Source organism: Micromonospora cabrerizensis, from assembly GCF_022230955.1.
Lineage (GTDB): Bacteria > Actinomycetota > Actinomycetes > Mycobacteriales > Micromonosporaceae > Micromonospora > Micromonospora cabrerizensis.
The window spans coordinates 1-56,680 of the sequence record NZ_JAKKFI010000101.1 but is presented as its reverse complement, the minus strand read 5'-3'; the positions used below and the strand labels follow the sequence as shown (position 1 = coordinate 56,680).

At 71.5% G+C, this 56,680-nt stretch carries 56 protein-coding genes (1 of these 56 cut by a window edge); 30 read left to right on the top strand and 26 right to left on the bottom strand.

What is annotated here, in order from left to right; genetic code table 11:
* From LADH09A_RS27045 to pheA, 4 genes are all read left to right on the top strand, one after another.
* Positions 1–93 carry the 3' portion of a hypothetical protein gene (locus LADH09A_RS27045; RefSeq protein ID WP_238648435.1) on the top strand. Its footprint begins 366 nt before the window's first position, so only the last 93 of its 459 coding nucleotides appear in the window; the start codon falls outside the window, past its left edge; its stop codon occupies positions 91–93.
* A 75-nt stretch (positions 94–168) separates the two neighbouring features.
* Positions 169–558, top strand: a complete 390-nt coding sequence (locus LADH09A_RS27040; RefSeq protein ID WP_238648434.1) for an ACT domain-containing protein — start codon at positions 169–171, stop codon at positions 556–558.
* Positions 559–777: 219 nt separating this feature from the next.
* On the top strand, positions 778–1,269 hold the full coding sequence (locus tag LADH09A_RS27035) for a hypothetical protein (protein ID WP_238648432.1): 492 nt from the start codon (positions 778–780) through the stop codon (positions 1,267–1,269).
* A 10-nt stretch (positions 1,270–1,279) separates the two neighbouring features.
* A complete protein-coding gene (gene pheA / locus LADH09A_RS27030) occupies positions 1,280–2,236 on the top strand; it encodes a prephenate dehydratase (protein ID WP_238648431.1) in 957 nt (318 codons plus the stop codon).
* Positions 2,237–2,276: 40 nt separating this feature from the next.
* On the opposite strand, the gene LADH09A_RS27025 is transcribed toward pheA, so the two are convergent.
* The 3 genes from LADH09A_RS27025 to LADH09A_RS27015 form a co-directional block, all read right to left on the bottom strand.
* On the bottom strand, positions 2,277–2,999 hold the full coding sequence (locus tag LADH09A_RS27025) for an AIM24 family protein (protein WP_238648430.1): 723 nt from the start codon (positions 2,997–2,999) through the stop codon (positions 2,277–2,279).
* A 111-nt stretch (positions 3,000–3,110) separates the two neighbouring features.
* Positions 3,111–3,458, bottom strand: a complete 348-nt coding sequence (locus tag LADH09A_RS27020; protein ID WP_238648472.1) for a metallopeptidase family protein — start codon at positions 3,456–3,458, stop codon at positions 3,111–3,113.
* 147 nt (positions 3,459–3,605) lie between these two features.
* On the bottom strand, positions 3,606–4,037 hold the full coding sequence (locus LADH09A_RS27015; protein WP_110564777.1) for an OsmC family protein: 432 nt from the start codon (positions 4,035–4,037) through the stop codon (positions 3,606–3,608).
* A 132-nt stretch (positions 4,038–4,169) separates the two neighbouring features.
* Here LADH09A_RS27015 and LADH09A_RS27010 point away from each other — a divergent pair, with 132 nt between their 5' ends.
* From LADH09A_RS27010 to LADH09A_RS27000, 3 genes are all read left to right on the top strand, one after another.
* Entirely contained in the window at positions 4,170–4,904 is a 735-nt protein-coding gene (locus tag LADH09A_RS27010) for a hypothetical protein (protein WP_238648429.1), read from the top strand.
* 203 nt (positions 4,905–5,107) lie between these two features.
* Positions 5,108–5,929 (top strand): HAD family hydrolase, encoded by an 822-nt coding sequence (locus LADH09A_RS27005; RefSeq protein ID WP_238648428.1) that lies wholly within the window; start codon positions 5,108–5,110, stop codon positions 5,927–5,929.
* The gene (locus LADH09A_RS27000; RefSeq protein ID WP_238648427.1) at positions 5,929–6,741 is read left to right on the top strand and encodes an HAD family hydrolase; all 813 of its coding nucleotides are present in this window, start codon (positions 5,929–5,931) and stop codon (positions 6,739–6,741) included. Before LADH09A_RS27005 ends, LADH09A_RS27000 begins: the two co-directional genes overlap by 1 nt.
* 18 nt (positions 6,742–6,759) lie before the next feature.
* Here LADH09A_RS27000 and LADH09A_RS26995 read toward each other — a convergent pair whose 3' ends face one another.
* A complete protein-coding gene (locus LADH09A_RS26995) occupies positions 6,760–7,362 on the bottom strand; it encodes a bacterial proteasome activator family protein (RefSeq protein ID WP_238648426.1) in 603 nt (200 codons plus the stop codon).
* A gap of 84 nt (positions 7,363–7,446) precedes the next feature.
* On the opposite strand from LADH09A_RS26995, the gene LADH09A_RS26990 reads away from it, so the two are divergent.
* Both LADH09A_RS26990 and LADH09A_RS26985 read left to right on the top strand, forming a co-directional pair.
* Positions 7,447–8,244: an alpha/beta hydrolase family protein gene (locus LADH09A_RS26990; RefSeq protein WP_238648424.1), complete on the top strand. Its 798-nt coding sequence runs from the start codon at positions 7,447–7,449 to the stop codon at positions 8,242–8,244.
* Positions 8,245–8,324: 80 nt separating this feature from the next.
* Entirely contained in the window at positions 8,325–9,512 is a 1,188-nt protein-coding gene (locus LADH09A_RS26985) for an ABC transporter substrate-binding protein (RefSeq protein ID WP_238648423.1), read from the top strand.
* A 67-nt stretch (positions 9,513–9,579) separates the two neighbouring features.
* On the opposite strand, the gene ddaH is transcribed toward LADH09A_RS26985, so the two are convergent.
* Positions 9,580–10,413 carry a dimethylargininase gene (gene ddaH / locus LADH09A_RS26980; RefSeq protein ID WP_372492357.1) on the bottom strand — a complete coding sequence of 278 codons (834 nt, stop codon included), beginning with the start codon at positions 10,411–10,413 and terminating at the stop codon, positions 9,580–9,582.
* Positions 10,414–10,472: 59 nt separating this feature from the next.
* On the opposite strand from ddaH, the gene LADH09A_RS26975 reads away from it, so the two are divergent.
* Positions 10,473–10,934, top strand: a complete 462-nt coding sequence (locus tag LADH09A_RS26975) for an Lrp/AsnC family transcriptional regulator (RefSeq protein WP_088950743.1) — start codon at positions 10,473–10,475, stop codon at positions 10,932–10,934.
* Between the two features lie 20 nt (positions 10,935–10,954).
* Complete coding sequence (locus tag LADH09A_RS26970; protein WP_238648420.1) at positions 10,955–11,146, top strand: zinc-binding dehydrogenase; 192 nt, start codon at positions 10,955–10,957, stop codon at positions 11,144–11,146.
* Here the strand turns inward: LADH09A_RS26970 and LADH09A_RS26965 are convergent.
* The 3 genes from LADH09A_RS26965 to mobA all read right to left on the bottom strand — a co-directional run bounded on the left by LADH09A_RS26965 (position 11,143) and on the right by mobA (position 13,217).
* Positions 11,143–12,249 (bottom strand): T3SS (YopN, CesT) and YbjN peptide-binding chaperone 1, encoded by a 1,107-nt coding sequence (locus tag LADH09A_RS26965; protein WP_238648419.1) that lies wholly within the window; start codon positions 12,247–12,249, stop codon positions 11,143–11,145. The two genes, LADH09A_RS26970 and LADH09A_RS26965, sit on opposite strands and share 4 nt — an antisense overlap.
* 81 nt (positions 12,250–12,330) lie before the next feature.
* On the bottom strand, positions 12,331–12,597 hold the full coding sequence (locus tag LADH09A_RS26960; protein ID WP_238648418.1) for a DUF6457 domain-containing protein: 267 nt from the start codon (positions 12,595–12,597) through the stop codon (positions 12,331–12,333).
* Positions 12,594–13,217 (bottom strand): molybdenum cofactor guanylyltransferase, encoded by a 624-nt coding sequence (mobA, locus tag LADH09A_RS26955; protein ID WP_238648417.1) that lies wholly within the window; start codon positions 13,215–13,217, stop codon positions 12,594–12,596. Before mobA ends, LADH09A_RS26960 begins: the two co-directional genes overlap by 4 nt.
* A 101-nt stretch (positions 13,218–13,318) precedes the next feature.
* Between mobA and fdhD the strand changes: the two genes are divergently transcribed.
* Positions 13,319–14,185, top strand: coding sequence for a formate dehydrogenase accessory sulfurtransferase FdhD (fdhD, locus tag LADH09A_RS26950; protein WP_238648416.1), 867 nt, complete (start codon positions 13,319–13,321; stop codon positions 14,183–14,185).
* A gap of 3 nt (positions 14,186–14,188) precedes the next feature.
* Here fdhD and LADH09A_RS26945 read toward each other — a convergent pair whose 3' ends face one another.
* From LADH09A_RS26945 to LADH09A_RS26930, 4 genes are all read right to left on the bottom strand, one after another.
* Entirely contained in the window at positions 14,189–14,896 is a 708-nt protein-coding gene (locus LADH09A_RS26945) for a GAP family protein (RefSeq protein ID WP_238648415.1), read from the bottom strand.
* Between the two features lie 84 nt (positions 14,897–14,980).
* Complete coding sequence (locus LADH09A_RS26940) at positions 14,981–15,379, bottom strand: hypothetical protein (RefSeq protein ID WP_238648414.1); 399 nt, start codon at positions 15,377–15,379, stop codon at positions 14,981–14,983.
* A complete protein-coding gene (locus LADH09A_RS26935) occupies positions 15,376–15,627 on the bottom strand; it encodes a hypothetical protein (RefSeq protein ID WP_238648413.1) in 252 nt (83 codons plus the stop codon). The genes LADH09A_RS26940 and LADH09A_RS26935 overlap by 4 nt, the downstream gene beginning before the upstream one ends.
* 49 nt (positions 15,628–15,676) lie before the next feature.
* Positions 15,677–16,723 (bottom strand): DUF4192 domain-containing protein, encoded by a 1,047-nt coding sequence (locus LADH09A_RS26930; protein ID WP_238648412.1) that lies wholly within the window; start codon positions 16,721–16,723, stop codon positions 15,677–15,679.
* 174 nt (positions 16,724–16,897) lie between these two features.
* Here LADH09A_RS26930 and LADH09A_RS26925 point away from each other — a divergent pair, with 174 nt between their 5' ends.
* The 5 genes from LADH09A_RS26925 to LADH09A_RS26905 all read left to right on the top strand — a co-directional run bounded on the left by LADH09A_RS26925 (position 16,898) and on the right by LADH09A_RS26905 (position 23,597).
* Positions 16,898–17,812 carry a fructosamine kinase family protein gene (locus tag LADH09A_RS26925; protein WP_238648471.1) on the top strand — a complete coding sequence of 305 codons (915 nt, stop codon included), beginning with the start codon at positions 16,898–16,900 and terminating at the stop codon, positions 17,810–17,812.
* Entirely contained in the window at positions 17,809–18,822 is a 1,014-nt protein-coding gene (gene moaA, locus LADH09A_RS26920; RefSeq protein WP_238648411.1) for a GTP 3',8-cyclase MoaA, read from the top strand. Before LADH09A_RS26925 ends, moaA begins: the two co-directional genes overlap by 4 nt.
* Positions 18,823–18,825: 3 nt before the next feature.
* Positions 18,826–19,080, top strand: a complete 255-nt coding sequence (locus tag LADH09A_RS26915; RefSeq protein WP_238648410.1) for a MoaD/ThiS family protein — start codon at positions 18,826–18,828, stop codon at positions 19,078–19,080.
* A 13-nt stretch (positions 19,081–19,093) separates the two neighbouring features.
* Positions 19,094–20,341 (top strand): metallophosphoesterase, encoded by a 1,248-nt coding sequence (locus tag LADH09A_RS26910; protein ID WP_238648409.1) that lies wholly within the window; start codon positions 19,094–19,096, stop codon positions 20,339–20,341.
* 61 nt (positions 20,342–20,402) lie between these two features.
* On the top strand, positions 20,403–23,597 hold the full coding sequence (locus LADH09A_RS26905) for a UvrD-helicase domain-containing protein (protein WP_238648408.1): 3,195 nt from the start codon (positions 20,403–20,405) through the stop codon (positions 23,595–23,597).
* Between the two features lie 157 nt (positions 23,598–23,754).
* On the opposite strand, the gene LADH09A_RS26900 is transcribed toward LADH09A_RS26905, so the two are convergent.
* On the bottom strand, positions 23,755–24,396 hold the full coding sequence (locus tag LADH09A_RS26900; protein ID WP_238648407.1) for an A24 family peptidase: 642 nt from the start codon (positions 24,394–24,396) through the stop codon (positions 23,755–23,757).
* A gap of 10 nt (positions 24,397–24,406) precedes the next feature.
* Entirely contained in the window at positions 24,407–25,411 is a 1,005-nt protein-coding gene (locus tag LADH09A_RS26895) for an EamA family transporter (RefSeq protein ID WP_238648406.1), read from the bottom strand.
* 393 nt (positions 25,412–25,804) lie between these two features.
* Here LADH09A_RS26895 and LADH09A_RS26890 point away from each other — a divergent pair, with 393 nt between their 5' ends.
* From LADH09A_RS26890 to LADH09A_RS26880, 3 genes are all read left to right on the top strand, one after another.
* Entirely contained in the window at positions 25,805–26,350 is a 546-nt protein-coding gene (locus LADH09A_RS26890; RefSeq protein ID WP_372492360.1) for an LppU/SCO3897 family protein, read from the top strand.
* Between the two features lie 422 nt (positions 26,351–26,772).
* Positions 26,773–27,177, top strand: a complete 405-nt coding sequence (locus LADH09A_RS32010; RefSeq protein WP_308194698.1) for an LppU/SCO3897 family protein — start codon at positions 26,773–26,775, stop codon at positions 27,175–27,177.
* A 137-nt stretch (positions 27,178–27,314) separates the two neighbouring features.
* The gene (locus LADH09A_RS26880; protein ID WP_238648405.1) at positions 27,315–28,556 is read left to right on the top strand and encodes an ATP-binding protein; all 1,242 of its coding nucleotides are present in this window, start codon (positions 27,315–27,317) and stop codon (positions 28,554–28,556) included.
* A gap of 24 nt (positions 28,557–28,580) precedes the next feature.
* Here the strand turns inward: LADH09A_RS26880 and LADH09A_RS26875 are convergent, their stop codons facing one another.
* Entirely contained in the window at positions 28,581–29,129 is a 549-nt protein-coding gene (locus LADH09A_RS26875) for a GNAT family N-acetyltransferase (RefSeq protein ID WP_238648404.1), read from the bottom strand.
* A 133-nt stretch (positions 29,130–29,262) separates the two neighbouring features.
* Between LADH09A_RS26875 and LADH09A_RS26870 the strand changes: the two genes are divergently transcribed.
* Together LADH09A_RS26870 and LADH09A_RS26865 are read left to right on the top strand one after the other, a co-directional pair.
* A complete protein-coding gene (locus LADH09A_RS26870) occupies positions 29,263–29,808 on the top strand; it encodes a DoxX family protein (protein WP_238648403.1) in 546 nt (181 codons plus the stop codon).
* Between the two features lie 215 nt (positions 29,809–30,023).
* On the top strand, positions 30,024–31,469 hold the full coding sequence (locus LADH09A_RS26865) for a glycosyltransferase 87 family protein (protein ID WP_238648402.1): 1,446 nt from the start codon (positions 30,024–30,026) through the stop codon (positions 31,467–31,469).
* Between the two features lie 7 nt (positions 31,470–31,476).
* On the opposite strand, the gene LADH09A_RS26860 is transcribed toward LADH09A_RS26865, so the two are convergent.
* The 5 genes from LADH09A_RS26860 to LADH09A_RS26840 form a co-directional block, all read right to left on the bottom strand.
* The gene (locus LADH09A_RS26860) at positions 31,477–31,905 is read right to left on the bottom strand and encodes a molybdenum cofactor biosynthesis protein MoaE (RefSeq protein WP_238648401.1); all 429 of its coding nucleotides are present in this window, start codon (positions 31,903–31,905) and stop codon (positions 31,477–31,479) included.
* Positions 31,902–33,158, bottom strand: coding sequence for a molybdopterin molybdotransferase MoeA (locus LADH09A_RS26855; RefSeq protein ID WP_238648399.1), 1,257 nt, complete (start codon positions 33,156–33,158; stop codon positions 31,902–31,904). The genes LADH09A_RS26860 and LADH09A_RS26855 overlap by 4 nt, the downstream gene beginning before the upstream one ends.
* 122 nt (positions 33,159–33,280) lie before the next feature.
* On the bottom strand, positions 33,281–33,751 hold the full coding sequence (locus LADH09A_RS26850; protein WP_238648398.1) for a MogA/MoaB family molybdenum cofactor biosynthesis protein: 471 nt from the start codon (positions 33,749–33,751) through the stop codon (positions 33,281–33,283).
* On the bottom strand, positions 33,748–34,239 hold the full coding sequence (moaC, locus tag LADH09A_RS26845) for a cyclic pyranopterin monophosphate synthase MoaC (RefSeq protein ID WP_238648397.1): 492 nt from the start codon (positions 34,237–34,239) through the stop codon (positions 33,748–33,750). Before moaC ends, LADH09A_RS26850 begins: the two co-directional genes overlap by 4 nt.
* A 261-nt stretch (positions 34,240–34,500) precedes the next feature.
* Complete coding sequence (locus LADH09A_RS26840) at positions 34,501–37,605, bottom strand: AfsR/SARP family transcriptional regulator (RefSeq protein ID WP_238648396.1); 3,105 nt, start codon at positions 37,603–37,605, stop codon at positions 34,501–34,503.
* Positions 37,606–38,288: 683 nt separating this feature from the next.
* On the opposite strand from LADH09A_RS26840, the gene LADH09A_RS26835 reads away from it, so the two are divergent.
* The 5 genes from LADH09A_RS26835 to LADH09A_RS26815 all read left to right on the top strand — a co-directional run bounded on the left by LADH09A_RS26835 (position 38,289) and on the right by LADH09A_RS26815 (position 44,160).
* Positions 38,289–40,817, top strand: a complete 2,529-nt coding sequence (locus LADH09A_RS26835) for a putative bifunctional diguanylate cyclase/phosphodiesterase (protein ID WP_238648395.1) — start codon at positions 38,289–38,291, stop codon at positions 40,815–40,817.
* A 139-nt stretch (positions 40,818–40,956) separates the two neighbouring features.
* Complete coding sequence (locus LADH09A_RS26830) at positions 40,957–42,294, top strand: glycosyltransferase 87 family protein (RefSeq protein WP_238648394.1); 1,338 nt, start codon at positions 40,957–40,959, stop codon at positions 42,292–42,294.
* Between the two features lie 41 nt (positions 42,295–42,335).
* On the top strand, positions 42,336–42,968 hold the full coding sequence (locus LADH09A_RS26825) for a phosphoribosyltransferase (protein ID WP_238648392.1): 633 nt from the start codon (positions 42,336–42,338) through the stop codon (positions 42,966–42,968).
* Between the two features lie 22 nt (positions 42,969–42,990).
* On the top strand, positions 42,991–43,377 hold the full coding sequence (locus LADH09A_RS26820; protein WP_238648391.1) for a TFIIB-type zinc ribbon-containing protein: 387 nt from the start codon (positions 42,991–42,993) through the stop codon (positions 43,375–43,377).
* Between the two features lie 105 nt (positions 43,378–43,482).
* Complete coding sequence (locus tag LADH09A_RS26815; protein WP_238648389.1) at positions 43,483–44,160, top strand: maleylpyruvate isomerase N-terminal domain-containing protein; 678 nt, start codon at positions 43,483–43,485, stop codon at positions 44,158–44,160.
* Between the two features lie 19 nt (positions 44,161–44,179).
* On the opposite strand, the gene dnaB is transcribed toward LADH09A_RS26815, so the two are convergent.
* Positions 44,180–47,017 carry a replicative DNA helicase gene (gene dnaB / locus LADH09A_RS26810; protein ID WP_238648469.1) on the bottom strand — a complete coding sequence of 946 codons (2,838 nt, stop codon included), beginning with the start codon at positions 47,015–47,017 and terminating at the stop codon, positions 44,180–44,182.
* A 382-nt stretch (positions 47,018–47,399) separates the two neighbouring features.
* On the opposite strand from dnaB, the gene LADH09A_RS26805 reads away from it, so the two are divergent.
* On the top strand, positions 47,400–48,935 hold the full coding sequence (locus tag LADH09A_RS26805; protein ID WP_238648388.1) for a hypothetical protein: 1,536 nt from the start codon (positions 47,400–47,402) through the stop codon (positions 48,933–48,935).
* Positions 48,936–49,137: 202 nt separating this feature from the next.
* Here the strand turns inward: LADH09A_RS26805 and rplI are convergent, their stop codons facing one another.
* The 4 genes from rplI to rpsF form a co-directional block, all read right to left on the bottom strand.
* A complete protein-coding gene (rplI, locus tag LADH09A_RS26800) occupies positions 49,138–49,584 on the bottom strand; it encodes a 50S ribosomal protein L9 (protein WP_124816622.1) in 447 nt (148 codons plus the stop codon).
* Positions 49,585–49,598: 14 nt separating this feature from the next.
* Entirely contained in the window at positions 49,599–49,880 is a 282-nt protein-coding gene (gene rpsR, locus LADH09A_RS26795) for a 30S ribosomal protein S18 (protein ID WP_051723758.1), read from the bottom strand.
* Entirely contained in the window at positions 49,880–50,419 is a 540-nt protein-coding gene (locus LADH09A_RS26790) for a single-stranded DNA-binding protein (protein WP_238648386.1), read from the bottom strand. The genes rpsR and LADH09A_RS26790 overlap by 1 nt, the downstream gene beginning before the upstream one ends.
* Before the next feature lie 81 nt (positions 50,420–50,500).
* A complete protein-coding gene (gene rpsF, locus LADH09A_RS26785) occupies positions 50,501–50,791 on the bottom strand; it encodes a 30S ribosomal protein S6 (protein WP_036391391.1) in 291 nt (96 codons plus the stop codon).
* A 637-nt stretch (positions 50,792–51,428) separates the two neighbouring features.
* Here rpsF and LADH09A_RS26780 point away from each other — a divergent pair.
* Both LADH09A_RS26780 and LADH09A_RS26775 read left to right on the top strand, forming a co-directional pair.
* Positions 51,429–52,220: a deoxyribonuclease IV gene (locus tag LADH09A_RS26780; protein WP_238648385.1), complete on the top strand. Its 792-nt coding sequence runs from the start codon at positions 51,429–51,431 to the stop codon at positions 52,218–52,220.
* Positions 52,217–54,748 carry a hypothetical protein gene (locus LADH09A_RS26775; RefSeq protein WP_238648384.1) on the top strand — a complete coding sequence of 844 codons (2,532 nt, stop codon included), beginning with the start codon at positions 52,217–52,219 and terminating at the stop codon, positions 54,746–54,748. The genes LADH09A_RS26780 and LADH09A_RS26775 overlap by 4 nt, the downstream gene beginning before the upstream one ends.
* 118 nt (positions 54,749–54,866) lie before the next feature.
* Here the strand turns inward: LADH09A_RS26775 and LADH09A_RS26770 are convergent, their stop codons facing one another.
* Positions 54,867–56,372: a glycosyltransferase family 87 protein gene (locus tag LADH09A_RS26770; RefSeq protein WP_238648383.1), complete on the bottom strand. Its 1,506-nt coding sequence runs from the start codon at positions 56,370–56,372 to the stop codon at positions 54,867–54,869.
* Positions 56,373–56,680: the final 308 nt, after the last annotated feature.

The window sequence follows — 56,680 nt, the reverse complement described above, 5'->3', positions numbered from 1 at the left end:
AGCAGCTCCGACGCGACCGTCGACGCGATCTCCACTCCGGTGCTCACCGACGGCACCGTCGCCGGCTCGCTCACCTTCTTCTCCGAGGTTTGACCTGCGGCGGAGTGTGTTCCACACCGCACGCGGCGTTGCTTAGGTGAGCCCGCACGCAGGCCGTAGGGTGCCCTCATGCTCGATATCGCGCTGCTGCCGGGGGACTACGCCGTGTGCCGCCTGGCCGCCGGCACCACCCTGCCGTACGCGATGTCCAGCGGGCTTCGCGACACCGACGTGGTCACGGTGAGCTGGACCTCCGACGGGATCTCCGTGATCTGCCCGACCGACCGGGCTCCCGCACAGGCCGTGGTGGAAACCGTGTGGCGCTGTCTGCGGGTCACCGCCCCGGTGGGGATGGCCGCCACCGGCAGCCTGGCCGCGCTGGTCGACCCGCTGGCCGAGGCACGGGTCAGCGTGGTCACGTTCTCCACCTTCGACACCGACTATCTGCTGGTGCCGGCCGTCCGGCTGACCGAGGGCACGGCCGCCCTACAGCGCGCGGGGCACCGCTTCTCCGGCTGAACTTCACCACATCGGCCGCTCGCCCTACGATGGGCTCGGCCACCCCGGCCGCGACGAATTCTTCGATGTCCCGAGGATCGGCCCGTGCCGTTCACCCCACCCCACACCGCGTCTCCCCCATCGCGGGCGACGACCCACATCTCACCGGCGACCCGTGGCCGGTCGACCGGTCGCGTCCCCGCGCGGATTGGCGCCCGGGGCCTGCCGGTCGCACTCGCGGTGTTCGTCGTCACGGTGCTGGCCGGCTGTGGCGCCCCACCCGAGCTGAGGGAGCCGACCGCCCTGCCCACCCGCACCGCGGCCCCGACACCACCTGGCGCGAGCACCGCTCCCGCCACCCCGCAGGCAACCGCACCGCCGTCCGTCGCCCTCACGCCCACCGCCGATCCCGGGCTGGTCGCGACCGCCTGCCGCAACGGGCCGACCGGGCAGCGGGTGGTGCAGCTGTTGCGCGGCCGGGCCGGAGTCCTCCCGGCCAACGTCCGGGTCCAGGTCCGCACCGGCCCACTCTGCGCCGCTGACTGGCAGTTCACCGTGCTGAACGTGACCGGGCACGAGGAACTCCAGGTGGTCACCCGGGGCCAGCCCACCGCACCGACGCTGGTCACGGCCGGCACCGACGTCTGCACCATCGAGGTACGCGCCACCGGCCCCGCCGGGATCCGCGCCCTCGCCTGTGAGGCCGGTCCGGCCGCCAGGCCGGGTGCGTAGGCTGATCGGCATGCCGGGAACACCGCCGACACGTTTCGTCTACCTCGGGCCGGAGGGCACCTTCGCCGAGCAGGCCCTGCGTTCCGTCCCCGCCGCCGAACGCGGCACCCGTACGCCCGCCCGCAGCGTCGGCGAGGCGCTGGACAGCGTCCGTGACTCCGACGCCGATGCCGCGCTGGTGCCGCTGGAAAACTCGATCGGCGGCGCGGTGGGCGTCACGCTGGACGAGATGGCCGAGGGCGAGCCACTGGTGATCACCCGGGAGGTGATCCTGCCGGTGGAGTTCGTGCTCGGCGCCCGACCCGGCACCTCGCTGACCTCGATCCGGACGGTGGCGGCCCACCCGCAGGCGTCCACCCAGTGTCGGGGCTGGCTGCGCGACCACCTGCCCGACAGCGCCGTGGTCGACGTGCTCTCCAATGGCGCCGCTGCCGCCGGTGCCGGTGCCGGTGAGTACGACGCGGCGATCTGCGCGCCGATCGGGGCGACCCGGCACCGGCTCGCGATACTCGCCGACAAGATCGCGGATCATCCCGACGCGGTGACCCGGTTCGTGCTGGTGTCCCGTCCCGGGCCGCCTCCGCCGCCGACCGGCGACGACCTCACCTCGCTCGCGGTCTACATCGCCCACGACCGGGTCGGCGCGCTGCTGTCGGTGCTGATGGAGCTAGCCGTCCGCGGGGTCAACCTGACCCGCATCGAGTCCCGCCCGACCGGGGAGGCGCTGGGCCGGTACGTCTTCTTCCTGGACTGCACCGGGCACGTGGCCGACGTACGCCTGGGCGAGGCGTTGCAGGGGCTGCGGCGGGTCTGCGCCGACGTCCGCTTCCTGGGCTCGTACCCCCGGCACCGGTGGGCCGAGGCGGCGGGCGAGCGGCCGGTGCCCGCACCGGCCGGCCTCTCCGACGTCGACTACGCCGACGCGGCGGCCTGGCTGGCTCGACTGCGCACCGGCGAGTTGACCTGACCGGGCGCTCCCGTATCCGGGAGCGCCCGCGCCGCTGCGGTCAGCTCAGCAGACCGCCGAGCAGACCACCCTCCTGCTGCTGCTGACCGCTGCCCATGACCGGCGGCTCCTCGGACGGCTGCACCACCACGAAGCCCTGGCCGGCGAAGCTCATCGTGAACGACTCACCGGTGCGTCGGCCCAGCAGTGTGCCGAGGCCCATCTGCTCGGCGCGGTGGTAGCCGGTCTGGAGGTTGGCCGACCAGCAGACCGCGGCCTGCGGGTCGACGTACGTCGGCGCGTCCACGTTGAGCACGACGGGCGTGCCCTTGGTGGTGATGGCGATCCGGCCGTGGCCGCTGAACACGCAGTTGAACAGGCCGGACGAGGAGGCCATCCCGGCGCCGCCGACCATCCGGATGTCGTACTGGAGGGAAGAGTCGAAGGCGAGCACGCTGGAGCCGTTGATGGAGAGGGCGTCGCCCGGCTCCAGGTCGATGATGTGCACGTCCTTGGCCAGCTCGGCGAGGAAGACGTCACCCTGGCCGGAGACCTTCATCAGCGGGACGCCCTCGCCGGTGAGCTTCTGCTTGAGAAACTTGCCGAGCCCACCCGAGCCCAACGCCTGGAACTGCACATTTCCCTGGTAGGCGACCATCGACCCGACCCGGGCCATCGCCTCACCGTTGAGCTCGATCTTCAACATCTTGGAGTTCTGCAGCCGCATGCCGGGCTGTGCGGACTCCTTTTCCAGGTTCTCCGAGGAGAACAGCTCGCTGCGCATGAAAGGGTGCCTCCTGACAGGGGTTGCGGTCGCTGCACCGAAGGTAGGCGACCCGGGCAACCACGGGACATCGGCCGTGTGGCGGGTCGGGCTGCCGCTGACCGGTGACGCTCAGCCCCAGCCCAGCGCGTGCAGCCGCTCGTCGTCGATGCCGAAGTGGTGGGCGATCTCGTGCACGACGGTCACCGCCACCTCGTCGACGACGTCGTCGTCGTTGTCGCAGATCCGCAGGATCGGGTGTCGGTAGATGAAGATCCGGTCCGGAAGGACGCCTGAGTAGTCCCAGCCGCGGCTGGTGAGGGCATGGCCCTCGTAGAGACCGAGCAGGTCGGCCTCACCCGGCGGCGGGTCGTCCTCGACCAGGATCACCACGTTGTTCATCAGGCCGAGCAGTTCCTCGGGCACCTCGTCGAGGGCATCGCCGACGAGTTCCTCGAAGCGCTCACGGGTCATCTCCACCGGCACCTCACCCATTGTGCCCGATGCGGGGTGCGTGAGGCCCGGTCAGTTGGGGCACCGCACCGGGCCCGCGGGTCCACGGAGAGAGTGATTCCCGAGGTGGGCGAGGACTCTCTCCGTGGTCGAGCGGTTCGTGGGTCGACCGGCTCAGGAAGCCAGGCGGGCGCTGAGGGTGATCTCGGCGCCGGGCGAGAGCAGGCGCGAGATGGGGCAGTTGGCCTTGGCGGCCTCGGCGAGCTTCTGGAACTCCGCGTCGTCGATGCCCGGGACCTGGCCGACGGTCTCCAGGTCGATCCGGGTCACGGTCATCCCGGCGTCGGTCTTGTCCAGGTGGACCTTGGCGGTGGTCTCGACCGAGGTCGCCGTCGAACCCGCGTCGGCGAGGGCCTTCGAGAACGCCATCGAGAAGCAGCCGGCGTGCGCGGCGGCGATCAGCTCCTCGGGGTTGGTGCCCTCACCCTCCTCGAAGCGCGACTTGAAGGAGTAGTTGCCGGACAGGCCACCCTTACCGGTGCGGACGGTGCCGGCACCCTCGGTGAGATTGCCCTGCCATTGTGCTGAAGCGGTACGGATAGGCATGGGGAGAACGCTAGCGGAAAGGTGACCTCCGAGCGACCGACCGGCACGGACGCCCGCCCTGCGATCCCCGTCACGCACAGCTGGCTGTGCCATGATGCGATCCAGGTCCGTGACCGGGCGGAAGGATGACCGATGTCCGAGGAGATTCCCATCCCACGGCAGGGCGACCGCTCCGACGGCCTGGCCGTGATCGAGTGGGGTGGCGACGACGGCTCGGCCCCGCGCCGCCGGTTCGGTCGGTCCCTGGCCGGGCTCACCCAGGACCCTCGGCTGCCTCTGCTGCTCGCCGGTCTGGGCGCGGTGGCAGGGGTCGCCTCGATGGTCGGTGAGTGGCTGGTGATGAGCCTGCCGAACGGCGGGCCCGAGGGGAACACCACGATCGAGGTGCCTGCCGGGGTGTCCGAGATCGGCGGTTTCGGCGTCGGCTACCTGGTCGGGCTCCTCGCCCTGGTCTGCACCGTGGTGCTGGCGCTGCGCGGCACGGCGGCCGTGCGGTCGAATGCCCGGCTGGCGGGCCTCACGCTGGCCGGTGCCCTGCTGGCGTTGCTGGTCGCCGCCGCGGCCACCCTCAACGATTCCGGTCAGCGGACCTTCCTCTACTCGGCGCAGGACGGCTTCCGGGCCGAGTACGGCCGCGGTCTGATCATGGCCTTCGCCGCCTGCGTGCTGTTCGGCGCGGCCCTGCGGCTGGCCCCGGCCGCGCCGGTTGGGACGCCGGAGGACGACGACCGGCCCGGGGACGCCCCGGCCCGTGCCTGGCGCCGTCGCAAGGACCGCGACCCGGTGCAGGAGGACGGCCTGCCCGCACCGGTCGACCTGACGGTCACCCCCGCCGCGCCGTTCGCGCGCCCCGACACCTCGTCCTGAGCTGCGCGGATCCGGTCGACCGGGGTCCTCGTCGCGCTGCGGTCGACGGACACCGAAGGTGTGCCGCTCGTTGGCGTCCGATTCGCCGGGAAGCCATGGATGCGACCGGTTCCGCGAGGTACGGTTGCTGCCCGCCGTCACGCCGGGCCTCGGCTTTTCCGACCGCACGGCAGGCTGCGACGGCGGCGGGCGAAGGAGGAACGATGACCCGCCCGGGACTACCCAAGCTGATCGCGACCGACCTCGACGGGACGCTGGTCCGCAGCGACGAGACCGTCTCCGCGTACACCCATGGGGTGCTCGACCGGGTGCGGGCCGCCGGAATTCCGGTGGTCGGCGCGACCGGTCGCGGCCCTCGGCTGACCGAGTTGACCCGCAACGACATCCGCGCCGCCGACTTCCTGGTGATGGCCGGCGGCGGACGGGTGGTCGACCAGAGCGACCCGACCGGCCCGGTGGTGCTCCGCGACGAGCGGCTGCCGGCCGAGGTGCTGGCCCGCCTCCTCGCCGACCTGGAGGCGGAGGTCGGCCCGCTGACCGTGATGGTCGAGGCGTCCGACGAGCACGACGCCCCGCTCTGGGGCGACTACCACGAGAGCTGGCCCTACCAGGACCGCTTCGAGGCGCGCACCCGCGACGAGTGCCTCGCCTGCGACGTGATCAAGGCGTTCGCCCGCACCGCCGACCACCACGTGGACGAGCTGCTGGCGGTGGCTCGCCGGATCGTCGGACCGCAGGTCGCGACGCTCACCCAGGCAGGGCTCGGCTTCATCGAGATCTGCCCGCCCGGCGTGGACAAGGCGAGCGGGCTGGCCGTGGTGGCGCAGGCTCTCGGGGTCGACCCGGCCGACGTGTTGGTCTTCGGTGACATGCCCAACGACCTGCCGATGTTCGAGTGGGCCGGCTGGGCGCGGGTCGCGGTGGCCAACGCGCACCCCGACGTCCGGGCCGCCGCCGACGAGGTGACCCTGCGCAACGACGACGACGGGGTGGCGGTGTACCTGGACCGGCTACTGTCCCGGTGATGCACGAGACACCCCGCCTGATCGCCACCGACATCGACGGCACGCTGATCCGCGACGACCACACCGTCAGCCCACGCACCGCCGACGTGCTCGCGCGGATCTCCGCGCGAGGCACGCCGGTCGTCCTGGTCACCGGCCGTCCGGTCCGCTGGCTCAAGATGGTGTACGACCAACTGGCCGAGCCTCTGCCGGCCGTCTGCGCCAACGGGGCCGTGGTCTACGACCCGTTCTCCGACGAGGTGCTGCGGGCTGACCCGCTCGCACCGCAGCACCTGGCCGAGGTGGCCCGGAGGCTTCGCGCCGAGGTGCCCGGCATCAGCTTCGCCGTCGAGATCCTCAACAGCCGGGAGATGCGACACGAGGCGCACTACCCGCTGCGCTGGGACGTCGACCCCGAGGGGATCCGACCGATCGAGACGCCGGAGGAGTTGCTCTCGGTGCCGGCGGTGAAGCTGCTGGCGCGGGCCGGCGAGCAGGACCCGGACGCGTTCGTCGAGTTGATCACGGCAGCGTTGGCAGGGCTGGCCGAGGCCACCCACTCGTCGTCCTCCGGCCTGGTGGAGATCTCCGCCGCCGGGGTGACCAAGGCGGCCGGCCTGGACTGGTACTGCGATCGACTCGGGGTGAGCGCCGCCGACGTGCTGGCCTTCGGCGACATGCCCAACGACGTGCCGATGCTCACCTGGGCTGGGCGGGGCGTGGCGGTCGCCAACGCGCACCGCGCCGTCCTGGCGGTCGCCGACGAGGTGACGACGGCGAACACCGAAGACGGCGTGGCGGCGTACCTGGAGAAGGTCTTCGGGTTGGGCTGAGCGGGCCGTGACGGCCGGTCAGAGGTACTGGCCGGTGTTGTGGCCCTCACCGCCGCCCGGCTGAGCGATGCCCGGCATCCCGGCGACCATCCCGCCGGGGCCGCTGGGCAGCGCCTGTCGGCCGCCGCGCATCTGCTCCAACTGGACCCGGGCGGCCATCTGCTGGGCCACCAGGGCGGCCTGGATGCCGTGGAACAGGCCCTCCAGCCAACCGACGAGCTGGGCGTGCGCGATCCGCAACTCGCCCTCACTGGGGGCCTTGTCCTCGGCGAAGGGCAGCGAGATGCGCTCCAGCTCGTCGCGCAGCTCGGGGGCGAGGCCCTCCTTCAGCTCGACGATCGACCGCTCGTGGATCTCCCGCATCCGGTTGCGGCTGGCGTCGTCCAGGGGTGCGGCCTTCACCTCCTCCAGCAGCTGCTTGATCATGCTGCCGATCCGCATCACCTTGGCCGGCTGTTCGACCAGGCGGGTCGGGTCCTCGCCCTGGCCGTCGTCGGTCTGCATCGTGCCGATCGGCCGGCCGTCCGGGCCGACCACCACAACGGTGCCGGAGTGGCCCGGGTCGTCGGTGCCGGGCTCGTCGTCTTGTCCAGCGGAGCGCGCTTCGGTCATGGGGTCCATCTTTACCCAGCCGGTGCGACCCATGCCGCCCGGGACCTACTCCCGGGGCCGAAACACCCGGGCGGGGCGCGCTACCGTCGCGCCATGCCTGTCGACCCGCGCGCCGTGTTGACCCGCCCCGCGCCGGCACCCGACCGGACCGTCGCCTACGGCGACCACCCGGACCAGGTGGCCGACCTGCGCTGTCCGGTGGGCGCCGGCCCGGCGCGACCGCTGGTCGTCGTGGTGCACGGCGGTTTCTGGCGGGCCGAGTACGACCGGCGGCACACCGGCCCGCTCGCCGCCGCTCTCGCCGCCTGCGGTTACCCGGTGGCGCAGTTGGAGTACCGGCGGACCGGGCAGCCGGGAGGCGGTTGGCCGGGCACGTTGACCGACGTGCTGACCGGGGTGGCCGAGCTGCCCACGCTGGCAGCCGAGGCGCTGCCCGGCCGGGTGACCCGGGCCGCGCCGATCCTGCTCGGGCACTCTGCCGGTGGGCACCTGGCGATGTACGTGGCGGCCACCGCCCCGGCGACGGTGGCCGGGGTGCTCGCCCTGGCCCCGGTGGCCGACCTGGGTGAGGCGTACCGGCGGGACCTGGACGCGGGCGCGGTGGCGGCGTTGCTCGGCGGTGGCCCAGCGGAGGTCCCGGACCGGTACGCGGCGGCGGATCCACGAATGCTGGTACCCATTCGCACACGCACCGTAGTCATGCACGGCACGGAGGATCAACAGGTTCCGGCGGAGATGAGCCGCGACTTCGTCACAGAAGCCCGCAGCGGAGGATCCGATATCTCCCTTGTTGAACTACCCGGATGTGAGCATTTCGGGCTGATCGACCCCGAGTCCTCCGCCTGGCCACGGGTTCTCGACGTGTTGCGGTCCCTGCACGATGATCTATAGCCATTGACGCAGCGTCGCGGACCAGGTAGAACGCCGGAGGGGCGGTGTTCGGCCCTGTAACGCTCCTTGGAAGGAACTCGGTGTCGCAGATGAATCGCAGGCGGGCGCTCCAACTGTTGGCCGCGCTCGGTACCACCGGGTTCGTCGCCGGATGTGGCTCCGACACCGACGCCCAGCCGACCGCCAACCGCGGCCCGATCAAGATCGGGTTGATCACGCCGCAGGGCGGCGGGTTCAAGAGCATCGGCGACGACATCACCAACGGCTTCCAGCTCTTCCTCGACCTGCACGACCAGCGGCTGGGCGGCCACCCCGTCGACCTGCTGACCGCCGACGAGGGTGACACCGCGAAGAGCGGCAAGGCCGCCGTCGAAGGCCTGCTCAAGCAGGGCGTGCTGGCGCTCACCGGCGTGGTCAACTCGGCGGTGATGGTCGGCATCCGCGACACCGTCGAGGAGGCCCGCGTCCCGCTGATCGGCTCCAACGCCTCACCGAGCAGCCTGCAGAGCGTCTTCTACATCTGGCGGACGTCGTACGTGCTGGACGAGGCCGGCCGCGCGCTGGGCCGCTACCTGCGCGACCAGTTGCCGGCGAACGGCCGCGTCGCGATCATCATGCCGGAGAACGTCGGCAGCCCGGACGTGGTGCGCGGCTTCCGGCAGGAGTTCGGCGCCACCGACCCACGCATCGGCGACCCGGTGACCTACACGAACGCCACCCCCAACCCGGGCAAGACGACGTACGCCTCGGACATCACCAAGGCACTGGCCAAGAAGCCCACGGCCGTCTTCTGCTTCTTCGCCGGCAACGCCGCGGTGGAGTTCATCAAGCAGCTCCGGGAGAAGTTCGCCGGGCCGATCTACGCACCCGGCTTCCTCACCGAGGGCACCGTGCTGGAGAACCTGAAGGAAAACGCGCTGGGCATCCAGACCGCGCTCAACTACTCGGCCGACCTGAACAACACGTCCAACCGGGTCTTCGCCTCTGCCTACCGCAAGAAGTACCAGGTCACGCCCACCACGTACGCGATGGCGTCGTACGACGCGGCGCAGGTGCTCGACCAGGCGATCCAGCTGACCGGCGGGTCACCCACCCCGCAGCAGGTCAACCTGGCACTCGGCAAGATCGGCCAGATCGACAGCCCGCGCGGTATCTGGCAGTTCAACCAGCCGCGCACGCCCCAGCAGAAGTGGTATCTGCGGGAGGTGCAGCGCGACGGTCAGGTCATGTCGAACGTGCTGATCAACGAGCTGGCCACGCTGGGCTGAACGCCCACCCGGAGCACGATTCGGGGCCGGTCTCCCGTTGGGAGGCCGGCCCCGAGGCGTTCGCGGGTCAGGGCCGCAGTTCGGCGATGCAGCACTTCACGCTGCCGCCGCCCTTCTTCAGCTCGGCCAGCTCGACCGGCACCGGGGTGTAGCCGGCGGCCTTGAGCTTGCCGGCCAGGCGGGTGGCCTCGCTGTTGAGTACTACGTTGGCGCCGTCGCTGACCAGGTTCAGCCCGAAGGCCATCGCGTCCTCGTCGTCGGCGATCACCGCGTCCGGGAAGAGCTGGGTGAGCACCCGCTGACTGGCCGCCGAGAACGCACCCGGGAAGTAGACGACGTTCGAGTCGTCGATGGCCGCGAGCGCCACGTCCAGGTGGTAGAAGCGAGGGTCGATCAGGCGCAGCGACACCACCGGCCGCCCCAACGCCTCCTGCGCCTCACCGTGCGCCGGAAGCTCGGTGCGGAACCCGTGCCCGGCCAGGATGAGCCCGCCGTGCGCCTCCGGCACGTACGCGAAGTCGCCCTCACCCTCGTTGGTCTCGCTCGGTGCGATGAACCGCCAGCCCTGCGACTCGTAGAAGGCATGGTGAACGGCGGCCTCGGCGGCCCGCTGCTCGTGCTTGAACCGTGCGCCGTACACGCTGCCGTCCACGGTGAACGCGCCGTTGGCGGCGTAGACCATGTCGGGCAGGCCGTGCCCGGGCGTGAGCAGGTGCACCTCGTGACCGAGGCCGACCAGCGTCTCGCGCAGCCGGTCCCACTGTTTGACGGCCAGGTCCCGGTCGACCGGGGTGGTCACGTCCATCCACGGGTTGATGGCGTACTCAACCGCGAAGTGCTCCGGCGAGCACATGAGATATGTCCGCTTTCGCGGGACTCGGTGCTGGTTCACGGTCACCAAGAGTAGGTACCGTTGAACTTTGGTAACAGCCACAACCGTTGCTTCCCAGAGGCGGAACGTTGCAGATAGACGCGGTAGACCAGCGGATCATTGCGTTACTCGTCGCCGACGCCCGCGCGTCGTACGCCGACATCGGCACCCGGGTGTCACTCTCCGCCCCGGCGGTCAAGCGTCGCGTCGACCGGCTGCGGGCCACCGGCGTGATCAGGGGATTCACCGCTGTCGTGGACCCGGCCGCCGTCGGGTGGACCACGGAGGCCTTCGTCGAGCTGTTCTGCGCCGGCCGGACCACCCCCGCACAGATCGGGGTGGCCGCACGTCGACACCCCGAGGTGGTCGGCGCGTACACGGTCTCCGGAGAGGCAGACGCACTCGTGCACCTGCGCGCCGCCGACATCGCCCACCTGGAGGCGGCGCTGGAGCGGCTGCGCGCCGAGTCCTTCGTGACCTCCACCCGCAGCACCATCGTGCTCTCGCGGCTGGTCGAATCCCCGGGCGTGGGCCCCTCCACCCGGCCTTGACCTCAAGCCCGGTTCAACAGGTGCAATGGTCGCGTCGCGGCACGAGGCCCGCGCGGCTGCGGGCGTACACCGAGCAGGCCCTGGCGGACTCGGCGGCCGGCCATTTGCGACCGCTGATCGGCCGACGATTCCCGCTGGACCGCGCCGCCGACGCGCACGCCGCCATCGAGGCGCGCGCGACGGTCGGCAGGACCCTGCTGGACGTCGGTTAGAGGTACATGCCGGTGCGGTGCTCCGACTCGTCGCGCCGGACCGGCTTGTCGCCCTCGCCGAAGAAGCGCTTGCCGCCGAACTCGCCGTGCAGACGGTCGTCCAGCTCGTCGGCGAGACCGGTCATCACCTGCACCGCCAGCATCAGGTGGGTGGCCTGGAAGTTGCGGCCGAAGACCGGGATGGAGGCCCAGACCGTGTCGTCGGCGCAGTAGAGGCGGCCGATCGGCATCCGGTTGGTCAGCTCGGAGAGCTTGACGTAGAGGCGTTCGGTCGGCTCCACCTCGGTGAGCACCGGGGAGAAGACGTCCACCAGGGGCGGGTTGTCCCGCACCCGCACGAAGACCATCGCCGAGCCGGCGCGGATGGTGATGTCGCCGTCCGAGTCGATCTGCAACCGGTCGGTGTCCGACTTGAGCATCGTGGAGACCACGGTGCGGACCCGGTCGGCCAGGTCGAGCACGTCGTCCCGCTCGACCTGCGCGGCGGCCGCCTCGGCCAGCGCCTCCTCTAGGTCCGCCTCGACGTCGGCGTCCGGGCCGAACTCGCTGCGCGCGGTGCCCAGCGGTTCCACGGACAGCGGCTCGCCCTCGGCGTCGTGCACCAGGTAGACGAGGAAGGCCGGGTGCGGAGCACCGTAGACGTCACGCAGCGTGCGGGAGAGCAGCGTGGCGACCCGCGTCGACTCGCCGGTCGTTGCGTTCAGCCCGAAGGAACCGCCGGAGCCGGCGACCACCCCGGGCGGGGACCAACCGAGCGCCACCATGTCCGCCACCGCGCCCCGGTCGAGTCGGTAACCCGCCGGTAGGGTGGCGTTTCCCACCGCGCGGGCGGACAGCGCGCCGTCGGCGTCCACGTCGACGCTGACCGAGTAGACGGCGTCTCCGGTGCCGGAAGCCGTCGGGTCCAGCGTCACGTCGAGATGCGCGCCCACCGGAAGGTCCCGCAGTCGCACAGCGAGCGCGCGGGCGAACTCCTGCCACGCCTCGGTCACCTTCGCCCGCAGATCGGTGGTGCTGGGCTCGTCGAGCAGGATCGATTCCACCGGCTCAGCCGTGGTGCCGGGCAGCTCACCGTGCGGCGCCGAGGGGTGGTCAGCCGTCATGATCGCCTCCGTCCGTCTCGATCACCCTACCCACGCCGCCCAGGGGTCGAATCAGCCCGGACCGGGATCGGACAACGGCGGTCAGGGCGCCGCCGGGTCCGCGGGGTCGGCGCCCAGCTCGACGGGCCAGGTGCCCGCCAGCGCGCTGACCCGGGCCGCGGCGTCGGCCGGGTCGGCCCCTCGACCAACCGCCAGCCCCAGCAGGTACGCGGTGACCGGCGCCCCGGGCCGCAGCACCTGGTGGGCGACGTCGCGGGCCAGGTCCAGCACCGCCGGCACGGGCACCCCGACCGGGTCCAGATCCAACTCCGTGCACACCGCCGTGACCCAGTCGTCCATCACCGTCATCGCGCCCACTCCTCCGCCCGGCGTACGTCCTCGTCAGTGTCGCAGTCGAACCACGGCGGCGGGCCGTCGCCGGACCAGGGCACCTCCCGTACGACCAGCCCGGCCAGCAGAGCCCGGACCGGCGCCCCGCTCAGGCTGCCGCCGCGCTCGACCGTCAGCCGGCCCAACCCGGCCCGCAACGCGGCGACGCGCCAGACACCGCAGAGCGACTGCCGCCGGCCGTCCCCGTCGACGAAGCAGGCTCCGTCGGGCCGCCGTTCGCCACCGGCTGCCCGGCCCTCCTCGGCGACCTGACCCAGCAGCTCGCCGACCGCGGACCGGGTGAGCAGCGGCAGGTCGGCGGCGAGCAGCGCGACGAGTGCCGTGTCGGGATCGAGCAGCGCCAGCCCGGCAGCCGCCGCGGCGACCGGGCCACCCCCGGGCGGGTCCTCCCGGATGACCCGCACTCCTTCGGGGACGGCGTCGGCTGCACCAACCAGCACCCGCGGCGTGGCATCGCTGACGGCGGCCAGCACCCGGTCGCGCATCGGCCGCCCACCGACCGGGAGCGCCGGCTTGTCCACGCCGCCCATCCGTCGGGCGGCCCCACCCGCGAGCACCACGGCGGCGTACGTCCCCATCCGGCCACGGTAGCCCTGTCGACGCCCGGTCGGCGTCGCTGCCGGGTGCCCGATGCCCGGTGGCCGTGCGCGTCCGCCGACCCGAGGTGGAGGATGGCGGGATGGGACGGGCAACTGATCGACGGGGCGTACTCCGAATCGACCTGGACGCTGCGACCGCCGGGCGCGGGTCCGTCCGTCGGCCGGACACGCTGGCCGTGGAGGAGCCGCTGGAGATCCGGGTCGGCGCGGCCGGTCCCGGCCGCCGGCGACCGCTCGCCGTCACGATGCGCACCCCGGGCGACGACCTGGACCTGGCCATCGGGTTCCTGCTGACCGAAGGGCTGATCCGGTCGACCGATGACGTGTTGACCGCTCAACTCTGTGCCGGCGCGGAGACGCCGAACACGTACAACGTGGTGGACGTGGTGCTCGCACCCGGCGTACCGGAACCGACCACCGACCCGTCCCGGAACTTCTACACGACCAGTTCCTGCGGGGTCTGCGGCAAGGCCAGCATCGACGCGATCCGCACCCGGTCGCTGTTCCCGGTCGCGGAGGATCCGCTCAGCGTGCCGGCCGCGCTCCTCGCCGACCTGCCGGACCGGCTGCGCGCCGCCCAGCGCGGCTTCGACCGGACCGGTGGGCTCCACGCGGCGGGGCTGTTCACCCCGGACGGTGAGCTGGTGGTGATCCGGGAGGACGTGGGCCGGCACAACGCCGTGGACAAGGTGATCGGCTGGGCGGTGCGACAACGGCGGCTGCCGCTGGCCGGGCACCTGCTGCTGGTCTCCGGCCGGGCGAGCTTCGAGCTGACCCAGAAGGCATGGATGGCGGGGTTGCCGATGCTCGCCGCGGTGTCCGCGCCGAGCACTCTCGCCGCCGAACTGGCCGACGAGGCGGGGATGACGCTTGTCGGCTTCCTGCGTGGCCGGACCATGAACGTCTACACCGGGCCGCACCGGATCACGGTGGAGCAGCCGGCCTGACGCTCAACGACTGAGCAGGTCGAACAGCTCCAACCGGACGGCGGCGTCCCGGGCGACCAGGAAGCCGGCGATGCCGAGGATCCAACTCAACGCGCTGCCCGCCTTCGTGACGATCCAGGTGTTCAGTCGTGCCAGCACCGGCTCGACCAACGTCGGGCGGGCCACCCGGGCACCGAGCAGGAGCATCGCCGGCAGCACCATGACCAGGCAGTAGCCGGCCAGCAACGCCACCACGGTCGCCGACCCGACTCCCGAGGTGGCCAACAGCCCCACCGCACCGAGGTACGGCAGCATGGTCGCCACCTCGGCGAGCGCGGCGAGCAGCGCGAGCCCGACCAACCACCGGGCCGAGGAGTCGCCGGCGGTGGCCCGGTCCCGCCAGCGCAGCACGCCACCGGTGCCGGATCGTCGTTTGCCGTCGTAACGGAAGCTGAGCAGCAGCATCGCCACGCCGAGGACGAGTTGCGCCCAGAGCACTCCCCGGTTGTCCAGGGCACCGCCCAGCGCGTCGCCCAGCTGGCTGCCACCCCAGACCAGCAGCAGCCCCACCGCGAGGTAGAACGCCGCGATCGTGGCGAGGTAGCCCAGGATCCGCCGGGCGTTGACCGGCCCGGGGGCGAGCAGCAGCCAGACCGGGATGAAGAGGGTGCCGATGCTGGTGCTGTCGATCAACGCCAGCCCGGCCAGCGACAGCAGCAATTCGGGGGTCACGAGATCAGTCTCCGGTGGTGGTGGCGCTGCCGCGTCGGCCGTGGACAGGAGCAACGCCTACATCCTTCGACGGATGCTCTGCCGTCAGGCCAGGTCGAGGATGCTCCAGTTGGTCGGCAGCACCTTCGCCGCCATCGCGGACTGCACGGTCGCGTAGTGCGCCCCGTGGGTGAGTGCCACACGGGCCGCATGACCGAACGAGATGTCTCCACCCACCGCGCGGGCCAGTCTGCCCGTGTCCTGCGCATCACCGGCATCGAGCGGCAGCAGGCAGATCATCGGGGCACTCATCATCAGCGCCAGCAGCGCGGCGTCGATCTCGTCACCCACGCTCGCGTGGGCGGCCGCCAGGCAGGTCGCGGGAACCGCCACCTGCCGCCCCTCGTCAGCGACCTCCAGCATCAACTCCCCCACCGACACGTTGCCGTCGAGGTAGGCCGTCAACGCCGACGCGTCGAACACGGCCGCGATCCGATCGCTCATCCGGCACCTCCCAACATCCGGCGTCCCTCGGCCAGGGCGTCCGGCGGAATGGGTGTCGCCAGCCGCTCCCGCCACCGTGCCCTGCCCGCCTCGGTCACCTCGATGCCGGCTCGTCGCAGCACCTCGTGGACGTGCACGACGGCCATTTGAGCGCGCACCGCCGCGGTGATCGCGGCCGAGACGTTGGGCTGCTGGTCGAGCCACTCCGCGACGTCGTCGGGGAGGCTCACGGAGCGCTTCACGGTCATGGCCGCCAGCCTATCAACTCTGGTGGCACCGACGGTATTACCGGACTGGTCAGCGGCGGCCACGTCGACTCCGTTTGCGGGGGCGGATGACACCAGGCATCCCGACCGACGGCCAGCCGTCCAGCTCGGACGGGGGCACACCCCGGCGGAGCATGTCGTCCAGCAGCACGGCCAGCGAGTAGTCGGGGTGCAGGCTCAGCGTGCGTTCCAGTGCGACCGCCGCCAACGCCCCCTGCCCCGCACGCCAGGCCGCGAACGCCAGCAGAGCGCCCGGGGCGGCAACCAGCTCCGGCTCGACCCGACGCAGCACGTCGGTCCAGAGGGCGATGTCCCGGTCCCGACCGTCGGTGCGTTCCCACGCGTGGTCCCGGACCGGCAGGTGGGTCATCAGCAGGCCCAACCAGGCCACCTCGTCGTCGTCAAGACGCTCACCACGGCGCTGCCGGCGCTGGGCCTCGCGGACCGCCGTCACCCCGGCGGAACGCACCGCGCGACCGCCGAGCAGATCACTCTCGGGCGCCTGCTCGATCAGCTCGGCCAGCCTCGGCCTGGCGCGGGCGGTGGCCGCGCGCGCCGCGTCGCGCGCCGGGCCGTCCACCGCTGACACCTGTGCCACGAGGGCGGCCCGGTCGGGGAGCGCGACCTGGCCGGCGAAGACCGCGGACGCGGTCAACGGGTTGGCGGTCGGGTCGTAGCGCCGACCCTCGGGCGGGCAGCAGTCGGGCTCGGTGCAGAGATAGGACCACCACCGGCCGTCGGTCACCCGCAGCGCGTCGAGCACGTCCATCCCGCCGGCGCTCAGTGCGGCGCGCACCGCGTCCACGGCCGGCGTCACCCGGTCGGGTGGCCCGTAACCGACCACGGTGGCGGCCTCCGCGCCCTGCCGGCGGATCACGCCGGCCAGGTGCCGGGCCCGCTCGACCTGGTCGGTGGACGGGTCGGGCAGGTCCGCCCGAGCGGCGAAGATGATCTGCCGGCCGAGCAACGCCACGGCGACGACGCTGTCGGTGGGATGGAAGCCGAGCAGGTACGGCACCGCGGCGATCAGGTCGGCGGGTGAGCGCACGGCGAGCTGGGAGCGTTCGGTCGAGGTCATGACGGAAGCGTGCGGCGGGTCCGGGCGGCCCAACAGACCCTGTGGACGACACGCGACTTATCCACAGCTACTCAGCGTGTTTTCCCTGCTCAGGCCGCACATACGAGGTGCCGGAACGGTGCCGGTGTCCTCGGTCGCGACCGTGCTGTCATGGGGAGCGGTTACCGTGCGCTGATGGACCTGGCGTACCTGCGCGCGCACCCGGCACACCTGCCGACCTTCCGGACCCATCAGCGGCTCCGGGAGACGCCGGTCGCCGGTGGAAACATCTGTGCCGCGACCCGGCTCACGCTGGACGACGGCCACTCCGTCTTCGCCAAGTCCTGGCCGGAGGCGGCCGACCGACCAGCACCGGAGGGCTTCTTCGCCGCCGAGGCGGCCGGCCTGCGCTGGCTGCGGGAGGCCGGCGCTGTCGCCGTACCCGAGGTGCTCGTGGCTCTACCAGACCTGCTGGCGCTCGACTGGGTGGAGCCCGGCGAGCCGACGCCGGAGGCCGCGGACCGCTTCGGCCGCGAGTTGGCGGCCCTGCACCGGGCGGGGTCGGCCACCTTCGGTGCGGCCTGGGCCGGGTTCATCGGGTCACTACCCCAGGACAACACCCCGACCGACGGGCCCTGGTCGACGTGGTTCGCCGAGCGACGCCTCACCCCCTACCTACGGCGCTCGGTCGACGCCGGTGCGCTGACCAGCGCCGATGTCACCCTGGTCGAGCGGGTGATCGACCGGGTCGGCGGGCTCGGCGGCGACGAGCCGCCCGCCCGCATCCACGGCGACCTGTGGCCGGGCAACGTGCTGTGGGGGGCCGACGACCGGGCCTGGCTCGTCGACCCGGCGGCGCACGGCGGGCACCGGGAAACAGATCTTGCTCAGCTCGCCCTCTTCGGCGGCATCCCTCACCTGGATCGGGTGCTGGCCGCCTATCAGGAGACCTGGCCGTTGCCGGCCGGCTGGCGCGAGCGGGTGCCGCTGCACCAACTGCACCTGCTGCTCGTGCACACCTCGCTGTTCGGCGACAGTTACCGAGATGTGGTGGTCCAGACCGCCCGTGCCGCCCTGGGCGGGGCCGAGCGCGCTACGGTCGACAGGTGAGCGCCGCCCCGGGGACCAACGGGGTCCTCGTCGACCGGTACGGCCGCGTCGCCCGGGACCTGCGCGTGTCCCTCACCGACAAGTGCAACCTGCGCTGCACCTACTGCATGCCGGCCGAAGGTCTGCCCTGGCTGGCCGGCCCCGAGTTGCTGACCGACGAGGAGATCGTCCGGCTGGTCCGGGTGGCCGTCGAGCGGCTCGGTGTGACCGAGGTGCGGTTCACCGGCGGTGAGCCGCTGATCCGGCCCGGGCTGGTCGGCATCGTGACCGCGGTCGCCGCGTTGCGGCCCCGCCCCCGGATCTCGCTGACCACCAACGGCATCGGGCTGGACCGGCTGGCCCCGGCGCTGAGCGCCGCCGGTCTGGACCGGGTGAACGTCTCACTGGACACTCTGGACGCGGACCGGTTCACCCGGCTCACTCGCCGCCCCCGCCTCGACGCGGTGCTGGCGGGGCTCGCCGGGGCGGCGGCTGCCGGGCTCAGCCCCGTGAAGATCAACTCGGTGCTGATGCGCGGTGTCAACGAGGACGAGGCACCGGCCCTGCTGCGCTTCGCCCTCGACCACGACTATCAGCTACGGATCATCGAGCAGATGCCGCTGGACGCCCAGCACGGCTGGGACCGCAGCACGATGGTCACCGCGGAGGAGATCCTGACCTCCCTGCGTACCGTCTTCGACCTCAGTCCCGACCCGGCCGAACGCGGTGCGGCGCCGGCGGAGACCTGGCTGGTCGACGGCGGCCCCGCGCGGGTCGGTGTGATCGCCAGCGTGACCCGCCCCTTCTGCGGGGACTGCGACCGCACCCGGCTGACCGCGGACGGCCAGGTCCGCGCCTGTCTCTTCGCCACGGAGGAGTCCGACCTGCGCGCCGCGCTGCGCGCCGACGCGGACGACGACGAGTTGGCCCGGCGCTGGCGCACCGCGATGTGGGGCAAGCGCGCCGGGCACGGCATCGACGACCCCACCTTCCTCCAGCCGACCCGGCCGATGTCCGCGATCGGGGGCTGAGACGTGACCCCGAGCCCGCTGACCGTCCGCTACTTCGCGGGGGCCCGCGCCGCCGCCGGCCAGACCGAGGAGGTCCTGCCCGCCGGCCGGTCCCTCGACGACCTCACGGCCGAGCTGGTACGGCGACACGGGGACCGGCTCGCCGCTGTGCTGCGAGCGGCGAGTTTCCTGGTGGACGGCGTCACCTGTCATGATCGTCAGGCACCCCTGCCGGCCGGGGCCACGATCGATGTCCTGCCCCCGTTCGCGGGTGGCTGAGGGAGGCACACGCATGTTGGCGGTTCTGGGGTTCGTGACCGTCCTGGCTCTGATCACCGGCTTGATCCACCTCTACCTGTGGAAGCGGCTCGTCCGGGACACCACCACCCCGGGCCGCTGGCGTCGGATCGGCGGGGTCGCCGCCCTGGTGCTGGCGTTGCTCGTGCCGGTCACCCTCGCCGGGACGCAGGCCGGGCTCTACTGGCTCGCCTGGCCGGGCTACGTGTGGCTCGCGCTGATGTTCTACCTGCTCGTCGTGCTGGTCGTGCTCGAAGTGCCGATGCTGGTCACCCGACTGGTGCTGCGCCGCCGGGTGGTTGCCGCGGAGCCGAGCGCCGCCGCCCCCGAACCGGTGCTGGTCGGCGCCGCCGGGCCGACCGACCCGCCGGCCGCCGACGCCGTCGCGGCACCGGATCACGACCCGTCCCGCCGGTTGCTGCTCGCCCGTGGGGCGGCCATCTTCGCTGGCCTCACCGCCACCGGCACCGTGGGGTACGGCGTCCGCACCGCCCTCGGCCCACCACGCCTCGACCGGGTGCAGATCCCGCTCGCCAAGCTCCCCCGCAGCATGGACGGCCTGCGCATCGCCACCGTCTCCGACATCCACCTCGGTCCGCTACGCGGGCGGGCGCACACCGAGCGGATCGTCGCCGCGATCAACCGGCTCGACGCGGACCTGGTCGCGGTCGTCGGGGACCTGGTCGACGGCTCGGTCGCCGAGCTCGGCTCGGCCGCTGCGCCGCTGCGTGACCTGCGCTCCCGCTACGGCAACTTCTTCGTCACCGGCAACCACGAGTACTACTCGGGGGTGGAGGAGTGGGTCCAGGAAATCGACCGGCTGGGCCTGCGGGTCCTGCAGAACCGGCGCCAGGAGATCCAGGCCCGGGGCGGCGTGCTCGACGTGGCCGGCGTGAACGACCTGGACGCCACGGGAGTCAGTGGCCTGGCGGCCGGGCCGGACTTCGCCGCCGCGCTGGGTGACCGTGACCCGAGTCGCCCGGTGGTGTTGCTCGCCCACCAGCCGCTGGCCGCGGTGCAGGCGGCCCGGTTCGGCGTCGACCTGCAACTGTCCGGGCACACCCACGGTGGGCAGATGGTGCCGTTCAACCTCGCCGTACGGCTGGAGCAGCCGGTGGTCAGCGGGCTCGGCGAGGTCGACGGCACCAAGGTCTACGTGACCAACGGCGCCGGTTTCTGGGGGCCGCCGGTGCGGGTCGGTGCCGAGCCGCAGATCAGTCTGGTCGAGTTGCGCTCGGCATAGCGGACGTCACGTCCGCGCGTGGCGGCGGGCGGCCGGCGCGGCGGGCGTGACAGGATGCGGCGTGCCTCCGTTCAGCGCCGTACCCCCCGGTGGCCTCCCGCCATTCGTCGCGGACCTGCACATCCACTCGAAGTACTCGCGCGCGTGCAGCCGCGACCTCACGCTGCCGAATCTCGCGTGGTGGGCCCGGCGTAAGGGCATCGGTCTGCTCGGCACCGGCGACTTCACCCACCCCGCCTGGTACGACCACCTGCGAGAGACCCTGCGCCCGGCGGAACCGGGGTTGTACCGGCTCGACGCCGAGGCGGAACGGGACGTCGCCCGCCGGCTGCCGCCACGGCTCGCCGGCGCGGCGGAGGCGGACCCGGTCCGGTTCATGCTGAGCGTGGAGATCTCCACCATCTACAAGCGGGACGACCGGACCCGCAAGGTGCACCACCTGATCTACCTGCCGGACCTGGACGCGGTGGCGCGGTTCAACACCGCGCTCGGCCGGATCGGCAACCTCGGCTCGGACGGCCGGCCGATCCTCGGCCTGGACTCCCGCGACCTGCTGGAGATCACCCTGGAGGCCAGCGGAGACGGCTACCTGGTGCCGGCGCACATCTGGACGCCGTGGTTCTCGGCGCTGGGCTCGAAGTCGGGCTTCGACGCGATCGCGGACTGTTACGCGGACCTGGCCGAGCACATCTTCGCCGTGGAGACCGGTCTCTCCTCCGATCCGGCGATGAACTGGCGGGTCGGCAGCCTGGACGGCTACCAGCTGGTGTCCAACTCGGACGCGCACTCCCCGCCGGCTCTGGGCCGGGAGGCGACCGTGCTGGCCGTCGAGCGGGACTACTTCGCCGTCCGGGAGGCGCTGCGGACCGGCGACGGTCTGGCCGGAACGATCGAGTTCTTCCCGGAGGAGGGCAAGTACCACGCGGACGGGCACCGGCTCTGTGGGGTCAACTGGTCCCCGGAGCGCACTCGTGCGGCCGACGGACGCTGCCCCGAGTGTGGCAAGCCGCTGACCGTGGGCGTCCTCAGCCGGATCGAGGAGCTGGCCGACCGCCCGCAGGGGCACCGGCCGGCGCACGCCCGCGACGTCACCCACCTGGTGCCACTGGCCGAGATCCTCGGCGAGATCAACAAGGTGGGCGCGCGATCGAAGAAGGTCGAGGGGCGTTTCAACGAGCTTCTCGCCGCGCTCGGCCCCGAGCTGGAGATCCTGACCACGACGCCGCTGAGCGACATCGCGCAGGCGGGCGGCGAGTTGCTCGCCGAGGGCATCGGGCGGTTGCGCCGCGGCGACGTCCGGCGGGTGCCGGGTTACGACGGCGAGTACGGGGTGATCACCCTCTTCGACCCGGCCGAGCTGGGGGCCCACGCGGGCACGGCACAGGAGACGCTGTTCGACGTACCGGTGCCGGCCCAGCGCCGACCCGAGCACCCGGCGCCCAGGGCCACGGCCAAGCGCCCGGCGGCGGCCAAGGCGGAGCCGAAGCGTAAGCAGGTCCCTGCGCCGGCACCGCCGATCGCGTCACCGCCCTCTCCGCACGAACCGTTCGAGCCGATGCTCTCCGGGATGGAGGAGGTCGGCACCGGCCTGCTGGACCGGCTGGACGCGATGCAGCGGGTGGCCGCCTCCGCACCCGGCGGGCCGCTGCTCATCGTGGCTGGTCCGGGCACCGGCAAGACCCGGACGCTCACCCACCGGATCGCGTACCTCTGCGCGGAGCTGAACGTCTTTCCCGAGCACTGCCTGGCGATCACGTTCACCCGCCGGGCCGCCGAGGAGCTGCGGCACCGCCTCGACGCCCTGCTCGGCCCGGTCGCCGAGGACGTCACCGTCGGCACGTTCCACGCGCTGGGGTTGACCATCCTGCGGGAGAACGCGGACGCCGCCGGCCTGCCGGCCGACTTCCGCATCGCGGACGACACCGAGCGCGCGGCTGCCCGGGCGGAGGCCGGCGACGACAGCGCCAGCTATGCGGCGCTGCTGCGCAAGCAGGACCTGGTCGACCTGGACGAGCTGGTGAGCCTGCCGGTGGAGTTGCTACGGGCCGACCGGAAGCTGGTCGAACGCTACCGGGACCGCTGGCAGTGGATCTTCGTCGACGAGTACCAGGACGTGGACTCGACGCAGTACGAGCTGCTGCGGCTGCTCAGCCCCGCGGACGGCAACCTGTGCGCGATCGGCGACCCGGATCAGGCGATCTACTCGTTCCGGGGCGCCGACGTCGGCTACTTCCTGCGCTTCTCCGCGGACTTCACGGACGCCCGGTTGGTGCGGCTCAACCGCAACTACCGCTCGTCGGCGCCGATCCTGGCCGCCGCCGTGCAGGCCATCGCGCCGTCCTCGCTGGTTCGTGGCCGGCGACTGGACCCGGCCCGGCTCGACCCGGAGGCCCCGCTGGTCGGGCGCTACCCGGCGGCTTCGGTGGCCGAGGAGGCCGACTTCGTGGTCCGTACCGTCGACGACCTGGTCGGCGGGCTGTCGCACCGTTCGTTGGACTCGGGCCGGATCGACGGCCGGTCCACCTCGTTGTCGTTCTCCGACATCGCCGTGCTGTACCGCACCGACGCGCAGGCCGCGCCGATCGTCGACGCCCTGACCCGGGCCAACATCCCGGTGCAGAAGCGGTCACACGACCGGCTGCGGGACCGGCCCGGGGTGGCGGCCATCGCCCGCGAGCTGCGGCACGCCGACGGGCTGGCCGGTTCGCTGGCCGCCCGGGTGCGGCTGGCCGGCCAGGTGGTCGCGGAGCGGTTCGCCGTGCCCACCCTGGACGGTGCCGGCAGCACTGTCCGTCCCGAGGACGTCCGCTCGGCCGTGGACCTGCTGACCCCCCTGGCCCGGCGTTGCGGCGACGACCTGGAGACGTTCCTGTCGCAACTGGCCACCGGCGCCGAGGTGGACGCGCTCGATCCGCGCGCGGAGGCGGTCACGCTGCTCACCCTGCACGCCGCGAAGGGCCTGGAGTTCCCGGTGGTCTTCCTGGTCGGCGTCGAGGACGGGTTGCTGCCGCTGCGCTGGCCGGGCTCGACGCCCGACGAGGACGCGGTCGCCGAGGAGCGGCGGCTCTTCTTCGTCGGCCTGACCCGCGCCCAGGACCGGCTGTACGTCACGCACGCCGCCCGCCGGACCCGGCACGGCGTGGAGCGTGACTGCTCCCCGTCGCCGTTCCTCGGCGTCATCGACCCCGGCCTGTTCGAACGGTTCGGCGAGGCCGAGCCACGCCGCCCGAAGGACCGCCAGCTCCGGTTGATCTGAGCCCCGGACGCCGACAGGCCTTCGGCAAGGCGCGCGCTCGGACCGACTCATCTCGACGAGCGTGATACCTCAGAGTCATAAATATGCCTGTGAGGTATCACGCTCGTTCGGGCATGCGCCACCCACGGCATCACCCACGGTGACCAGGCGGCAGGGGTCAACCCAGGAGGGCGCCGAGCCATGCGCCGGCGAGCAGGGCCGGCCCGAGTGGCAGCAGCGTGTCCCGGCGTACCCGCCGCGCGGCAAGCAGGCCGAGCACCAGAGCACCGTGCAGCACATGCGCCAGGATCAGCCCGGTGAGCAGGGCGTCCCGGCCCAGCCAGCCGAGCGGCAGGCCGAGGACGGCGGCGAGTTTCACGTCCCCGAAGCCCAGCCGGGAGCCGGGAAGCAGGGCCAGCAGCACGTGCGCCGCCCCGGCGACGACCGCGCCCGCCAGCGCGGCGAGCAGCCGGTCCGGGTCGTCGGCCAGCACCGCCACGCCGGCCAGGCCGGCGAGGGCCAGCAGCCCGGCGGCGAGGACGAGCGGGTCGGGCAGCCGCAGGCAGGCCAGGTCGACCTGAGCCAGCACCAGCCCCACCGCCGCCACCGCGAGGAACACCGGCAGCGTCGGGTCGTCACCCAGCGCGACGGCGAGACCTGCGAAGACGCTGGCCGCCACCGGCGGGCCGAGCCAGACCCGGGCACCGCGCCGGGATGGCGGCCGGGCCGGCGGGGTCGTGAAACGCCGGGCCAGCGGGGGTACGACGAGACCGACCAGCCCGCCGAGCAACGCCACCCCGACCAGTGCAGCGGTCGGCATGGGCCGGACGTTAGCGGCGGTCGCCCGTCGGCGCGGTCCCCGATCGCGCCTCCGCGCTCACACGACGGGGACGTTCGGTGCTCACCACCAGGGCCACCCCGGCGACGATGACCGCGCCACCGAGCAGCACCTGCGGGGTGATCGGCTCGGCGACCAGCAGCGCGCCGAGCGCGACCGCGACCGCCGGGTTGACGTAGGCGTACGTCGACACCAGCGAGATGGGCGCGTTGTGCAGCAGCCAGACGTACGCGGTGAAGGCCACCAGCGAGCCGGCCACCATGAGGTAGACCAGGGCCAACCAGGAGCGGGTGCTGACCGCCGCCGGGTGGAAGTCCCCCAGCTCGCCCCGACCGGCGGCGACGACGGCCAACACGAGCGCGCCGGCCACCATCTCGTACACCGTGGCCACGAAGGGGTCGGCGGGCATCCGGATCCGTCCGGACAGGAACGATCCGACCGACCAGGAGGTGGCCGCCGCCACCACGGTCAACGCCCCCACCAGCGGTACGGCGTCCGAGCTGCCGGCGGGCAGCACCAGTAGGACCAGACCGGCGAACCCCAGGGTGACCCCGGCGAACGTCCAGAGCGGCGGCCGGTCGCCGTTGGCGGAGCGCAACAGCACGACGAGCAGCGGTACGGTCGCGACCAGCAGCGCGGCGATGCCGGAGGGCACCGCCACTCCGGGCGGCCCGGACTCGGCGAGCACCACCAGCCCGTTGCCGCCGGCCAGCAGGAGCACCCCGACCAGCGCGGCGGAACCGAGCTGCCGGCGGTCCACCCGCAGTGCGCCGGGCCCTCGGCGAAGCCGAAGCACCACCGCCAGGATCAGGCCGGCCACGGCGAACCGCAGTGCGGCCGACAGCAGCGGCGGCAGCGTCTCCACGGTGATGCGGATGGCCAGATAGGTGGAACCCCAGAGCAGGTAGACCACGATCAACGCGGTCCAGATCAGGGTCGGCGTGGCGCCCGCGCGGCTGCCGCTGAGGGCTGCGGCGCTCGGTGAAGGTGAGCTCATCAGTGGACCACGCTACGGTGACCTCGGAGTCGGCGTCGCGCATTGGTGGCCGGCCTCTCACCACTCGTGCAGGAGGGCGGCATGACGAACTACGGACCACCGGGTGGCGGCAACCCGGGCCCGTGGCGTGGGCAACGACCCGACGAGACGCCCGAACGGCCGGCGCAGCAGCCGTACCCGCCGGCAGCCGAGCCCTACCCGCCGGCGGTCCCGTCCTACCCGCGCGCACCCCAGGGCCGCCCCGGGCCGTACGACGGCCCACCTGCCACGCCCTACGGTGGCGGGCCGGAGACGCCCTACGGCCGTGAGCCGGCTGCGCCCTACGGCGGGGCCGAGGCACCCTACGGTCGCGAACCCGGCGCGCCCTACGGCGGCTCGTACGGGTCGAGCGGGGTGAACCAGGCGTACGGCGGGCAGCCGTACCGGCCGGCCGGCGATCCGTACGGTGGCGATCCCTACGGTGGCGATCCGGCTCCGGCACCGGGCCGGCGCGGTCGGGGGCCGCTGATCGCGGTGCTGGCCGTCGTGCTGCTGGTGGCGGCCGGCGGTGCGTTCTGGTTCCTGCGTGGGCAGGGCGATTCGGCACCGGTGGCCACACCGACCGGTTCCGCCGTCGCCGGTGAGCCCAGCGCGGACACGAGCACGGACGCGGCCGAGCCGACGCCGAGTGTCGCCGCGCCGGAGTCGTCGGCCGATCCCCGCTTCGCCAAGGTGGGCCAGTGCGTCCGCAACGAGGGCGCGGCAGGCGGCAAGCCCAAGTTGGTGATCAGCGGTTGCGCCGCGAAGTCGTACGAGGTGCTGAGCCGGATCGACGGCGCCACCAGTGGCGAGCGGGACGCCGAGGCCAAGTGCGGCAAGGTCGAGGGCTACACCAACTGGTACTTCTTCGACAGCGAGCTGGACACTCTCGACTTCGTCCTCTGCCTCAAGCAACGCTGAGACCACCCGGGGATGACATGACGACCTACGGACCAGCGGGTTCCGGTCAGCCGGACGACCCTTACCAACGCCCACCCACCGGGTCCGACGGCTCGCCACCGGTCGACCCGACCCTGCCCCAGTGGGGCCCGCCGCCGCCCGTCGAGGATCCGACCCGGCAGCAGTGGGGTCCGGCACCGAGCGGTGGGGAACCGCCGACCGCGCCCATGTGGGCCCCGCCGCCCGCCAACCCGGAGCCGCCGACCGCGCCCATGTGGGCGCCGCCGCCCGCCTCCGGTCCGGGCTACCCCCCACCTGGCCCGTTCCCGCCGGCCGGTCCGATGCCGGGTCAGCCACCCGCGCCGTGGGGTCAACCGCCTCCCGGCGGCGGTTACGGGATGCCGCCCGTCGCGCCGGTGAAGAAGACCGGCGGCAGGATCGCCCTGATCGTCACGCTGGTGGTGCTGCTCGTGCTCTGCCCGTGCCTCGGCCTGGCCGGTTGGGCGGTCTGGAAGATCGCCGACGGCAGCGAGGACGTCGCGCCCACCCCGTCGTTGAGCGCGCCGGTCGTTCCACCCGTCCTGCCCAGCGACGCACCGCCGTCGGCGGCACCGACCCCGGACCAGGAGTTCGCCAGGGGCGACTGCGTGGTGAACGAGGGCACCGAGGACGACGCGGAGCTGCGCAAGGTGCCGTGCGGTCCGAACACGTACCAGGTGCTGCTGCGGATTCCGGCGACCACCGACGGGGACCGGTGCGAGACGCTCGCGCCACAGGCGACCGCGAACTACGTGCACGACAACTCGGTCGACCTGTTCGACTACGTGCTCTGTCTGAAGAAGCGGTAGCTGACGATTGCCGAAACTAGGGCTGTCTAGCGTCCACGCTAGACAGCCCTAGTTTTGTCTCGACGGCGTCGACACGCCGGTAGCCCCATCTATCCATGTCTAGCCCCGCAGCTAGATGGCCCGATACTCTCCGATGCGTGGATCCGGTCCGCAACCCGTACGCGCCGGGCGCCGGCCAGCGCCCGCCCGAACTCGCCGGGCGGGGGCGGGAGCTGGACGTCTTCGACATCGTGCTGGAACGCATCGCACGGGGCCGCCCCGAACGCAGCCTGATGCTCACCGGGCTGCGTGGCGTCGGCAAGACGGTCCTGCTCAACACCCTCCGGTCGCAGGCGATCAACCGCCTCTGGGGCAGCGGCAAGATAGAGGCACGTCCGGACCAGTCGTTGCGTCGGCCGGTCGCCGCCGCGCTGCACATGGCGGTCCGGGAGCTCGCCCCCCGACACCGCGCACCCGACCGGATCGACGCGTTCCTCGGCGTCCTCAAGGCGTTCGCCCAACGCGCCGCCCCGACCGGCCGGGCCGGTGCAGCCCCGAAGCTGCGCGACCGGTGGCAACCCGGCATCGACGTGCCGGCAGCCAGCGGCCGGGCCGACTCCGGTGACATCGAGATCGACCTGGTCGAGCTGCTCAGTGACGCTGCCGCGGTGGCCAGTGACGTGGGCACCGGCATCGCCATCTTCATCGACGAGATGCAGGATCTCGGCCCGGAGGACGTGTCGGCGCTCTGCGCCGCCTGTCACGAGCTGTCCCAGCTCGGCGCGCCGCTGATCGTCGTCGGCGCCGGCCTGCCGCACCTGCCGGCGGTGCTCAGCGCCGCCAAGTCCTACTCCGAACGGTTGTTCCGCTACCAGCGCATCGACCGGCTCGACCGGATCGCCGCCGACCAGGCGCTCTGCGCGCCCGCCGAACGCGAGGAGGTCGAGTACGAGCAGAAGGCCCTCGACCTGCTCTACGAGAAGTCCGGCGGCTACCCCTACTTCGTCCAGGCGTACGGCAAGGCGACCTGGGACCACGCCCCGCGCTCGCCGATCACCGCCGCCGACGTACGGGTCGCCGCGCCCGAGGCGGAGGCCGAGCTGGCGGTCGGTTTCTTCGGCTCCCGGTTCGAACGGGCCACCCCCGCCGAGCGCGAGTACATGCGGGCGATGGCCACGATGTCCGCTGTCGAGGGCGAGCCCGGAGCGACGGTCCGCGACGACATGGATGCGGCGGTGCCCACCGCCGAGATCGCCCGGGCCCTCGGTCGCAAGCCCGCCAGCCTCTCCCCGGCGCGGGACGCGCTGATCAAGAAGGGGCTGATCTACTCGGGTGAACGGGGCACTGTCGCCTTCACTGTGCCGCACTTCGGCAGGTACCTGCGCACCCAACCGGCCTGACCGGCGGCCAGGGGGTCGCCGCGGTCAGACCTTCGACCAGGGCGCCGGAAAGAGCACCTCGCCGCGAGGTGGGGGGCCTTCCTCACTGGTGGACGGCGGCAGCACCAACGCCTGCCACGGCTCACCGAGACCAGCCCACGGGCCGGTGAGGCCCAGCTCCGTCGCCGGGCTGAAGCCGAACCGGCGGTAGAAGGCCGGGTCACCGAGGACCACGACCAGTCGTTCGCCCAGCTCGGTGGAGGCGTCCAGCGCGGCCTGCACGACCGCCGTGCCGTGCCCGACGCGCTGGCGGTGTGGTGCGACCGCCACCGGGCCGAGTGCCAGGACGGGCACGTCCGAGCCTCGCTCGGGCCGCACACGCACCCGGGTGAGCAGCGCGTACCCGACCACCTCACCGCCGTACTCGGCGATCATGGCGAGCGGCGGCAGCCAGGCCGGGGTGCCGCGCAACTCGTCGACCAGGATCACCTCCGGCGGCGTTGCCACGTCGGGGCGGGCGAAAGCGGCGGCCAGCACGCGGCGTACCGGGCCGGCGTCGGCCGGGTCCTCGGGTCGTAGCCGCAGCGTGGTCACCCGCGCGACGTTACCCGCCGCAACCGGTCCATCCGTGACGGTCGCTCGAATCGGCGTGGCGCAGGTGTATGAACACCGATCCGATCCGGCCGTTGACGGGGTAGCAAACGTCCCGAAGGGGTATGACTGATCCATGACGCCCGTACGCTCCCTCGCCCGCGCCATGTTGAGCGGCATCTTCGTGGTCAGCGGGTATCGCAACCTCCGCAACCCGGGTCGGCTGACGCAGGCCGCCGCGCCGGTCACCGACAAGGTCGCGCCGCTGTTGAAGAAGGCGCACCCGAGCTTCCCCACTGACACCGAGACGTTGATCCGACTCAACGCGGCGGTGCAGGTCGGCGCCGGTCTGATGCTGGCCACCGGGCGGCTCAGCCGCCCCGCCGCGCTGGTCCTCGCCGGGACGCTGGTGCCGGTGACCGTCGCCGGGCATCCCTTCTGGAACAACGACGATCCGATCGCCAAGAACAACAACCAGATCCACGCCCTGAAGAACCTCGGTCTCCTCGGCGGTCTGCTGTTGGCGGCTGCCGACACCGGTGGCAAGCCCGGCCTGCGCTGGCGGACCGGTCATCGCATCGGCCACTCTCGACGTTCCATGCAGCGTGCCGTCCGTACCGCCCGGCGCGAGGCCCGGATCGCCGTCCGATCCGCCTCCACCGCACGTCGGCTCCCCGGCTGACCTGCGTCGATCCGTCTCCGTGCGGCCCCCACCCCCCGCTAAGGCCACGAATTACCTGAACCACCCGGTAGGCGTTAACGCGGTGGAAATGTCAAAAACATGTGTGGGATCGGACACGGTCGCATAACGCGGGAGGCACTGACGTGAGGCGCCGTTCTAGGCTCCGTGCAGGACCTGGACGGGTAGGACGACCTTGGTATGGGGGTGGCCGCGCCATGCCGACGGCTGTCGGTAGTCGGGCGGACCGCCTCGCCCCAATCCAACGCGTGACGCGTGGGATCGATCGCAGGAACGTCGTACGGGGCGCCATCGTGGCCGCCGTCGCCTACGCCGCATGGCTTGCCATCGGCACCTTCGGGCGGCCGTACAACTTCTTCGACATGAAGATCTATCACGGTGCCGTGGTGTGGTGGGCGAGCGGTCACGAGCTCTATGAGTTCATCGCGCCCGGAACCACTCTCGGTTTCACCTACCCGCCCTTCGCCGGCCTGGTCATGCTGCCGATGGCGCAGCTCCCGATCGGCATGGCCGGCATGGTCAACGCCGCCGCGAGCATCGCCGCGTTGGCGCTGGTGCTGGCCGGGTTGCTCCGCCCCATCGTGGACCGGCTGGCGTGGCCACTGTGGTTCACCGTGGCCCTGGCGGTGCCGCTCGCGGTCGCCATCGAGCCGGCCCGGGAGACCCTCGGCTACGGCCAGGTCAACATCCTGCTGTTCGCGTTGATCATGGCTGACCTGATCGGCCTGCGTTGGCGCTCCCGCCGGGGCACCCACTACGCCGCGACCGACGGTCCCCTGCTGCGCTTCCTCTACGGCGGGGCCTGGGCCGGTGCCGGCATCGGCCTGGCCACCGCGGTCAAGCTCACCCCGGCACTGTTCATCGCCTACCTGCTGATCACCCGTCAGTGGCGGGTGGCCGCGACCGCCATCGGCACCACGATCGGCGTGACGGTGGCGAGCTTCGCGATCGTCGGCGACGAGTCGCGGGCGTACTTCGGCAGCGTGTTGTGGCAGACCGAACGGGTCGGCGCGGCGGACATGACACCCAACCAGTCGCTGGCGGGTCTGCTCGCCCGGCTGTACGACTCGATCGAAACCCCCGGGCTGCTCTGGTTCGCATTCTCGGTGCTGATCCTGGCGCTGGGCCTGTCCCGGGCGGCGAGTTCCCGTGCCGACGGTGACGAGCTGACCGCGTTCACGCTGGTCGGTCTGACCGCGAACGTGATCAGCCCGATCTCCTGGACCCACCACCTGGTCTGGGTGATCCCGGCGATCATCGTGCTGGCCGATGCCGCCGTACGCCGTCGGGAGGCGAGTCGGGGGATGCCACTGCGCACCGGCCAGGGGCCGGTGTTCGGCGGGCTGCCCGGGGTCAACGGGCTCCGCCCACCGATCTGGTATCCCACTCTGACCGGGCTCCGCCACGGGGTCGCCGCGATCGGGCTCTACCTGCTCTTCCTGATCTCCCCGATCTGGCCGTACGAGCACCAGCTACCGGAGATGTCGCACTACCAGGACGGTCTCTTCGGAGCGCTCATGGAGAACTCGCTCGCGGTCGCGCTGATCGTGCTGGTCGCCGCGCTGCCCTGGCGGCCCGGTGCGGAGCCGGCGTTCTACGGCGACCGGATCGCCAGGGCCGTGGCGGTCAACGGCCGCCGCTGAAACGGGCTCAGGGGCAGTTGACCCATTCCTCTGTGCCATCGGTGAAGACCTGCCGCTTCCAGATCGGCAGGCGCGCCTTGACCTCGTCGACCAGCCGGGCGCAGGCCGCGAAGGCCGCCGCCCGGTGTGCGGTGCTCACCGCGGCGACCAGCGCCACGTCACCGATCGCCAGCGGGCCGACCCGGTGCGAGACCGCCACCGCGTAGACGTCGGGCTCCGCGGCGATCTCGGCGGCCACCTCGCGCAGCACCTGCGCGGCGCTCGGGTGCCCTTCATATTCCAGGCTCGTGACCTGACGCCCGTGGTCGTGGTCGCGGACCACGCCCTGGAACGAGACCACGGCACCCGCCCGGTGGTCGGCGACCGCCGCCTCGTGGGTGGCGAGGTCGAGCGGCTGGTCGGTGACCTCGCCGAAGGTGATCGCGGGTGCGGTCATGACGCACGCTCCCCAGGAAGCAACGGCAGCGGCACGATGGGCACCCGGTCACCCGGCGCACCGCTGGTGCCGGGCCGGATGACGGCGAACCCGTCCGCGCCGGCCAGGCCACGCAGCATGGCCGAGCCGACGTGTCGCACCGGAGACGCGGTGCCGGCGGCCCGGTCCAGTCGGACCAGCGCCAGGTGGGTGTGGTCACCGCGACCGGGCACCGCCTCGGCCAGGGTGGCCTGCGGCAGCACCGGCATCGAGCGGCCCTGGAGGCCGGCAAGCAGCGGAGCCACCAGCGACACCAGCGCGACGATGGCGGACTGCGGGTTGCCCGGCAGCCCCGCCACGAAGCGGATCCGCCCGTCGTGGCCGGCAAGCCGGGCCAGGAGCATCGGGAAGCCCGGCCGGACCGCGACCGTGTTGACCACGTAGTCGGCGCCGAGCGCTTCCAGGGTCGGGTGCAGGTGGTCGACCGGGCCGTTCATCGTGCCCCCGGTGGTGCAGACCAGGTCCGCACTGGCCAACGCCGAGCGCAGGGCCGCCACGTGCGCCGGCAGCGTGTCGGCCACCGGGCCGACCACGTCGGACGGGCGGACCTGACAGCCGTACCGTCGCAGCCACCCGGGCACCGCCGGGCCCAGCGCGTCCCGGACACGACCGGCTGCGGGCGGGCCCGCGGTCAGCAGCTCGTCGCCGAAGACGAGCAGCGCGGCGCGCGGCGCTCGCCGGACCCGCAGCGTGTCGTGCCCGCAGGAGGCTGCCAGGCCGATCACCGCCGGGTCGACCGGCGTGCCGACCGGCAACAGCTCCTCATCGGCGTACGCCTCCTCGCCGGGTTGCCGCCACTCCGGCGTCTCCCGGGGAGTGCCGCGGACCAGGCCGTCGACGGTCGTGGACTCCTCGACGCGGAGCACGGCGGTGGCGCCCTCGGGCACCATGGCTCCGGTCGCGATCTCGACGGTCGTGCCGTCGTCGGTGAGCGGCGCGGGAGTGCTGCCCGCCAACACACGGCCGACGACCCGCCACGGGCCGGTGCCGCGCACCGCCCAGCCGTCCACGCTGGAGGTCGGGAAGGCGGGCAGGTCGGTGCGGGTGGTCAACGGCTCAGCGAGGGTGGACCCGTCGATGTCGGCCAACGGTCGGGCGACGGCGGGCAGTGCGGCGGCCAGACCGACCGCGTAGACCCGCGACCGCGCTTCCTCCCAGCCGGCAGGTGGGGGTGCGACGACCCGATCCGCGGTAGGTGCGGTTTCCGTGCTCACCGACCGAGCCTATCGGCACGGACCGACACCCGTCGGGGCCTGGCGTGGACCGGCCGGTGGGCGGAGCCCGGGAACATCAGTGGTCGGGGCCGCGAACCGTCGGTGGGCGGAGCCCGGGAACGTCAGTGGTCGCCGCCGCGCAACTGGTCGATGGTGTGCCCGAGGATCGGCCCGAGCACGGCCAGGCCGTCCCGGGCGCCACCGGTCGAGCCGGGCAGGTTGACCACGAGCATCCGACCAGCCACCCCGGCCAGACCCCGGGACAGCACCGACGTGGGCACCCGGTCGCGGCTGTGCGCGCGGATCGCCTCCGCGATGCCGGGGATCTCGTAGTCCAGTAGAACCCGGGTCACATCCGGTGTCCGATCCGACGGGGTCACCCCGGTGCCACCGCTGGTCAGCACCACGTCGACGCCGTCGGCGCGGGCGGCCCGCAGGGCGGCACCGACCGGCTCCCCGTCGGGCACCACCACCGGCTCGTCGACCTGGCACCCCAGCTCGCGCAGGCCGGCGGCGAGCAGTGGACCGCTGGTGTCGGCGTAGACGCCGGCTGCGGCCCGGTTGGACGCGACGATCACCCGAGCCCGGATCACGGCCGATCCTCCGGCCGAACCCACTCGCCGGTCTTGCCGCCCTCCTTGCGCAGCACCCGGACAGCCTCCACCGAGGCCGCCGGGTCGACCGCCTTGACCATGTCGACCAGGGCGAGACCGGCGACGGCAACCGCCGTCAGCGCCTCCATCTCCACCCCCGTGCGGTCCGCCGTGCGAGCGGTGGCCGTGATCTCCACCGTGTCGGCGGTCAGTTGCAGGTCGACAGTGACGCCGTGCAGGGCGATCGGGTGGCACAGCGGGATCAGGTCGGGAGTGCGCTTCGCCCCCATGATCCCGGCCAGCCGACCGACCGCCAACGCGTCACCCTTGGGCAACCCGTCACGATGCAGCAGGTCGATGACCTCGGGTGTGGTCCGAAGACGGCCGGCCGCGACGGCCAGCCGGCCGGTCACCGCCTTGGCGGAGACGTCGACCATGCGGGCCGCGCCAGCACGGTCGACGTGGCTGAGCTGTGCGGGTTCGGTCACGGTCGTGAGCCTATCGGTGCGGTACGACGGCGTTCGGAAGGAGCGGTGTCGCGTTGACCGCTGCGCCGGGTGCTGACGGCGCACCGGTCGGACACCGCTCCTTCCTCACCGACCCGCCGCCGAGGTCGCTGGGGGGACCCGGCAGCGGGTGCGTGTCGACGACCCGGTTCTGCCCAGGGGCAGAACCTCCCCCGTTCGCCGATACGGCCGAGAAACTACCGGGCCCGGCGATAAGAAATCGATAAAGGCCGTTGACGCAGCTCAGCGCCTCGCGGGCAGGGTTGCGTCAGCCAACTCGGCGAGACGGCGTTCGACCTCGAAGCGCTCCGGCACGCCCATCCGCCGGAAGATCGCCAACGCCCGCTCCCAGTGCCGTCGGGCCTCGACCGGGTCGACGCGGACGAAGTGTTCGGCAAGCCCGGCCAGAGCCCGTCCCTGCTCGTGTGGGTGCGCGATCCGAGTCGCCAACCGCAGCGCCTCCTGGTGCCTCTCGAACGCCTCGCCACCTCGTCCCTGCGCCAGCAGCGTGCGGCCGAGTTCGTTCAGCGCCGCCGCCTCGACGTGCCGTTCTCCCGACCCGATCGACAGCTCCCGGGCTGTTTCGTGCTCCTGCTGGGCCTCGCTGAGACGGCCCAGACCGCGGTAGGCGATCCCGAGGTCGTTGCGCACCTCGGCCTCGGCGTACCGGTGGCCGGTGCGCTCGCGCAGCGCCAGTGACGCCGTCAGGATCCGGATCGCCTGTGGAAGATCACCCATACGAACCCGCACCGCGCCGATGTGACTGAGAGCGTTGAGCACGTGGAACTCGTCCGAGTGCGTCCGGGCCCACGCGAGGTGCAGACGGTGCATCCGCAACGCCTCCTCGTAGCGGCCCAGAGACGTCAGCGCAATGCCCAGGTTCGGCAGCACCATGGGCGTCCGCACATTGCCGTAGCCCTTGTAGTCACGCAGGCACTCGAAGCCGACCGCCACCGCTTCGGTCAGGTTGCCGCTCCACCAGTAGACAGCTGCGAGATTGGCGCTGTACCGCGCGGTGTTCAGCACGTCCCGCGAGTCCCTGGCGAGGGCGACGGCACGGGTCAGGTGGCTGAGCGCCGCGCGATTGTCGCCGGTCCGGACGTACGCGGAGGCGAGGTAGTTGTTCATCAAAGCCATCGCGTCGATGTCCCCGGTTGCTTCCGCCGCAGCCAGTGCGGAACGGTGGGTCACCATGATGTCCTCGAAGTAACCGCGGATGTAGCAGAACCGCCAGAGCGCACGGGCCAGCCGCCACGAGTGCCCGTGGAAGCCCGATTCGGACGCTGACAACACCATCGTCACCAGCTCCGTTCGCTCCACCTCGAACCAGTCGGTCGTGGGCTCCCCGACCTCCTCGACCAACTCGGGTCGCTCGAACGGGAGGTGCGTGACGCGAAGGCCCATGTCATCAGGTTCCAGCGTCCTGGCGACCTTCAGCGCCACCTGGAGAGTGAAGTCGAACAGGTGGGCCAGCCCAGCCCTCCGGTCGCTCAGGGAGTCGACGCGCGAGCACAGGTCGACGGAGTACTGACGCATGAGGTCGTGCAGTCGATAGCCGGTCGAGTCCAGGTCCTCCACCAGATTCCGGTCGACGAGGTCGTCGAGCGCCGCGCGAGCCTCCGCAACGGTCAGGCCGGTCAGCGCGGCGACGGCCGCCGGGCCGAAACGACTCCCGGGATAGAGGCCCAGGAAGCGGAAGACCCGCCTGATCGATTCGGGGAGAGGCTGGTAGGAGGCGGCGAAGGCACCCGTGACCGTGCTCTCTTCGTCAGCCAGGTGTCGTAGCCCTGCGGTGGTTCCCGCCATCTGCTCGGCGAGGTCCGCCAGCCGCCAACCGCGTCGGTGAGCCAGCCGGGCACCAGCCAACCGGATCGCCAGTGGGAGGCGACCGCATCGCCGAACCACCTCGACAGCCGCCTCCGGCTCGGCCTCGACACGGTCCCGCCCGACGCTGAAGGCCAGGAGATCCACGCTCTCCTGAGTCGTCAGGACCGACAGGGTCTGCGAAGGCCCGACGTCCGGGTGGGTGAGTCGTCGCCGCGACGTCACCAGCACGACGGTGCTCGGTTCGGTCGGCAGCAGAGGGACGATCTGTTCGCTGCTCGCGGCGTTGTCGAGGACGATCACCGACTTCCTGCTGGCCAGTTCCCGACGCCACAGCTCCACCCTGGCATCGAGATCGACCGGAACCTCGTCGGCCGGCACGCCGAGCTGCCGAAGCAGGGTGATCAGTGCGGCTGCCGGCTCCAGCCGGTTCTTGTCGCCGTGCCCACCCAGGTCGATGAAGAGCGCGGCCTCCGGGTATCGATCGGACAGCCGTCGGGCCAGATGCACCGCGAGGGTCGTCTTGCCGCTGCCCGGCATACCGTCGATCATGTGCACAGCTGGCACTCGTTCCTCGACCCTGCGAGTCTCCGCTAGCAGCCGCGCCACCACGCCCTCCCTGCCGACGAAGTCGGTTACCGCTCGGGGAAGGTGATCGACCGGGTCTGGCCGTCGTGTCCGTTCGAGGGTCGGGACAGCTGCCGGGCGCCGGGCGTTCGGTACAGGGTGCGCGGTCCGGCCAGCCGGCAGACGTCTGACGCCGTCCGCCGGGAGCCGGGACGGAGCCATCGTGGCGATCGTGTGGAAGAGGGCCTGAAGATCAGGACCCGGGACGACGCCGAGCTCGGCGGACAGTCTCGTCCGGATCTCGTCATAGGCGACGAGCGCGCCTGCGTGGTCGCCACGCTCGTGCAGCGCCCGGACGAGGAGGGCACAGGCAGGTTCCCGGAGGGGATGACGGAGGATGACCTCCCGCAGCAGCCGGATCGCCAGGTCGTCCCGCCCCGATCTCAGCTGGACGTCGGCGAGGAGTTCCACGGCCAACAGGCGCTCCTCTTCGGCGGCCACCACCCGTGCACTGAGCGCGGGCCCGAGTGGAATGCCGGCGAGCATCGCCCCCTGCCACCGCCCCACGGCGGATTCCAGCAGAACCAGGGCCCGGTCCAGTTGACCGGCCATAAGAGCTTCCCGGCCCGCCGCGCGCTCCATCTCGAAACGGAACACGTCGATAAACTCCGGTCCCACGGTGAGCCGGTAACCGGGTTGCTGTCTGATGATGGCGCCCCGACCGGTCTCGAAAGCCTCGAAGGTCCGACGCAGATTGGCGGCGTAGGTACGCACATTCGCCACCGCAGAGCGCGGCGGGCAGTCCGGCCACAACTCGTCAACCAGGTCGTTCAGGCTCACCAGTTGACCCGGCTGGACGGCCAGCATCGCGAAAACGGCCTGCTGTTTAGGCGTGCCAAGGTGCAGTTTGCGAGGGGGCAGTTGCACCGAGAGGCCGCCCAGAAGTCGAATCTCCACTCGTTCCCCTGGTCCAGAGGGGGCTATTCAGGCGAACACGCGTCAAAGCTTACGGGCACCCAACGTAACGGGTCGACGCCAATGGGCGCGGACGAGCGGCGGCGGGCCACCACCAAGCAAGGGCCAGCCGGGTAGTCCTGGCGCGCAGGATGCCTGCTGCATGTTGCTGCCTTCTTGTCCGAGGGAGAGGTGCAGGATGCGCACCCCTCCTTACCGGTCGTTCGGCCATTGATTGCGCCTCCGGCATTTCAGGCGAACAGCCTGCCCAACCAGTCGTCGCTCCGTCTGAACTCCAGATGGGCGGTGGTTCGAGAGCCGACAAACTTGAGAGGATAGGACGGCTTGACCCGTCAGATTCGACCTGCCGCAGACGGCGACGCTCTCGAAGAAAGGCAGCGAACCTCGACGGTGCGCTCAGGAGTGCGGACAGAACGTCACAAACCGTCTCCTAGTTGACTAATATTGCGCATACCGACATATGGCGGGTCCTAACGGACCATATCTCCTTTACGCTATCCCCGTCAGCAAGCCGGTGCGTTAATGGCCAATCCACGAGTTGCCATTAATGCCTGAGCCTCCGGGGAGGTAGTCATGCGCGGCAGCGACTGGATGTGACATTCGAGCGACACTCAGCGGTATGCTCCCGTCGTCAGCACGTAACTGTCGGCGACGACAGGAGCTTCATGGGCCGGGTGTCACCGCAGAGTTCCAGGACGGACCGGCAGCTCATCCTGCTCGTCGGATTCGTCGTCGTATTGGCAATCGCTCCTACGGTCGTCGCTGGCGCGGACGTGTTGACCCACCCGCCCGTCTCAGTCGGCGACGCGGCGACCTTCGTCGCACTGACCTTCATGACGGCCCTCGGCACGATCGTCATGGCACCCATCCGCATCCGCTCAACCACCCATGCCATCACCTGGGTCGAGACGGCGATCGTGATCGGCCTTGCCGTCGCACCACCCTCCTGGGTGGTACTGGCGACCGGGGCCGGCGTCGGCATCGCGTCAGTCATCATGAAGCTGCCGCCCATCAAGGCAGCGTTCGGCGTCAGCAAGAACATCCTGGTGGCAGGTGGAGCGGGCGCCACCACACTGGCCGTCCACTGGCAGTGGCCTCCGGCTGGCGTCATAGAGCTGGCCACCCTGCTCGGGGCGATCTACCTGGTGGCGGCACTGCTCGATGATCTCCTGGCGATCCCGGTGATCGCGCTCGCCACGGGCACGCGAGTGTCCCGCCAGTTCCTCAACAACCTGGACCTGCGGCTGGCCGGCTTCGGCGTGCGATTCATCGTGGCCGTCTGCACGTTGCTCATCCTCCGGGAGGATCCGCGACTACTCCTTGCCGTTCCACCCCTGATGTTGAGCCTCCACCTCGCCTACGCCGCGCGCATCCGCGGCCGCACCGAACAGCAGGCGTGGCAGCGGCTCGCCCGCACCACCGACGCGCTCAACGTGGTCGACCTGGACACCGTCCTCACCACGGCCGTCACCCAGGCCGCCGAATTGTTCTCCGCCGACGAGGTCGAGATCGAGCTGCGCCTCGGCGGTCGCACCGTCCGCGGTGGCACCGGCGGCATCACGTTCGACGGCCCGACCGGCACGCCCACCGACGTGGACGGCACCGTCGTCCCCACGCCGCTCGAAGGGCACGACCGGACGGTCGACGTCGGCATACTTCGACTGCGCTTCCGCGGCCCGGTGCAGCTCTCCGAGCGGGAGCAGTACACCCTGCGCACCTTCGCCTCCGCACTCTGCACGGCCGTCCGCAACGCCCAGGCGTACGCCGAGCTGGCCCGGGTGGCCGACGAACACGCGTACGCCGCCGCGCACGACGCGCTGACCGGCCTGGCCAACCGCCGACACCTCCTGGACGAGGGCACCGAGCAGCTGAGCGCCCGCCACGCCGACGGGGTGACCGCGCTGGTGCTGATCGACCTCAACCACTTCAAGGAGGTCAACGACACGCTGGGGCACGCCGCCGGCGACCAGGTGCTGGTGCAGGTCGCCGACCGGCTACGCGGTGCGGCCCAGGCGAGTGACCTGGTGGCCCGCCTCGGCGGCGACGAGTTCGCCGTACTCCTGCGCGGGTTGCCGGCCCCGGCGGTCGCCGCGCACCGGGCCGAGACGCTGCTCGCCGCCCTGCACGAGCCGTTCGAGCTGGACGGCATGAGGATCAGCGTCGAGGCCAGCGGCGGGATCTCCGTCGCCCCGCCCAGCGGTGGCATGGCCGAGTTGCTGCGCCGCGCCGACGTCGCCATGTACCAGGCCAAGCGAGCCGGGCAGCGGACCGCCACGTACGCCCCGACCCGGGACACCGCCGACCTGGGTCGCCTCACCCTCGGTGGCGACCTGCCACGGGCGGTCGCCGACCACGAGTTCGTCGTCAACTTCCAACCGATCGTCGACCTGGGCACCGGCGAGGTGACCAGCGCCGAGGCGCTGGCCCGCTGGCACCACCCCACCCACGGCATGATCGACCCGCTGCGCTTCCTGGAGGCCGTCGAGCGTTCGGGCCTGCTGCCGGCCTTCGCCGAGGCGATCCTCGACCAGGCACTGATCGCGGCGGCCAACTGGCGCGACGCCGGCTTCGACGTACCCGTCGCGGTCAACGTGTCCCCGCGCAGCCTGCTCGACGCACGGTTCCCGGGGTCGGTCCTGGCCCGTTTGCGCGCCCACGATCTGCCACCGGACCGGCTGGTGCTGGAGCTGACCGAGACGCTGACCCTCAGCCAGCTCGACGTCGTCGACCGGGTGCTCAGCCGGCTCCGCGACGAGGGTGTCCGGTTGGCACTCGACGACTTCGGCACCGGCTACTCGTCGCTCTCGCTGCTCTCCCGAATCCCCGTCCACGAGCTGAAGATCGACCGAAGCTTCGTGACGACGATGGAAAGCTCGGCGGAGGCGGCCGCCGTCATCCGCTCCACCCTCGACCTGGGCCGCACCCTCAACCTGGACGTCGTGGCCGAGGGGGTGGAGAGCGAGCCGCAGCGCCGGGCCCTGTGGGAGTTGGGCTGCGTCGCCGGCCAGGGGCACCTGTTCGCCCGGCCGATGCCGGCCGGCACCCTGCTCGCGGCCATGCAGCGCGGTTCGGGCGGCCGCCCCGGCGCCCTGGCCGCGCCACTGCACGACGCCGGCGCGGTGATCCGGCTGAGCCAGAACCGCCGCCAGGCCGGCCGTTCCCGCCCCGACCGCCTCCCGCACCTACCCGCCTGAGCCAGCATCGGCCGCCCCGACCGTCTCCCGCACCTACCCGCCTGAGCCAGCATCGGCCGCCCCGACCGTCTCTCGCACCTACCCGCCTGAGCCAGCATCGGCCGGCTACCGACGCAGGCCGGTCTGCCAGACTGGCGCCGTGATCGCCGACGACCCGACCGCCCGCCGCTGGCACTGGCGGACGCTCGACACCGCCGCCGGCGGACTCGCCCTCGACCTCGGCCTCTATGCCGCCTCAGCCATCTTCGCCGCGATCACCGCGGTCACGTCGACCCTGCTGCCACACCGGGCATGGGGCGCGGTCGCCGCCGTCGGGTACCTGGTCGCCACGCTGGTCGCGCTCACCCAACTCCTGCTGCGTCGGCGCTCCCCGACCTCGCGCCTGGTCGGGCTGCCAGCCCGCTGGGCGGTCACCGGTCTCGCCTGGATGGGCACCGCACTGCTGCCCCTGCTCTGGCAGAGCATCGACCGGGCCGGCGGACGCACCGACCGGGCCCAGGAGGAGGTGCTGGTCGTGGAGCAGGCCGGCACCCGCCTCCTGGAACACGGCACGCCATACCTCGGGCCCGACGCGATAGCCGCCCTGCCACCCGGCGAGCAACTGATGGGCTACACCCCGTACCAGCCCGGCATGGCCATGTTCGGCCTGCCCAGAGCCCTGGCCGACACCTGGTGGACCGACTCCCGGGTCTGGTTCGCGCTGGGCACCGCACTCGCGCTCACCCTGGCCGTGGCCGCCCTGCGCAGAACACCGACCACCACCGACCAGGTCGACACCGGCCACCGACGGGACGCCGCGTTGCTGCGCGGCGTGCAGGCCGCCACCGTACTGCCGATCTGCGCCCTCACCCTCGCCACCGGCGGCGACGACCTGCCCGTACTCGCGCTCTGCCTGCTGGCCCTCGCGCTCGCCGCCGCCGATCGACCCGGCCGGGCCGGCCTCGCGGTCGGGCTGGCCGGCGCGCTGAAACTGTTCGCCTGGCCGGTCGCCCTGGTCCTGATCGTCTGGGGGCTGACCCGGCGCGCCGGCACGCGCGTCGCCGCCGGCGCGATCGGCCTGCCCATCGCCGCCCTCCTGCCCGCCATGCTGGTCGACCGGGACGCGCTGACGGAGAACGTGCTGCGCTTCCCCCTCGGCCACGGCCTGGTCACCAGCCCCGCGCAGTCCCCGTTCCCCGGATACCTGATCGCCACCGCACTGCCCGCCGGCCGGCTGATCGCCGCCGCACTGCTGGTCGCGGCCGGAGTGGCCATCGCCGTCCGACTCGCCCGCCGCCCGCCCCGCACCGCCGTCGCCACCGCGCTCATCTGTGGGTACGGGCTACTCGTCGCCATCGCCCTGATGCCCTCGACCCGCTTCGGCTACCTGCTGTACCCGCTCACCCTGCTCACCTGGGCACCTGCCCTGCACCGCCCGGTCGACACGCCGTCCACCCCGGTCCCCGACCACCTGTCCGGTCGGACCACTTCCGCGTAACTGCCGAGCGGGACGGCGGATCAGGGCGTAGACCTGAAGACATGACGACGTACCGCGACCGGGCCGACGCCGGCCGGGTGCTCTCCGACCGGCTCACCGCACTGATCGGCGAACCCGACGTCGTCGTCCTCGGCCTCGTCCGGGGTGGCGTGCCGGTCGCCCGGGTCGTCGCCGAACGCCTCGGCGCACCACTGGACGTGCTGGTCGTCCGCAAGCTCGGCATGCCGTGGGCCCGGGAGGTCGCCTTCGGCGCACTCGGGCCGGGCGGTGTCCAGGTGCTCAACGACGCGGTGGCCAGCCGACTCAGCAGCGACGACATCGCCGAGGTCACCCGACGGGAACAGGCCGAACTGGAACGCCGCGAACGCCTCTACCGGGGCGGTCGAGCCCAACTGGACCTCACCGGGCGTACAGCGGTGATCGTCGACGACGGCCTCGCCACCGGCGCGACCGCCCGCGCCGCCGTGGAGGTCGTCCGCCAACTGGGGGCACACCGCGTCGTGGTCGCGGTGCCGGTCGGCGCGCAGGAAGCCTACGAACTTCTCGCCGCCGAGGCGGACCAGGTCATCTGTGCCCAACGCCCCGCAGACTTCGGCGCGGTGAGTGTCTACTACGACGACTTCCACGAGGTGTCCGACGAGGAAGTCACCGAGGCGCTCACAGCAACTGCATAGGTCCAGCAGGTACCGTCGGGCGATGAGTAGTCTCACCTGCCCCAAGTGTCACGGAGAAATGCGCCAGTACGAGCGCAGCGGCGTCAACATCGACCAGTGCGGGGAGTGCCGCGGCATCTTCCTGGACCGCGGCGAGCTGGAGAAGCTGTTCGAGGCGGAGGCCAACTGGAGCCGCCAACAGGGCGGCGGCGCGCCACCGCAGCCCGCCCACCAGCCGGCCGGCTACCCGCCCCCGCCGCCGCCCCCGCACCAGCCCGGTTACGGTGCCGTCCCGCCGCCGCCCCCGCCCGCCCACGGCTATCCGCCGCAGCCGGCGTACGGCCACCAGCAGCAGCAACAGCACCACGGCTACCACGGGCACTACCGGCAGAAGAAGCGCAAGGGCTTCCTCGACGACATGTTCGGCTGAGCCGGAGCCGACGTTCCGCCCGGGTCGATCGATGCGTCGGCCCGGGCACATCGCCCGCCCCGTTGATGGTTGGCGGGCGCGATGGCCCGTGCGAGGCTGATTCGCATGACCGTGATCCGACCCGACGAGGCGCTGGCCCAGGCGTACGACGGGATCACCACGACTGTCGACGACCTGGACGACGCCGGCCTGCAACGAACCACCCGCTGCCAGGGCTGGCTCGTCGCCGACCTGCTGCTGCACGTGCTCGGCGACGCCCAGCGGGCACTGGTCGCACTGGCCAGCCCCGTCGACGGCCCCGCCGACACCGACGACGTGAGCTACTGGCGCGACTTTCCCGGCGATGACGAGAACGCCGCCAGGCATGCCTGGTGGGTCCGCCGATCGGCCGCCGCCTTCGACCGCCCGACCGGAATCGTCCGCCTCTGGCGGGAGACCGCCCCGGCGGCGGTCCGCGCCGCAGCGTCAGCCGACCCCGAGGGGTACGTGACCACGCAGGGGCACGTGCTGCGCGTACCGGACTTCCTCGCGACCCTGACCACCGAGGCCGTCGTGCATCACCTGGACCTGACCGTGGACCTGCCCACCGCGCCGCCGCCCGGCCCACTGGCGGTACGAGTCGCGGTGGCGACCATGGACGGTCTGCTCAGTGACGACACCGTCCGCCCCACCGCCTGGGACGACCACGACTTCCTGCTGAAGGCCACCGGGCGCGTGCCGCTCACCGAGCGGGACCGGCTGGAGTTGGGCGAGTCGGCGGGCTGGTTCCCGCTGCTCGGCTGACGGCTGGTTGTCGCACCGGTCAGCCGATGGCCATGTCCACGAAGCGGGACAGGTGCAGTTGCGCTGCCACCGTCACGGTGTCGGTTGGTCCATTTCGATGCTTGGCAATTATGAAATCCGCCTCGCCGGCCCGCGGCGACTCCTTGTCGTAGTAGTCGTCACGGTGCAGCAGGATGACAACGTCGGCATCCTGCTCAATTGATCCACTTTCCCGCAGATCGGACAACTGGGGTCGCTTGTCCGTGCGCTGCTCGGGACCACGGTTCAGCTGACTGACCGCGATGACCGGGCACTCGACCTCCTTGGCCAACAGCTTGAGGCCACGGGACAGGTCGGCGACCTCCTGCTGGCGGCTCTCGGTGCGCTTGGGCGACGTCATCAGCTGGAGATAGTCGACCACGATCATCTTGAGGTCGTGCCGCTGCTTGAGCCGTCGAGCCTTGGCCCGGATCTCCATCAGGTTCATGCTCGGCGTGTCGTCGACGAAGAGCGGCGCCTCGCTGATCTCGCCCATGCACCGGGCCAGCTTGGTCCAGTCGTCGTCGGAGAGCTGCCCGCTGCGCAACACGTGCAGCGGCACCCGCGCCTCGGCGGAGAGCAGTCGCATGACGATCTCGACCTTGCTCATTTCCAGCGAGAAGATCGCGGCAGCCTGGTTGGCGCGAATCGCAGCATTTCGGGCAAAGTCCATGCTGGCGGTGCTGTTGTGGGTAGGGATCATCGCCCGGCTGGCCAGGTACAGATGTTCGTCGTTGTCGACCGTCACACACCGCACCGGAACGCTGGGGACCGGCCGGACGTCGACGATGAACCGCGAGGTCGTTCGCACGTCGGACGTGGTGCGGCGGCGTGCGGCGTGTGCATCCTGCTTGCGCCCGAGCCGGAAGATCACGTCCGGCGTGGAGAAGTTCAAGGTGTACGCGATCGACGACTCGCTGGTGCGGCCGCGCACCGGCTTCGCGTTGACCGTGCAGCGGTAGCCGAGGCTGACGACGAGTTCGCGTACGTCATCGGCCAGCCGCTTCGAGGTCGACGTGTACTGGAGGTTGCCGGACGGGGCGACGGTCCCATCGGTGTCCATCAGCCCAGCGAGCAGCGCCCTGCGCTGAGCCTCCGAGGCGCGCAGATATGCGCCCGGGATGTGCTTGTTTCCCGCCACCCCGACCTGACGCAACAGTCCGAGGAAGGAACCGTTCCGGTGCCGGCAGTCGACACACTTCCTGGTCGCTGGATTCTCACGCAACGCCCTGGTGGAAGCGCCACAGTCCGCGCAGAAACCGTTCCGCGGAGCAGCGGACGTGGGCTGCAGCAGAATGGTGTAGAGCATCGGCCCGCTGGGCCGCACGACGAAGCCGTCCGCCTCGACGTGCGTGACCATCTCCGGATCGGCGGTGGTGAAGCGGCTGGCGTCGCTGTGCCCGTCACCGAGCCACGCCCCCAAGGTGTAGGGCGGTACCAGCAGCTCACGGTCCGGGAGTTGGATGGGAGCGCAGTTCCGTACGGCATGGTTGAGCCGCCGCTGGGCGGTGTCGGTACGCAGCGTGGCCGCGATCTCGGCAGTGGTGACGACGCCGTCGTGGTCGGCCCGGCTGCCGGCGTTGACCTCCCGCTCGGCTCGTTCAAGGAGCGCGCTCAGAAGCGGACCGGCCGGATAGCCGGGCGCGGTCCAGTTCCGCGGCTTGCCGTTGCGGACGACGGGACGGCTGATCCGGCCAACCGACCCGACCTCGTGGGCGACGGTGTGCAGGACATGCCGGAACTCCGGCCCCACCTGCTCAATCGTGTCGAAGAGCGTGATCGGCTGATTCCGTTGGGAGCTCAGCCGCTCGTGTGCCGCACGTACGTTGGCGAGTGACGACTCGGGCCAGTGTCGCCTTCGCCGCGCCGGCTCCTGCCGCCGACCAGCCCGGCTGGTGGTCTTCCACAGGTGCTCCGCGTCGGCCACGATGACCGTGCCGTCGGAGAACTCCACCTCGTAGCAGGGGCGGTTGTGCATGACGTCGAAGGCGTGTGTGACCGTGGTTGGTCTGCCGTCTGCCGCCAGAAGTTGATCGCCCGCCTTGACCTCGCCCATCGTGGTCCAGCCGCCCGGGGTCGGCAGCGGGGTGTCGAGCGCGAGCGCCTTGCCCAGACCAGGCCTGCCGGCCACGATGATCAATTGACCGGCGTGCAGGCCGTTGAGCAGCCGATCCAGGTCGCTGAAGCCGGTCGGAACGCCGGTCATCATGCCGCCGGTCGCCCCCACCGCCTCGATCTCGTCCAGCGTGGGCTGCAACATGTCGGCCAGGATCGCGAAGTCCTCGCTGACCCGGCGTTCGGTGACGTCGTAGACGGCCTGCTGGGCAAGGTCCACGACGTCGTCCACGTCCCGGCTGCCGCCGCTGGCGGTGCCGTACCCCAACTGCACGATCTTGGTGCCGGCCTCGACCAGGCGACGCAGCACCGCCCTTTCGCTGACGATCCGCGCGTAGTAGGCCGCGTTCGCGGCGGTGGGCACGCTGGCGATGAGGGTGTGCAGGTAGGGCGCGCCACCGACGCGGACGAGATCACCGGAGTCGGCGAGCGCCGCGGCGACGGTGATCGAGTCGGCTGGCTCACCTCGGCCGTAGATGTCCAGGATGATGTCGAAGATGGTGGCGTGCACCGGCCGGTAGAAGTCGTTGGTCTTGAGGATCTCGACGACGTCGGCGATGGCGTCCTTGGAGAGCAGCATGCCGCCGAGGACGCACTGCTCGGCGGCGACGTCCTGGGGCGGGGTCTTGTCGAACTGGCCGTCCCGCTGCGCGGGTGGCTGGCCTCCGCCGGAGCGTGACTCTGCCCGCATGTCGTCGGTGACCGACACGGGTCCCCCCTCCACTGCGCCGGATCCAGTCCCAGCTCTACCGCTGGGGTACGACACTTCCGTCCGACCGGGCCGGTCGATCGGGGGCCATCGCGCCGGCGGTCGAGGGCCAACCATACGGACCCCGAGGTCAGAGACTCAACAACGCCGGTGGACGAGCCTTGGGACAACCTGTGGATGTCGGTGGACAGCATGTGCGCGGCGTGTGCACAGCCTGTGGATAACTGTTGGGGAATTCTTCGTCATAACGCGTTGACCTGCTAAAACGTGCTCCCCAGCCTGTGGAGGAAGATATTTCGGTCGGCCCTGTGACACGATCGTCCCGTACTATCTCCAGCGAACGGCTACACCTGGACAGCGGATTCCGCTTTCGGTTCAGAAGGGTCACACTCCGGCCGTGAGTTACCGGGACTGGGGACGCGGGGATGGCAGCCCGCGCGAGCGCCAGCCGACCGCCTCGTGGGGTGAACGCGCGGCGTCCGTTCCGGTCGACCCGTACGACGAGGACGGGCGATACCGCACCTCCAGTCGGCGGCGTGCAATCGACCGGGGCCAGGACGAGCCCGTCGACGCCTATCTGCCCCGGTGGGCGTTGGAATCGGGTGTCCGACACGCTGACGGCGGCGGGCGTCACGCCGCACCGGACGAGGACGAAGGCGAGCTGCCCACCTCCGGTGCTGGCCGACGTTCTGCGGAGGCGTCGAGCGGCCGAGGGCGGCGCACCAGCGAGCTGGGTTGGCGCGACCAGGCGGCGATCGGTGCCGGGCCCGACTCGGACCACACTCGGGAGTGGACGCTCGACCGTCCGCAGGACCAGGGATACTCGGGCCGTCGAAGGGCCGACGCCGGGGAGGACGAGCCGGTTTCCGGTGCGGTCCAGGACCGTCGCCCTCGCCGTGCCCCCGCTGGCCGTCCTCAGGTGATCTGGTCGGGCGGGGATCTGGAGTCCGGCCCGAGCGAGCCCGCGCCCGAACCGGACGTGAGCCGCCCCACCCGGCGTAGCCGTCGTGCGGCGGAGGAGTCCTGGTCCCGTCCGGCGGCCGACCCGTGGGTGCGCGGGTCCGACCGGGTGGCTGAGCCCGAGCCGTCGTACCCGCCCGCGGTGGATCCCTGGGATGCCTCCGGTGTGCATGCGTGGCCGCCGGCTGCCGGGGCGGACGGCACTGATTTGAGCGGGCAGTGGTCGGCGGTGGAGAGCGTCGGTGGCTGGGAGCGGTCCGACCGCACCGGCCAGTGGGAGCGGTCCGCGATCGAGGACGACCAGTGGGACCGTACGCTGGCGCCGCGCTCGGACCGGTCGGTGGCCGCGGAGGGTTGGCCGGCACGGGACGAGGGGTTCTGGCCCGGCACCCGGCTGGCCGACGACGACCCCCGGTGGATGGATCCGGCAACGACGGCGCCCAGGTCGCCGGTGGTGGGTTACACCGCTCCGCGACCGCGCAGTGCGCCTGTGCCGCGTGGTGGGGCGCCACGGCGTCGGGCGGACCGGCCTGCGGTTGGGGCGGCGTCGGTGCGTCAGCGGGTCGAGTCGGCGGCCAGCGGTGCCTTCTCGCGGCGCCTGGAGGACGACCTGCTCGACCCGGATCCGGGCGGGCCCTTCCGGCCGTTGCTGTACACGGCGGCCTGTTACCTGGTGCCGGCGATGCTGATCTTCGTTTGGCTGTTGACGTTGGACAGCCAGGCGCCTGCTGGTTGTGTGACGGACATCAGCGGCGGTGGCTGCGAGTCGGCCCGGTCGCGCGCGTTGGAGTCGTTGCTCGCCGGCTCGCCGCGCTTCGGTCTGGCGCTGGTGAGCAGTCTGGTGGTGGCGGCGCTGCTGCGTCGGGTGGGTACGACGTGGCGCTCGGCGACCATCGCACTCGCCGCCGCGGTGGTGGGCGGTGGCCTTTCCACGGTGTTGATCAGCGCGGTGACCGGCCAGCCAATCGGGTGACCTGCCCTGCGGGTGGGGCGGCACGGATCTGGCGTCCGCCTGACCTGTCCTGAGGGGCAGTGCGGCAACCGGACGAGCGTCGGCGCAGGCCCGCGGGCGTCGAGCGCGCCGCGAATGCAGGGCCTGGTCGGGCTCAGAGGGCGTACGCACGAAGGCCCGCACCGATCGCTCGGTGCGGGCCTTCGTGGTGGTGTTGCGGACGTCAGCCCTGAACGACGTTCAGGTTGAACGACGCGGTCACCTCGGGGTGCAGCTTGATCTTCACCGGGTAGGCGCCGGTCGACTTGATGTGACCGGGCACCTCCAGCCGGCGACGATCGAGGACCGGGCCGCTGGCGGCCTTGACGGCGTCGACGATCTCGGCCGGGGTGACCGAGCCGAAGAGCCGTCCGCCGTCGCCGGCGCGGACCTTCAGGTTGACCTTGAGACCCTCGAGCTGAGCCTTGACCTCGTTGGCGTGGTCGAGGTCGCGGATCTCGCGGGCCCCACGGGCCCGCTTGATGACCGTGACCTGCTTTTCCGCGCCCTTGGTCCAGACGATCGCGAAGCCCTGCGGCAGCAGGTAGTTACGGCCGTAGCCGTTCTTGACCTCGACGATGTCGCCCGGGGCACCGAGGCCGGACACTTCCTGAGTCAGGATGATCTTCATATCGGTGCCTCCTCTCAGCGGGTGGTGGCCGTGTAGGGCAGGAGCGCCATCTCACGGGCGTTCTTGACCGCACGGGCGATCTGCCGCTGCTGCTGCGAGGTCACGCCGGTCACCCGACGAGCGCGGATCTTGCCGCGATCGGAGATGAACTTGCGCAGCAGAGCGGTGTCCTTGTAATCGATGTAGGCGATCCCGTCCTTGTCGAGCGGGTTCACCTTCTTCTTCGGCTTGCGCAGTGCCGCAGCCTTGGCCGTTGCACGTGCTCCTGGTTTGCGATCGCGAGCGCTAGGCGCCATTAGAACGGTGGCTCCTCGTCAAAATTGGCGCCCGAACCGGCACGCGCGGGAGAGGGAGCAGCCGAAGCCCAGGGGTCGTCGAAGTTGCCTCCGCCGCCGCCCTGGCCACCACCACCACCACTGCTGCCACCGAAGCCGCCGCCACTGCCGCCGGAGCGGGACATTTTCTGCACCTTCGCCGTGGCGTAGCGCAGCGACGGGCCGATCTCGTCGACCTCGAGCTCGATGACAGTGCGCTTCTCACCCTCGCGGGTCTCGTAGGACCGCTGACGCAGCCGGCCCGACACGATCACCCGAGCGCCACGCTGCAGCGACTCGGCGACGTGCTCGGCGGCCTGCCGCCAGACGGTGCATGCGAGGAACAGCGGCTCGCCGTCCTTCCATTCGTTCGACGCCTTGTCCATGAAGCGGGGCGTCGAAGCGACTCGGAACTTGGCGACCGCAGCCCCGGAGGGGGTGAACCGCAACTCGGGGTCATCGGTCAGATTGCCGATGACCGTGATGGTGGTGTCTCCTGCCATGACCATCTCCTCGCGCACTCAGCGTCTCGTCGTACAGGCTCGCAGAGCCGTACGACAGAGTCGCGGAGGCTGATCCGGACGAACCGGGGTTTGGATGCTCTAGCGCATTTCCGGTCGGATGACCTTGGTGCGCAGCACGGACTCGTTGAGCCGGAGCTGACGGTCCAGCTCGGCCACCGCAGCAGGCGTGGCCTGCAGGTCGATGACGGCGTAGATGCCCTCGGCCTTTTTGTTGATCTCGTACGCGAGGCGCCGACGGCCCCACACGTCGGTCTTCTCAACCGAGCCACCCGCGGTCCGAATCACGTTCAGGTACGTGTCGAGCGACGGTGCGACGGTGCGCTCCTCGAGGCTGGAGTCGAGGATGACCATTAGTTCGTAGTGACGCAAGACGTGCTCACCTCCTATGGGCTAAGCGGCCACGGTCCTTCCGTGGCAGGAGGTCTTGTGTCGTTGCCCGCACACGTCAGGGGAACCCGACCGGACGCGGACAACCTGACCAGGATACCCGGTCCCAACGATCATGCCCGGGGTGGTCGGGTCAGTGCCCGGGCAGGCCGACGGGGGCCCACCGTTCGACCGTCATCCGGCCGATGGTGGACCCCCGTCTACGAGGCCGCGGGGCGTCTGGTCCGCATTCCTTGGGTGGGACCTGGGGAGGAACGACCACACCGATGAGGTTGGACCGAAGACGCCCCGCGGAGCTTTATCGTGTTGTTACCTGACGATACAACGACACTCGTACCTTGTCGGGGGAAAAAGCACAAATTTCCGAGATTCTTCATCGGTGGGCGATCGCTGTGCGAGGGGCCCCCTCCGCCACGCCGGGCCGCACGGCGGAGGTGACCTCGCTGTCGGCCGTCGACCTCCGGTCGCCATCCGCGGGGCTTGCTCCGCTGGCGGCACCGGGGTGCTGGTCGCCGGTTCAATCCCATCAACGACCGTCGGTCCGTCCGGTGACGCGCCCGCACGCGACACCGCCCCGGGCGTCACCCGCCAGTCAGGGCCGCGACGTAGGCTCGCTCGCATGCGTATCGGAGCCCACGTCGATTCGACCGACCCGCTGGCGGAGGCGGCCGCCCGGTCCGCCGACACCGTGCAGTTCTTCCTCGCCGACCCACAGGGATGGAAGGCACCCAAGCCCCGGGAGGACGCCGAGCGGCTGCGCACGGCCGAGGTTGACCTCTACGTGCACGCGCCGTACGTCATCAACGTGGCGACCCTCAACAACCGCATCCGGATTCCCAGCCGAAAGCTGCTGCTCGGGCACGCCAACGCGGCCACCGCCATCGGCGCCAAGGGTCTGATCGTCCACGGTGGGCACGTCAACGCCGGGGACGACCTGGCCGTCGGCTTCGACAACTGGCGCAAGACCTTCGCGTACGCGGCCGACTCCGGCGGCTTCGGCGTGCCGGTCCTGATCGAGAACACGGCCGGCGGCGACAACGCGTGCGCCCGCCGACTCGACGCGCTCGCCCGACTCTGGGACGCCATCGGCGACTACGAGGTCGGCTTCTGCCTGGACACCTGCCACGCGTACGCGGGCGGGGAGGAGTTGCTCGGCCTCGTCGACCGGGTCAAGGCGATCACCGGAAGGATCGACCTGGTGCACGCCAACAACTCCAAGGGCGCGTTCAACTCCGGCCAGGACCGCCACGACAACCTGGGCGGTGGCACGATCGATCCGGAGCTGGTCGTGGCGGTGATCCGGGCCGCCGGGGCGCCGGTGGTCGTCGAGACACCGGGCGGAGTGGAGGGCCAGGCAGCCGACATCGACTTCCTCCGTCAGCAGCTCGCCACCGCGAGCCCGGCAGCATGACGACCGGACAGCCCGGGACCGGGAAGGCCCGGCCCACCGCCACCGGCACGGATGCCGAGAGCCGACCTGCCGCCGCATCCGCCGCGGGCACCCCAGCCCAGCCTGCTCGCACCTCCGACGCCGTCTCCGGCAGGACCCCCGCGCCGAGCGCCGGGACCACCGCGCCGAGCGCGGGGGCTGTCGCGGACCAGCCGCGGTCGAGCGACGGCACGACCGGAGCCACCGCGAGCGGCGACCCGCAGCCCTCGAAGAGCGGCGTCGCCAAGGACACCTCCGGGGACGCTGCCGCCAGCGGGGGCGGCGGCCGGAAGGGCAGTACGGCCACGGGCGGCACCGCGACCAGTGACAGCAAGGCCGGGAACAGCAGGACGGCCAAAGAAGGCAGCACGGCCAAGGCCGACAGCACCGCCAAGGACAGCACCCCGGCCAAGGCCGACAGCACGGCCAAGGCCGACAGCACGGCCAAAGACAGCACCCCAGCCAAAGACAGCAAGGCCGGGAACAGCACCCCGGCCAAGGCCGACAGCACCGCCAAGGACAGCAGCACCGCCAAAGCCGACAGCACGACGACCGACCCGGCCAAGGACGGCACCCCGGCCAGGGCCGGCACGGACGGCGGTTCGGAAGACGTCGCGGCCAAGGGCACAAGAGTGGGCAGGGGCAAGTGGTGGGGTTGGGGCCGGAGAGCGGCCAAGACCGGCGGTCCGGCCAAGACCGACGGTGACACCAAGACCGACGAGGCCAAGCCGGTCGAGCCGGATCGGTGGGAGGCGTTCGCCTCCGCTCCGGAGCCGCGGCCCTCCATCGTGACCCGGGCGAGCCGAGCCGTCGGCCGGTTCCTGATCCACGAGTGGACCCTGGCCACCCTCGGTGCGTTGGCACTGGCCGTGCTCATGACGTGGCCGACGTTGCGCTATCCCCGCTACACGCTCCCGCAGGACTACTGGGACCCGAGCCTCCAGGCCTGGCAGATGGCCTGGTCCGGGCACATCCTGCTGGCTGAGCCAGCGCGCCTGTGGCAGTCCAACACGTTCTTTCCCGAGCTGTGGAGCTTCGCGTTCTCCGACACCCTGCTCGGGTACGCCCCGGCCGGGATGCTCGGTAGCGGCCCCGAGGACGCGGTGCTGCGCTACAACATCATGTTCGTGCTGGCCCACGCGCTCGCCACGCTCGGGGCGTACGCGCTGGCCCGGCAGCTCGGGGCTGGCCGGATCGGCGCAGCCGTCGCCGGCGTCAGTTACGCGTACGCGCCGTGGCTGCTGGCCCAGGCCGGGCACCTGCACGTGCTCTCCAACGGCGGGATTCCGTTGGCGCTGGCGATGTTGGCGCGCGGGCACGGCTGGTCACTGCGGCACGGTTACCGGCCCGAGCGCCGACACGACGGATGGGTCTACGCCGGTTGGCTGGTGGCCGCCTGGCAGCTCAGTCTCGGTTTCGGCATCGGGCTGCCGTTCGCGTACTTCCTGGCCTGCGCGGTGATCGTCACCGTCGTCCTCTACTACGTGCGGCGGCTGCGCACCCGGCAGGCCGTGCCGTTCGGTCGCCGGTTGTTCGTCGCCGACCTGCTCGGCGGTCTGTTCTTCGCCGGTGTGGGTCTGCTGATGGCGTTCCCGTTCTTCAAGGTGACCGAGCTGCACCCGTACGCCGAGCGGACCATCGGCGACATCAGCATCTTCTCGCCGCCGGCGTCGGGGTTCGTGACGGCGCCCGCCGAGTCGCGGCTCTGGGGTGGGTTGCACGAGGGGGCCCGCGCGGCGCTGCCGTGGCACCCGGAGATGACGCTGCTTCCCGGGTTCGTGCTCTACGCGCTGGCCGCGGGTGGGCTGATCTTCTCGGTCTGGCGGCTGCGGCACCGACTGCTGCTGCTCACCGCGGTGCTGGTGACGATGGCCTTCGCGATGGGCACCCGCTTCTTCGACGGCACCTTCACCTACGTGCCGCTCTTCGAGCACGCGCCGGGCTGGAGCGCGTTGCGTACCCCTGGTCGGTTGATGCTGTGGACCACGCTGTTGCTCGGTCTGCTCGCGGCGGGCGCGGTCACCGCGCTCACCGACCGGGTGCGCGAGTTGACTGCCCAGCGGATCCCGTCGTGGCCGGGGCCGTGGCTGCGGACGGCCACCCTGCTGCCGCTGCTGCTGGTCGCCGTCGAGGGCCTGAACACCACGCCGCATCCGGTGGTGCCGACCCAACCGGCGGCGATGCGTTCCGCCGAGGGGCCACTGCTGGTGCTGCCGAGCAACCAGAGCCTGGACCAGCACGTGATGTTGTGGTCGACCAGCGGTTTCCCCGACGTGGTCAACGGTGGCAGCGGCTTCACCCCGCGCCAGCTCGACGACGTCCGCCGGGTGAGCCAGTCGTTCCCCGACCAGACCAGCGTCGACTACCTGCGCACGCTCGGCGTCCGCTCGGTGGTGTTGCTGCGCGGGCAGGTGGTGGGCACACCGTGGGAGATCACCATCGACGCGCCGGTGGAGTCGCTGGGCATCAGCCGGCAGGACGTCGGCGACGCGGTCGTGTATCGGCTGTGAAGGTCTAGGGCGGGTTCGCGGGGGAGCCCACCCGGCTCCGGGCGGTCAGACTTGATCCCTGCGCCGGGCGGGCTCCCCCGCAAACCCTGACGTGGTCCGGGCCGCGTTCGCGCTGGTGTCAGGTGGCGGCGATGGGTTCGGGGTGGGGTTCACTGGTGTCCTTGCGACGCCAGCGGTCTGTCCACGGGGCATCGGGTGCGCCGTCGAGCACGCCACCGTCCGGGTCGTCCGGATAGGTTGCCCGGACCGCGTCCCGCTCGGGGTGCAGGATCTCCTTGACGACCAGCACGCAGAGCACCACCACGGTGGTCAGCCGGAACGTCGAGGCCAGCACGAAGACCCCCTCCGGGATGACCGGCCGGCTGGTCGCCGCCCCGAGCAGCTCTCCATAGAAGGCGACGAAGTAGCAGACCTCGGCGATCTGCCAGGCCAGGAAGGCGCCCCACTTCGGCCGGGCCAGCACCACGAGTGGCAGCAGCCACAGCACGAACTGCTGGGACCAGACCTTGCTGAAGATGAGGAAAGCGGCGACCACCAGGAAGGCGACCTGCGCCAGCCGCGGGCGGCGCGGCGCCCGCAGCGTCAGCACGGCCACACCGAGACAGGCCAACCCGAACAGCGCGTACGAGATGGTGTTGAGGGTCGGGATGTTGGCGTTCAGCCATTCGAACGGGCCCAGTTGGCCGGGGTCGTTGCCGACCTTGCCGTCCAGGTAGCGGCCGATGTACCAGAGCGTGCCCCAGTCGATCGGCCGGGTGGTGTTCAGCTCGAAGAACCGGTCCCAGTTCTCCGGGTACATCCGGGCTGCCGGCAGGTTCACCAGCACCACCGCAGCGATCGCCGTACCGGTGGCGATGAGCGCGGCGCGGATCCGGTCGGCCCGCAGCGCCAGGACGAGGAGCGGCCCGAGCAGGAACAGCGGCCACAGCTTCGCCGCACCCGCGAGCCCGAGCAGCACACCGGCCACCGCCGGTCGTTTCCGGGCCCAGGCCAGCAGACCGAAGGCGGCCAGCCCGATGGCGAGCAGGTCCCAGTTGACGGTGGCCGTGAGCACCAGCGCCGGGGCCAGCGCGAACAACGCGGCGTCCCAGGGTCGTCGGCGGCGCAGGGCCAGGATCACCGCCACGGTGGCCACCGCGAGGGCGCCCAGCACCAGCGCGTTGAGGTTGTAGAACCACTGGCCCTGGTTGATGCTCGGGTCGCCCTCACCGATGGCGTGCACCGGCAGGCCCAGCGCCCCCATGAAGTAGCCGGTCAGCACCGGGTACTCGACCGGGTGGTCACGGTAGGGCACCTTGCCCTCGTTGAGCCCCTCGGCGTAGTAGAGGGCGAGGACGTCGGTGTAGCAGAACCGGGTGTACTGGACGTTGTTCTGCCAGGCGCCGTCCTGGCAGGGAGACTTCTGCACCCAGTGCAGCGCGAGCGTGAGACACGCCAGCGCCAGCACGATCCGCACCGCGGTCCAGAAGCGACGCTCCTGGCCGGCCGGCCGGTCCAGTGCGGTCGCGTGGTCGCCCAGCGGGCCGCCGATCGCGCTGGACATGCCGCGGACGAACCCGTCGGAGCGGGACGGGTGGTCGGTGGTGCCGGCGTCGTCGATGCCGGGCGTCGACTGGGTGCTCATGAAGAGGCATCCTGCCGTACGACGGGGGTGTCCGTCCCGTCCCGGCGCGGACATCTGGGCACGAAAACGCCGCCGCCGGCCGGGACAGGTCGTCCGGCCGGCGGCGGCGTCATGAAGCGGTGCGGGTCAGTTCCGGTTGGGCGGTAGGCCGGGAAGCCCTCCGCCGCCGCCACCGCCGCCACCTGGATTGCCGCCCGGGTTGCCTCCGGGGTTGCCGCCCGGGTTACCCCCGGGGTTGCCTCCGACACGCGGGCAGAACGGATCGGCACAGCGCCCAGTCGTGTATGCGCGTAGATGCCCGTGCTGTC

Coding starts and splice junctions, on each gene's coding strand:
- LADH09A_RS26925 (WP_238648471.1), top strand. CDS start 16,898: ATGGACCTGGCGTACCTGCGCGCGCACCCGGCACACCTGCCGACCTTC.
- LADH09A_RS27040 (WP_238648434.1), top strand. CDS start 169: ATGCTCGATATCGCGCTGCTGCCGGGGGACTACGCCGTGTGCCGCCTG.
- LADH09A_RS26865 (WP_238648402.1), top strand. CDS start 30,024: ATGCCGACGGCTGTCGGTAGTCGGGCGGACCGCCTCGCCCCAATCCAA.
- LADH09A_RS26860 (WP_238648401.1), bottom strand. CDS start 31,905: ATGACCGCACCCGCGATCACCTTCGGCGAGGTCACCGACCAGCCGCTC.
- LADH09A_RS27010 (WP_238648429.1), top strand. CDS start 4,170: ATGTCCGAGGAGATTCCCATCCCACGGCAGGGCGACCGCTCCGACGGC.
- LADH09A_RS26895 (WP_238648406.1), bottom strand. CDS start 25,411: ATGAGCTCACCTTCACCGAGCGCCGCAGCCCTCAGCGGCAGCCGCGCG.
- LADH09A_RS26995 (WP_238648426.1), bottom strand. CDS start 7,362: ATGGACCCCATGACCGAAGCGCGCTCCGCTGGACAAGACGACGAGCCC.
- LADH09A_RS26870 (WP_238648403.1), top strand. CDS start 29,263: ATGACGCCCGTACGCTCCCTCGCCCGCGCCATGTTGAGCGGCATCTTC.
- LADH09A_RS26780 (WP_238648385.1), top strand. CDS start 51,429: ATGCGTATCGGAGCCCACGTCGATTCGACCGACCCGCTGGCGGAGGCG.
- rpsR (WP_051723758.1), bottom strand. CDS start 49,880: ATGGCGCCTAGCGCTCGCGATCGCAAACCAGGAGCACGTGCAACGGCC.
- LADH09A_RS26910 (WP_238648409.1), top strand. CDS start 19,094: ATGTTGGCGGTTCTGGGGTTCGTGACCGTCCTGGCTCTGATCACCGGC.
- LADH09A_RS26770 (WP_238648383.1), bottom strand. CDS start 56,372: ATGAGCACCCAGTCGACGCCCGGCATCGACGACGCCGGCACCACCGAC.
- LADH09A_RS26775 (WP_238648384.1), top strand. CDS start 52,217: ATGACGACCGGACAGCCCGGGACCGGGAAGGCCCGGCCCACCGCCACC.
- LADH09A_RS26930 (WP_238648412.1), bottom strand. CDS start 16,723: ATGACCTCGACCGAACGCTCCCAGCTCGCCGTGCGCTCACCCGCCGAC.
- pheA (WP_238648431.1), top strand. CDS start 1,280: ATGCCGGGAACACCGCCGACACGTTTCGTCTACCTCGGGCCGGAGGGC.
- LADH09A_RS27015 (WP_110564777.1), bottom strand. CDS start 4,037: ATGCCTATCCGTACCGCTTCAGCACAATGGCAGGGCAATCTCACCGAG.
- fdhD (WP_238648416.1), top strand. CDS start 13,319: ATGGGACGGGCAACTGATCGACGGGGCGTACTCCGAATCGACCTGGAC.
- LADH09A_RS26825 (WP_238648392.1), top strand. CDS start 42,336: ATGACGACGTACCGCGACCGGGCCGACGCCGGCCGGGTGCTCTCCGAC.
- LADH09A_RS26815 (WP_238648389.1), top strand. CDS start 43,483: ATGACCGTGATCCGACCCGACGAGGCGCTGGCCCAGGCGTACGACGGG.
- LADH09A_RS27005 (WP_238648428.1), top strand. CDS start 5,108: ATGACCCGCCCGGGACTACCCAAGCTGATCGCGACCGACCTCGACGGG.
- LADH09A_RS26820 (WP_238648391.1), top strand. CDS start 42,991: ATGAGTAGTCTCACCTGCCCCAAGTGTCACGGAGAAATGCGCCAGTAC.
- LADH09A_RS26835 (WP_238648395.1), top strand. CDS start 38,289: ATGGGCCGGGTGTCACCGCAGAGTTCCAGGACGGACCGGCAGCTCATC.
- LADH09A_RS26965 (WP_238648419.1), bottom strand. CDS start 12,249: ATGACGGCTGACCACCCCTCGGCGCCGCACGGTGAGCTGCCCGGCACC.
- rplI (WP_124816622.1), bottom strand. CDS start 49,584: ATGAAGATCATCCTGACTCAGGAAGTGTCCGGCCTCGGTGCCCCGGGC.
- LADH09A_RS26940 (WP_238648414.1), bottom strand. CDS start 15,379: ATGAGCGATCGGATCGCGGCCGTGTTCGACGCGTCGGCGTTGACGGCC.
- LADH09A_RS26900 (WP_238648407.1), bottom strand. CDS start 24,396: ATGCCGACCGCTGCACTGGTCGGGGTGGCGTTGCTCGGCGGGCTGGTC.
- mobA (WP_238648417.1), bottom strand. CDS start 13,217: ATGGGGACGTACGCCGCCGTGGTGCTCGCGGGTGGGGCCGCCCGACGG.
- LADH09A_RS27025 (WP_238648430.1), bottom strand. CDS start 2,999: ATGCGCAGCGAGCTGTTCTCCTCGGAGAACCTGGAAAAGGAGTCCGCA.
- LADH09A_RS27000 (WP_238648427.1), top strand. CDS start 5,929: ATGCACGAGACACCCCGCCTGATCGCCACCGACATCGACGGCACGCTG.
- LADH09A_RS26990 (WP_238648424.1), top strand. CDS start 7,447: ATGCCTGTCGACCCGCGCGCCGTGTTGACCCGCCCCGCGCCGGCACCC.
- LADH09A_RS26960 (WP_238648418.1), bottom strand. CDS start 12,597: ATGACGGTGATGGACGACTGGGTCACGGCGGTGTGCACGGAGTTGGAT.
- LADH09A_RS26935 (WP_238648413.1), bottom strand. CDS start 15,627: ATGACCGTGAAGCGCTCCGTGAGCCTCCCCGACGACGTCGCGGAGTGG.